This is a genomic window from Flintibacter sp. (assembly GCF_046973065.1).
Genome location: NZ_JBKVXZ010000024.1, coordinates 1 through 46,905, shown reverse-complemented (window position 1 = coordinate 46,905; position 46,905 = coordinate 1). Strand labels below are relative to the sequence as shown.

Below are 46,905 nucleotides of genomic sequence, written 5' to 3'. Positions count from 1 at the left end.
GCCATGGAACCCACGCTCACCGCCAGTCCCAGGGATAAGATGAGGGCGGCGGCTAGGATCACCAGGGCCAGGCGTGCTTTTCCGTTCCGACTCACAGGCTCAGCTCCGGGTACATGCCTTGGGCCAGGGTCTTCAGGCCGTCCAGAGTCCGGGGACCGCTGGCGTACATGTCGCCCAACATGATGAGATGGACGTTACCGTTCTTGACCGCCTGCAGGCTCTGAAGGGCGGGGTCATCCTGAATGAGGGACAGCTGCTCACGCTTCACGCTCTCGGGGTCGTCGCCGGAATAGGCCATGTACACCACAAAGATGACCTCCGGGTCGGCGGCCACCAGGTCCTCCTTGCTGATGGAGTCGGCCTGGGGCATGGCCAGCTCCCCGCCCAAGGCTGTCACCATGTCCCCTGCTAGAGACTTGGCACCATAGTTGGTGATGCTGCCGCTGATGGGCTCCACCACTGCCACCGTCACCGGGGATTGTCCCTTCACTGCGGACAGGGTGTCGGACACCTGGGCCTTCATCTCATCTACCAGAGCCTGGGCCTTGTCCTCCACGTGAAAGATCTTGCCGATGTTCAAAATGTCGGTGTACTCGTTTTCCAAGGTGCGGGTGCCGCCGGGAACGGTGTTGGAGTTCATATAGGTCCCCACACCCTTCTCATTCCAGGCATCCACGTCCCCCAGCTTTTTGTCTCCAAAGTAGGAGCCCCAGGAGAAGATAAAATCGGGTTCCATCAAAGTGACAGTCTCTTTATCCGGGGCAAAAACGGAGTCATCGTAGTGCATTTTAGAGAATCCATCCTGCCACTCCGGCTTTACCTCGTTGTCCAGGCCGTAGCTGGCAATGACGTGGTCCTCCAGTCCCAGGGCGATCATGGTCTCGATGCAGCCCTGATAGACAGCCAGCACCCGCTGGGGGGCTTCGTTGTAGGTGTAGCTTACCTCTTCCCCGGCGTAGTTGTAATTGGTGATGGTGACGGGATAGTAGCCATCGGAGCTGTCCGAGACAGCAGAGGATGTGCTTTGGGAGCCGGAGGTATCCGACATGGGCTGTCCGCTGCATGCGGACAGAGTGAGAGCCAGCGACAGGGCCAGCAGCGCGGACAGGGGGCGTTTCCAGGTATTCATACGATCTCCTTTCTTTTTGTATCTTGCGCATCGAGATGTCCTGCCTCTCGGAAAGCAGAAATGCCTGCTTCCCGGAGAAAGCAGGCATCGGAAAAATGGGTGCAGCAAACCGCCCAAAAATCCAGATGGGGCTACTTTCTGCGGAAGATACCCACCATGGCTCCCTCAGCAGGCTTCCTGGCTTGCGGATCGGCGCCCGCCGCGCCTTCTCACCCGGCGTTATTGGCCGGACAATGGCATCCTGCGGCAGGCTCCCCGCTTACAGTGACCGGATCGCTCGGGACTTGCACCCGATTTCCTTTTACCCCAGCGGCGAGGCTGGGCACTGAAGGGGCTGATTTTTGTGTACGCTCTATCTTATCAGCACATCCGAGTCTATGTCAATGGAAGAAGAAAAAATTCCCGGCTGAGCGGATGCCCAGCCGGGAAAGAGGAGATGATTTAGGCGAAGAACTCGGCAAAAGAGCGCTTCTCGTCGATGGCGGCCATCATGTCTGCCATCTTGGAGAGGTCACCCGCCAGAATCACGCCGCACAGCTTGCCGGCGGTGAAGTAGTACCGCTCCAGGGTGTTCCGGGCCTCGTCCCGGACCTCCACCGTCTTGTACTCCACACCGGGCTGCTTGCCGGGGTCGCCCAGGGAGAACAGCTCGGTGCCCATACCGTGGAAGGCCAGCACCGGGGCGATGGGCTGGTAGGCCGCCAGCTCTCCGGCGGCGCAGGCCCCCGCTGTCTTGCCCTGCTCCTGGGCCTCGGGCCACAGGGCGTAGTTGATGCCCTGGTACTGGGCGCAGTCGCCGCAGGCGTACACGCCGGGCAGGTTTGTCTCCATGCGCTCGTTGACCACAATGGCCCGGTCGATCTCGATGCCCGCGCTCTGGGCGATGGCAGTGTTGGCACGCACGCCGGCAGACACCACCACCAGCTGGGCGGGGATGACCTCGCCGCTGCCCAGCTCCACGCCGGTGACGGTCTCGCCGCCCTGGATGGACTGGATCTGCACGCCGGTCTCCACCCGGACCTGAGACTTTCCGCAGGCGTCCAGCAGCAACGCCGCGGCCTGGTCGTCCAGCTGACGGCCCATCAGCTTGGGGGCCAGCTCCAGGACGGTTACCTCAATGCCTGCCTTACGCAGCTCCCAGGCGGCCTCCAGTCCCAGCACGCCGCCGCCGATGACCACAGCCTGCTTGAGGGTATTGCCCATGGCCTGGATCTTCTCCACATCGCTGAGACGGCGGATGGCTACCACGCCCTGCTTGTCGTGGCCGGGAATGGGCGGAATGAAGCACTCGCTGCCCAGGGCAAAGATGAGCTTGGTGTAGGGCAGCTTGAAGCCGCCGTCCATCTCCACCTGCTTATTCTGGGTGTCCACCGCCACCACCTGGCGCTCCAGGATCTGGACGATGTTCTGGGCCTCATACCACCCGGCGGGGTGCAGGGCCATCTGGTCGGCGGTGAGGCCGGAGAGCATAGCTTTTGTCAGCATGGGGCGCTGGTAGGCCGGGCCTTCGTTGGAGATGAGCAGGATGCGGCCCGTCTTGTCCCGCTCCCGGATGGCCTGGGCGGCGCTGACGCCGGCGCAGCCATTGCCCAGGATGACGTAGGTGTTCTGGGTATCGTTGCGGAAGGCGGTCTCCTCCACCTCTACCTCCACAAACTTGTCCCGGCCCACGCCGCACACCGGGCAGGTGTCCAGAGAGGAGTCGAAAATCTCGCCGCACACCAGGCACTTGACCAGCTTGCGGGTGCCGGAGGCTTTCTTCTCCTCCTTCTTCACGGGAACATAATACTCGGGACCGACGCCGCACACGGGGCAGCGCTCCTTGTCCGACTCAAACACCGCGCCGCATACCTTGCACCGCACCAGCTCCTCCTTGGGGGCCTTCTCCTCCCCGGTGAGGGGGACAAAGTGCTCGCGACCAACCTTACAGACGGGGCATACCTCCGCGTCGGCATCAAACACCGCGCCGCACACGTCGCAGCGCACCTTTCCCTTGGGAGCGCGCTGGATGGGATGGAGGTTGTCCAGCACAGCCTGGGCAAATTCCATGCCGTACTCCCGGGCCTGTTTGAGCTGGTCTTCGCTGGGCTTGAAGCGCACCCGGAAGCCCTCCAGAGTCTTGAGCTTGAGCTGCTTGAGGCGCTCCATGATGTGGGGCACGCCCTCGCCGCTCCAGCCATAGCTGCCGAAGGCGGAGGCCACCTTGCCCCCGTGGGTGCCGGCAAACATACCGGTGGTCAGGTCCCAGATGGGCTTGAGGGCCTCGCCCACGATGGTGGGGGTGCCCAGCAGGAAGCCGTCGGCGTAGAGCAGTTCTTCGGCCACCTGGGCGGCATCTGCCTCCACCATGTCATAAAGGCGCACATCGATGCCGCCCTTGTCCGTGATACCCTGGGCGATGGCCTGAGCCAGCTGTCCAGTGTAGCCGTAGGCGCTGACGTAGGGAATGATGACGGTGGGCCGGGGGTTAGGGTTGATGACGGTGGACCACTGCTCGTAGGTATCCAGCATGTGGGGAATGCCGGTGTCCAGCACCGGGCCGTGGCCGGGGCAGATCATTTCCAGCTCCAGGGGGCGCACCCGCTTCAAAGCGTCCAGCATAAAGCTCTTGAAGGGGCCGATGATGCAGTCGTAGTAATACTTGGTGGCCTTCCAGTAGCCCTCCTGGTCGGTAACGGCGCTGGCCAGGATACCGTCGCAGGCGTAGTGGGAACCGAAGGAGTCACAGGTGACCAGCACCTTGTCCTGTCGGATATAGGTGTACATGGTGTCCGGCCAGTGGAGGTTGGGAACCACCATGAACTCCAGCGTCTTATCGTCCAGCTCCAGGGTCTGGCCGTCCTTGACGGCAATGGAGTAGAAATCTCGATTGACGATCTCTTTCAAAAAGTTGATGGCGCAGCCGGTGGCCACGATCTTCAGCCGGGGATTGAGCTCCAGCAGGCGCTCCACGCTGCCGCTGTGGTCGGGCTCGGTGTGGCTGACCACCAGATAGTCCACCTGGTCGATGGGGGTGATAGAGCCCACCTTCTCCAGCCAGCTGTCCAGGCATTTGGCCTTAGCCGTCTCAAATAAAACGGTATGGTTGGCAGTTTTCAGCACGTAGGAATTGTAGGTGGTGCCGTACTCGGTGTACATGATGATGTCAAACACCCGCAGGTCGTGATCCAGGGCGCCGGTAAAATAAAAACCGGGCTTGAGTTCCAGAATACCCATGTGCAATTCTCCTTTGTGTTAGTTTGTTTGGGGGCTTACCTGTATTGTATCCTATTTTGCTCCTTCCGCCAATGCTTTTTTAATCAATAATGAGAATTATTTTCTGCTACCTAAAATATGGATGAATCGGATCTCCTGGACGTTATAGGTGTTGAGGGGGCGGAAGTCGGAATCCTGGCTGTGGGCGGCCACTAATACGTTCTCCAACGTGGCGGGGAAGCCTACCTCTACCACAACCGGGGTGTGTCCAAACTCATCCCCATCAAAGCGGAGCTGGACGAAATCGCCGGGCAGAAGTTCCTCTATGGAGGCGGACACCCCTACCGGTCCCCGGTTTTCCTGCTTACGGGTCAAAAAATTATAAAAATAAGGTACTCCTGTCCAGGCGGGAGCTTTGTTATTTGGGCCAATGTAGTACCAGCCCAAATCTGGGGTGTAATTCATGATCCCCGCTCCGGCGTAGAGACACTGGGAGGCGAAGTTGGTGCAGTCGCCCCCCAATTCATCAAAATTATAAAATCGTGGATTTCGGCTGAAGGCCCAGCGGTGGGCGTAGCGCACCGCCGCGTCCCGGTCGTATGGTATGAGCGGCATGGTCCTCTCCCCTTTCCGCCTATCCTATGCGGCCCGCCCATTCCGTGACAATAAAAAACGTGGGAGCGACGAAGAATGTCACTCCCACGTGATGCTTTTATAACGGGCTTAGAGGGGAAACGAAGTTTCCCACAAAGTTCTTTTGTCTACTTTTCTTGAAAGAAAAGTAGATCAAACCTCCTTGCCGGAGAGGAAGCACTCCAGGCGGTCCAGGCCGGCCTTGATGTTCTCCATGGAGGTGGCGTAGGACCAGCGGATGAACTCAGGGGCGCCAAAGCTGGTGCCGGGCACCACGGCCACCTTGCCGTACTTCAGGAACATGTTGCCGAAGTCGTCGGCGTCCTTGATGACGTGGCCGAAGAGCTCCTTGCCGAAGATCTTGCTGATGTTCATCATGACATAGAAGGCACCCTCGGGCTTGATGCAGGAAACGCCCTCGATCTGGTTCATGCGCTCCACCATGTAGTTGCGGCGCTCCTCGAAGGCCTCGCGCATCTTCTCCACGGTCTCCTGAGAGGTGGAGAGAGCCTCGGCGGCAGCGGCCTGAGAGATGGAGCTGGGGGAACCGGTGCAGTGGCCCAGATAGTTGCCGATCACCTTGGAGATGGCGGCGGGAGCGGCCACGTAGCCGATACGCCAGCCAGTCATGGCATAGGACTTGGACACGCCGTTGACCAGCAGGGTGCGGGCCTTCACATCCTCGCCCAGAGCGGCGAAGCTGACAAACTCCTCGTTGTCATAGGCCAAGCGGTAGTAGATCTCGTCGGAGATGACATAGATGTCCTTCTCCACACAGACCTTGGCGATCTCCTCCAGCTCCTTGCGGCTGTACATCATGCCGGTGGGGTTGGAGGGGTTGTTGAGGATCATGCACTTGGTCTTGGGGGTGATGGCAGCGGCGAGCTTCTCAGGAGTGATCTTGAAGTGCTCGGCCTCGGTAGCCTCCACCACCACGGGCACGCCGCCCACCATGCGGATGAGCTCAATGTAGCTGACCCAGTAAGGAGCAGGCAGGATGACCTCATCGCCGGGGTTCACCAGAGCGCGCAGAGCCACATAGACGCAGGGCTTGGCACCGTTGGAGACAGCCACCTCAGCGGGGGTGTACTCCACGCCGCAGTCCTCCTTCAGACGCTGGCAGATGGCCTTGCGCAGGGCCACGGTGCCCACAGAAGGCGTATACTTGGTGTCGTTATTCTGGATGGCCTGGATACCAACCTCCTTAATGTAATCGGGAGTGGGGAAATCAGGCTCACCGGCACCAAAGCCGATGACATCCAAACCGTCAGCCTTCATCTGCTTGAACATGGAGTCAATGGCCATGGTGGCAGAAGGCTCGATGGCCAGTGCAATCCGGGACAACTCTTTCATAGGAAACGCCTCCGTATCGTTATATTTGCAAGGACTCCTTCATAATAATGCAATTTACCTGTTCCGCTGCATGGAAAACTGCAAAACGGAGAGGCTTGCAATATTTGGGCGCTGTTCTAAAACCTTGCACTTCTTTACTTTGTCACAGCAAAAAACATTATATGCTTCCGCTTTCAAAAATGCAAGCCCATTCTCGTAAAATTTCAAAAGTTTTGCATCTCTCCTTTGGACAATATGCAAAAAGCGAGCTCCGGTGAAAGCCGGAGCCCGCTTGAAACAAAGGCAATATCAGATGCGCTCACAGATGAGACGGCCCATCTCCAAAGTGCCGATGGCCTTCTCCCCCGCCTTGGCAATGTCGGCGGTGCGGTAGCCCTCGGCCAGGACAGCGTCCACTGCCTGCTCCACGGCGTTGGCCTCGTCGGCCAGGTGGAGGAGTAGCGGAGCATCATGGCCACGGAGAGGATGGTGGCGATGGGGTTGGCCTTGTCCTGCCCGGCGATGTCAGGGGCGGAGCCGTGGATGGGCTCGTAGAGGCCGGGCGCGGTGTCGCCGATGGAGGCGGAGGGCAGCAGGCCGATAGAGCCGGTGATCATGCTGGCCTCGTCGGAGAGAATGTCGCCGAACATGTTCTCGGTGACCACCACGTCAAACTGGCTGGGGTCCCGGACCAGCTGCATGGCGGCGTTGTCCACCAGCACGTCCTCGTACTCGACATCGGAATATTCCTCGGCCAGACGGTGCATCACCTGCCGCCACAGACGGCTGGTCTCCAGCACGTTGGCCTTGTCCACAGAGGCGACCTTCTTGCGGCGAAGGCGGGCCAGCTCAAAGGCGCGGCGGCCGATGCGCTCGATCTCCTTCTCGGAGTAGGCCATGCGGTCGGAGGCCTCCTCTCCCCGGTCCTCAGTCTGGTAGCGCTCCTTCTGGCCAAAGTAGATGCCGCCGGTGAGCTCACGGACCATCATCAGGTCAATACCCTTGTCGGCGGTCTCCTTCTTCAAGGGGCAGGCGTCGGCCAGAGCGGGACGGAGAGCGGCAGGACGCAGGTTGGCATACAGCCCCAGATCCTTCCGGATGGAGAGCAGAGCGGTCTCGGGGCGCTTCTCCGGGTCGGTGGAGTGCCCCCACTTGGGACCGCCCACCGCGCCCAGCAGGACGGCGTCGCAGGCCTTGCAGGCCTCGGCGGTACCGTCGGGGTAGCTCTTGCCCACCGCATCGATGGCGCAGCCGCCCATGAGCACGTCGGTGTAAGTAAAGGTGTGGCCGAACTTCTTGCCCACCTGCTCCAGAACCTTGACGGCCTCCCCCACTACTTCGGGGCCGATGCCGTCGCCGCGGATGAGAGCGATTTTGTAATTCATTTCGCCACCCCCCGGGCCTTCAGAGAATTGAGCAGGCCGCCGCTTTCAATGATGCCCTTGATGAACTCGGGGAAGGGCGCGGCCTGATAGGTTTTGCCGGTGGTCTGGTCGGTAATGACGCCGGTGGTAAAATCAACATCCACCTGGTCGCCGGGCTGGATCTCCTCGGCGGCCTGGGCGCACTCCACGATGGGGAAGCCGATGTTGATGGCGTTGCGGTAGAAGATACGGGCAAAAGAGGGGGCGATGACGCACTTCACGCCGCAGGACTTGATGGCCAGAGGGGCGTGCTCACGGGAGGAGCCGCAGCCGAAGTTGGGACCGGCCACGATGATGTCGCCGGGCTGGACGGTGGAGGCAAAATCTACGTCGATGTCCTCCATGCAGTGGGAGGCCAGGGCGGCGGGAGAGGGATCATTCAAATGGCGGGCGGGGATGATGACGTCGGTATCCACGTTGGCACCGTATTTATATACCTTCATCAGGTCTCAATCCTTTCTGAATCAATCTATCAAATGGGAATCGGGAGGAAATATGGACTGTAGAACGAAAAACGAAGCGTTTCTCTGTCCTCCTCTTCCCTTCCGAAAACCCCAGGAGGCGAAACGAAGTTTCGCACAAAATTCTTTGCCAAGCTTTCTTTTAAGAAAGCTTGCGGGGGTCGGCGACACAGCCGGCAATGGCGGAGGCGGCAGCCACAGCGGGAGAGGCCAGAATGACCTCGGAGGTGACATGGCCCATGCGGCCTACGAAGTTGCGGTTGGTGGTGGAGACGGTGCGCTCCCCTTCTGCCATAACGCCCATGTGTCCGCCCAGGCAGGGACCGCAAGTGGGGGTGGAGACGGCGGCGCCAGCCTCGATGAAGGTCTCGATGAGTCCCTCCTTCATGGCCTGGAGGACGATCTCCTGGGTGGCGGGAATCACGATGCAGCGCACATTGGCGGCCACCTTCTTGCCCTTCATGACGGCGGCGGCGGCGCGCAGGTCGCTGATGCGACCGTTGGTGCAGGAGCCGATAACCACCTGGTTGATGGGCAGACCAGCTACCTCAGTGACCACCTTGGTGTTCTCAGGCAGGTGAGGCATGGCCACGGTGGGCTCCAGCTTGTCCAGGTCGATGACCACCTCGCGGACATACTCCGCATCGGCGTCGGCCTCGAAGGCCTCGCAGGGACGGTTCACACGGCCGCTGATGTACTCCATGGTCTTCTCGTCCACAGGGAAGATACCGTTCTTGCCGCCGGCCTCGATGGCCATGTTGGAGATGGTGAAGCGGTCGTCCATGGTGAGAGAGGAAACGCCCTCCCCGGCAAACTCCAGAGACTGATAGAGGGCGCCGTCCACGCCGATCTCGCCGATCAGATGGAGAATCACGTCCTTGCCGGATACCATGGGCTGGAGCTTGCCCTTCAAGGTGACCTTAATGGCGGCGGGCACCTTGAACCACAGAAGGCCGGTGGCCATGGCGGCGGCCATGTCGGTGGATCCGATGCCGGTGGAGAAGGCGCCCAGAGCGCCGTAGGTGCAGGTGTGGGAGTCGGCGCCCACGATGATCTCGCCGGGAGCGCACAGGCCCTTTTCGGGGAGCAGGGCGTGCTCCACGCCCATCTGGCCTACATCAAAGAAGTTGGTGATGTTGTGCTTGTAGGCAAAGTTGCGGGCTTTCAGGCACAGCTCGGCGGACTTGATGTCCTTGCAAGGGGTGTAGTGGTCCAGGACGATGGAGATCTTGTCCTTGTCAAAGACCTGGCTGAAGCCGGCCTTCTCAAACTCGGTGATGGCCACGGGGGTGGTAATGTCATTGCCCAGGACCATATCTACCTTGGCCTCGATGAGCTGGCCAACCTCCACGTGGTCCAGCCCGGCGTGCTTGGCCAGGATTTTCTGCGTCATTGTCATACCCATATGTAACTTCCTCCTTCAGGAATGTTCTTTCCCTGTTATCCTAGCAGAGCTCTTGCCAAAAGAATGTAAACCATGTTACAATCTAAAAAATGTTTTGGAGGGATCTCCTCGATGGACCAGCTCCACCACATGGAATTGAACCTGCCGCCGGACATCTGGCGGCCCTTTGCTCAGCAGCGGTGGGCCATCCGGTGCCCGGCGGGCTACCTCATTTATTTACAGAACACAGCGGCCACCTGCTTCTACTATTTAAAATCCGGCCAAGTGAAGAGCTTCATCCAGTCCTCCGACGGGGGCGAACGGGTGCTGAACCTGTACCAGGAGGGAAGTCTATTCGGGGAGGCCTCCTTCTTTGACGAGCTGCCCCGGGTGTCCTCCGCCGTGGCCATGACCCCCTGCGAGCTGGTACCCATCGACCGGGAGTTGCTGAGCCGGGAGTTTGCCGCACATCCGGAGCTGGCTCTGGCCATGATGAAGTATCTAGCCCGCACCGTGCGGCTTCTCTCCGACCAAGTGGACCAGATGGCCTTCCGCCCAGCCCGGTGGCGGGTGGCCCGGTTTCTCACCGTCAACGCCGACGGAAACGGCCAGGTGTCCTGCCCTCAGGAGGAGATCGCCGCCACCATTTCGGTGAGCCGGGTGACCGTCAGCCGCATCCTCAATCAGCTTGCCCGGGAGGGGCTGATCTCCTGGGCTACCGCTCGGTGCAGATTTTAGACCGTCCCGGCCTGGAGGCACTGTGTGAGTGACCTCTCCCCTGCCCTTCTGCCCATGCCTTTCCTTGCGAAAGGCATGGGCTTTTTCTTGTTTGAAAAAATTGATTTTTCCATATTGACAAGGATCCTTGTCAATGCTATTCTAAAGATGACAAAGATAATTGTCAAAACGACATAGATTCTTGTCACGAAAGGAGACTGCAATATGCCGCTTGGGAACCGACTGAAAGAGCTGCGGGCGGCGAAGGGGCTTAACCAGCAGGGGCTGGGATCGCTGGTGGGCGCGTCCCGCCAGACCATCAGCCTCATTGAGCGGGGGGACTACAACCCCTCCATCACTTTGGCCCTGCGCATCGCAAAGGTATTTGGAACGACAGTAGACGAGGTATTTTATCTCACCGAGGAGGATGAGGAACAATGAAAAAGGAACGTAGCAATAAAGCAATCTATGCCCGGTTTGCAATTACGATTCTGGTGTGTGCCGCTTTGGGCGGCGTGGCAGGCTTCTGTGCCGCCATGGCGGGAAAAAATTTACTTGATTCCGCAGACAGTCTGAACATGGCCCTGGCGTCTCTGGGCCAGCTGTGGTTTATCCCCGGGTATGTACTGCTGTTGGTGAGCACCATCTATTATCTCCGGGGCAAGGCCCTGCTGCCCCAGGCAGAGGCAGATGACGACGCCTTTCAGGAGTCCGACCGTCGGCTGTGCCTGTCCCTGATCCTCTCCGGAGCGGCCATGGTGTGGCTGTTTATCGCCTTGGGCATCAACGGACAGACCGATTGGGTCAATAACCAGGCCATGTGGCTGGGAGATCATATCCTGCGCATCGGCGGCCTGATGGAGGGCGTGCTGTTCATTGTCAATCTGGTGGTTCAGCTGGTCTGGGTGGTGGCCCTCCAGGCCCTGACGGTGAAGGCCACCAAGGTCATCCATCCGGAGAAGAAGGGCAATGTATTTGATACCAAGTTTCAGAAGGACTGGTTCCGGAGCTGTGACGAGGCCGAGCAGCAGCAGATCGGCCAGTGCAGCTACTTCTCCTTCCGGGTGATGAGCACCCTCTTCCCCATCGTGATGCTGGTGCTGTTTATCTTGGCCGACAACGGCCTGGCCCCGTCGGGCTGGATTTTGCTGGTGGGCGGGCTGTGGATGGTGCAGCTGATGAGCTATCAGTGCATGGCATACATCCTGGACCATGGAAAAAAGAAACGTAAGGCCTGAAAGAAACAGAAACGAGGAGCCTGAGCGCATTGCTCAGGCTCCTCGTTTCTATTTCATTATTTAATAAGGAAGTCCAGCGACCCGGGCGGATTCTCTGTCCCCTTCTCCAGCAGGGACACCAGGGCAGTAATGGTCCCCTCGATCTCCTCTTTCGTAGAGGGAACGATGGTGTTGTCCATTTTCACAGTGAGGATGATAAGCACCATCTCAGCCAGCTTGTCGGGATGGTCAAAGTGGATCTCCCCGGCCTGGATGCCTTGGCGGATGATCTCGGCCAGCACCGGCTTGAGCTCGGTGATCAGGTGGTTCATGTAGGTCTGATGGAGAAAGGCCTTCTCCTGGGCACCGGCCCCATCCCCGGTACTGGCCTCCGACTTGGAGTACTCCGTGGACGAGGAGCGGCAGGCCTGGAAAATCATAGCCATGCGGGTAAAGGGCGGGATATCCTGCCGGGCGGACAGGCTCTTGGCCGTTTTCAGGGGCGCTTCATAATTGCGCTGGACCAGAGCCTCCACAATGGCATCCTTGGAGGGAAAATAATAATAGATGCTCCCCTTCCCGATCCCCGCAGCCTGAGCAATATCGCTGACGGAGATGGTCTGTACGCTGCGCTCCCGCAGCAGCTGCTGGAGCGCGTCTAAAATCAAATCATATTTTTTCTGGTCCTTGGCCATGGTGTTCCATCCTTCTCGCTTAAATTTTACCAGCACCTTCATTTTTTACAGTATAGCACAGTTTTTTCCCAGCACAAATGAAATAATTACCAAATCTTTTATTTTACTTGTTAATTGGAAGGAAAATGTATTAACCGTCGGTCGAAAACGTGCTAGGCTACCCTTAGAATTTTTTCGACCGTCGGTCGAAAAAAGGAGGACCCCAATGACATACGCAGACATGTTTTCCGAAGTAAAAGGTATGCTGGCGGGAGCAGATGTCAGTGATATCCAGGAGCATCTGGCCTACCAATTCAACATCATCGGGGAGGCCGAGGGCATCTTCTACGCCGAGGTCAAGGAGGGCAAGCTGTACATCGAGCCCTACGAGTACTTTGACCGGGACGTGATGTTCATCTGCACTGCGGACACCCTGTTTAAGCTGGCCAAGGGCAAGACCGACCCTGTGCTGGCCTTTACCACCGGCAAGCTGAAGGTGGAGGGCAACATCGACAAGGCTCTGAAGCTGGGCGACCTGCTGGCCCGGAAGAGAAAGGGCTGATTTTATGGGATTGCTGAAAAAAGCCGCCGTTTTGGCAGGTCTGGCGGCTGCGGCAGAAGGTCTGGGCACCGCCTACTTCTACCGCCGCACCATGATCCGCACCAACGCCAAGCCGGAGCGCAGCGCCAAGATGTCCGGCATTGACTGGAGCCAGTACTACCCCCGGATGCACGAGAACCGGGACTGGCTGCTCCAGCAGCCCCATGAGGAGGTCGGTATCCTCTCCCATGACGGCCTGAAGCTCCACGGCACCTACTTCCCTGGTCCGGGCAACAAGGTGGTCATCTGTTTCCATGGATACACCAGCTACGGTATGGGCGAGTACCCCAGCCTGGCCCGGTGCTTTATGAGCCGGGGCTTTGGCGCCCTGATCATCGACCAGCGCTCCCACGGAGAGAGCGAGGGCAAGTACATCGGCTTTGGCTGCATGGACCGGCTGGACGCTCTGGAGTGGATCCGCTGGACGGTAGATAAGGTGGGCCAGGATGCCCAGATCATCCTCCACGGCGGCTCCATGGGCGGCGCTACCGTGTGTATGGTCAGCGGTATGGACCTGCCTCCCCAGGTGAAGGGCATTATCTCCGACTCCGCCTTCACCTCCCCAAAGTACGTGTTCACCCACGTACTGCACAGCATGTACCACCTGCCTGCCACCCCCATGATCCCCTTGGCCGACAAGGTCAACAAGCGCCTGGCAGGTTACGGTCTGGACGATTGCAACGCCGCCCGGGAGGTACGAAAGGCCAAGGTCCCCATGCTGTTCATCCACGGCAGCAAGGATACCTTTGTTCCCCCCTACATGTGCGACGAGCTGTATGAAAACTGCGCCGCGTCCAAGACCAAGCTCATTGTGGAAGGCGCGGGCCATGTGGAGAGCTACTATAAGAACACTCAGGAGTACGAAGAGGCCCTGGACAAATTTATCGGAGGAATTATTGTATGATGCGCAAACATAAAGGTTATCCGGTTTATCCCCTGACCGTAGCGCAGAAATTTCACCTGTTCTATCTCCCCTACTGCCCCAGTGCGGCGGTCATGAACATCGGCACCCGTCTGACCATCCAGTCTGAGATCGACTGGGACCTGCTCAAGCAGTCCATCTACCAGGCCTATGACCGCTGCGAGGGTATGCGGGTCCGCTTTGCCAAGGACAAGGAGGGCACCTACTACCAGTATGTGGTGGACAAGGAAGAGCGGGACATCGAGTTTGTGGACTTCTCCCAGGGCACCCTGGAGGAGGCCGACAAGGTGATACAGCAGTGGACCACCGTCCCCTTTAAGATGGAGGACGCTCCCCTCACCCGGGTGGTGATGATCAGCCTGCCCGACGGCTTTAACGGCGTGTACTTCCTGGGGCACCACATGATCGTGGACGCCCAGTCCCTCATCGGCTTCCTGAAGGACATTATCGAGCTCTACTGCAGCCAGAAGTATGAGGGGGTTCCCGCCCCCAAGGAGATGGCTTCCTATATCGAGCAGATTCAGAAGGATCTGGCCTACGAGGCGGGCAGCAAGGCCCAACTGCGGGACATGGAGTTCTTCCAGAAGGAGATCGAGTCCTCCGAGCCCATCTACAACGGCATGAAGGGCACCGACAAGCTGGAGGCCGCCCGTCAGATGTTCCAAAACCCCAACCTCCGCACTGCCTTCAACGCATCTGGGGACACCACCTCCGCCCTGGACATCTTCCACCTGGAGGGCGAGCCCACCCAGCGGCTGATGAACTTCTGCGAGGAGTACCATGTCTCCCTGGTGTGCCTGCTGCTCATGGGCATGCGCACTTACTTCCAGAAGGTGAATGGCCACGACGATGTGTCCATCAACAACGCCATTGCCCGCCGCGCCACCCTGAAGGAGAAAAAGTCGGGCGGCACCCGCATCCACTCCTTCCCCTTCCGCACCTGCTTTAGCCAGGACATGAAGTTCATTGACGCCATCTACGCCATCCGGGACAAGCAGAACGAGTATTTCCGCCACGCCAACTACGATCCCACCGCCTACTTTGCCTACCGTGCCAAGACCTATCCCCAGCCCCACGCCGGTCTGACCTATGAGCCTATCTCCCTGACCTACCAGCCCCTCACCCTGAAAGAGAAGGGCCTGGATCAGCTGGGCGACATCCGCTACACCACCAAGTGGTACCCCAACGGTATGACTCCCCAGGCTGTGTACCTGACCGTCATGCACCGCCCCGAGGACAACGGCCTAGACTTCAACTTTGAGCACCAGGTGAAGGCCTTCTCCCGGGAGGAGCTGGAGTACTTCTATTACTATCTGTGCAAGATCATGTTCAAGGGCGTTGAGAATCCCGACCTCACCATCGGTGAGATCATCAAATTAGTGTAAAAGAGGAATCGGATTATGTTTGAGAAATTGGTTGAGATCATCTGCAACTACGTAGAAGTGGAGCCTGAGAAGATCACCTCCGACTCCCGCTTTATGGAGGACCTGGGCTTTACCTCCTATTACAATATATTTACGGTACAAGGCACGGCAGCCAGCCGTGTCTTTTTCCGCATCGTTGCCAAAGCTGTTAGAATGAGAGAGTCTTGGCCTGATGTATACCTCCAAGGACCAGCGCGTCCGTGACGAAGTCCGTCAGCCAGCCTCTCATTCGCAGCGTTCGATTTATGCAGGTTGAGCCACCTCCTTGGTGCGCCCGTGTCATCAAATAGATTGGATCGGCAATGGTGGAATGGCTGGTCGCCAAAACAAATCCATGATGAGGAGCGATCAATATGAATAATGTTGTAGGGATTGATGTTTCCAAAGGAAAGAGCATGGTATCCGTTCTCCGCCCTTTTGGAGAAGTGGTAGCAAAACCATTTTCTATTGGTCACACCGGCAGTGAACTCAAGGAGCTGGCAGACTACTTGAAAAGCCTGGACGGTGAGACACGGGTAGTCATGGAGCACACCGGACGGTACTATGAGCCAGTAGCCCGCTTTCTTCATGATGAGGGCGTCTTCGTCAGTGCAGTCAATCCGAAGCTCATCAAGGACTACGGAAATAACACCCTGCGCAAAGTGAAAACAGACAAGGCGGATTCCCGCAAGATTGCCCGCTATGGGCTTGACAACTGGGCAGAATTGCGCCAACATACACCCATGGATACGATTCGAATGCAACTGAAAACACTGAACCGGCAGCAGAGTCTGTACTCCAAGACCAAGACGATGATGAAAAATAACCTCATCGCCCTTCTTGACCAGACCTATCCCGGTGTCAACACCCTCTTTGACAGCCCCGTCCGTGAGGATGGGTCGCAGAAGTGGGTGGACTTTGCCACGACCTTTTGGCATGTAGACTGCGTGCGGAACATGAGCCTCACTGCCTTTGCCGAGCGTTACCGCAAGTGGTGTAAACGGCATGGCTACAACTTCAGCCAGAGCAAAGCCGTTGAGGTCCACGCCGGAGCACAGGACCTGATCGCCATGCTCCCCAGGGACGCCCTGACCAAAACCATGGTCCGGCAGGCCATTGATGCGCTGAACGCTATCTCTGCCTCTCTGGAACGGCTCAAGGCTGAAATGCAGGCCCTGGCAGCGCAGCTCCCGGAATATCCCGTCGTCATGGCCATGCACGGCGTAGGCGATTCTCTTGGCCCTCAGCTTATGGCGGAGCTCGGGGATGTGACCCGGTTTACCCACCGAAACGCCATTACCGCTTTCGCGGGTGTTGACCCTGGCGCTGACCAGTCCGGCACTCACGAGGCTAAGAGCACAAGGGTTTCCAAAAGCGGGCCGCCTGAGCTGCGCCGCGCCTTGTTTCTGGTCATGGACTGCCTTTTGAAAACCATGCCTCAGGATGACCCGGTGTACCGTTTCATGGACAAGAAACGAGCTGAGGGCAAACCCTATCTGGTCTACATGACAGCCGGCGCCAACAAGTTCCTGCGCATCTACTATGGCAGAGTAAAAGAATACCTGGCATCTTTGGAGGGAAATTAAGGAAGCATCCTTCCTTGTTGGAGAACGATACTGCATTTACGCTAAAAACATCTTATGACAGAAAGAGAGCGATTAAGATGTTTTTAGACAATTTATCCACCTCCATCCTCAAATTATGTGATACTCGAAGACTCAGCTATGAAGCCGCCTCAGAACGATGCGACCTCAGTTCCAGGTACTTTGGCGACATTGCCAGAGGCAAAACCGCCCCAACAATTCTAACCTTGGAAAAACTCTGCGTTGGGTTTGCTCTGACGCCAAATGACTTTCTGATCTCCTCAGACATCTGGAGAGAAATGTCTTTCCGCAAGCCAATGTCAGTGGCTCAAATTCGTTGTTTTCACTCCATCTGCGGCCTTACTGGTTTCCCAGTCTGCCCTCAATGCGGGAGAACCCTCGAACGGGAATACCAACCTTACTGTGATCGCTGCGGACAATGCTTGGATTGGAAAGACTTCTCCAAAGCAACTATCATCCTGCCTCAGAAATAACTCCCTCGGCTACATATTTTCCTATCCGGCCAGCGCACTCTACCCGCTGGCCGCTTTTGCTATGCCCTTTTCCCGCCTCAATTTTTCTTCATCTCCCTATTGACTTTTTATTTGCAGACTTTGACTTTATGAGCATGCTGGGCGAGATCGAGGACACCTTCGACATCGAGGTGGACGAGACCGAGGTGGTTAAGATCCGCACCGTGGGCGAGGCCGTGGACTACATCCAGAGCCTGGCCGACTGAGAACAGGAGTAAGAACTATGACCAGTACCATCCGCGAGATCCTGGTGGAGGCCCAGCAGCGCTTTGGACCCGAGGTGGCCGTGCGCTATAAGGTGGGCAAGAACCAGATTGAGGACAAGACCTACAACCAGCTCCGCCAGGACAGCGAGAGCTTTTCCAGCGCCCTGGCCGCTCTAGGCGAGCAGGGCAGCCACATCGCCGTCATCGGCCCCACCTCCTACCGCTGGATGGTGACCTATCTGGGCATCGTCAACAGCGGCAGCGTGGCCGTTCCCCTGGACGCCTCCCTCCCCGCCGCCGACGTGTGGGAGCTGCTGGACCGGGCCGACGTGACCACCCTGGTGGCCGACGCCGCCCGCAAGGACGTGGCCGAGGGAGCCAAGGAGCACTGCCCCAAGCTCAAGCATGTGGTTCTCATGCAGCAGGAGGAGCACAGCGACGCCGCCCTCTCCCTCCCCCAGCTGCTGGCGGAACACCAGACTGCCTTTGACTTTGAACCTCAGCCCGACCAGCTGTGTACCATCATGTTCACCTCCGGTACCACCGGCAAGAGCAAGGGCGTTATGCTCACACACCGCAACCAGGCCGAGAACGCCGGCAGCATCAACATGGACCTGCCTGAGCGGATGGTGCTGCTCTCCGTGCTGCCTATCCATCACGCCTACTGCCTGTGTCTAGACGTGCTCAAGGCCATCTCTCTGGGCTCCATTATCTGCATCAACGATTCTCTGCTGCGGGTGATGAAGAACATCCAGCTCTTCAAGCCTGAGATGATCCTGATGATCGAGACCATCGCCAAAAAGCTGGAGGACAACACCCTGCTGCCTCCCAAGCTGGTGAAGAACGCGGTGTTTGGCAAGCAGCTGACCAAGATCTCCAGCGGCGGCGCCTACCTGGATCCCTCCTACATCGACCTGTTTGAAAAGTACGGCATCACCATCCTCCAGGGCTACGGCATGACCGAGTGCTCCCCCGTCATCAGCACTACCCGGCCCTGGAACATCAACAAGAACGCCGTGGGTCAGCTCATCGATAACTGCGAGGCCAAGACGGTAGACGGCGAGCTGTGGGTCCGGGGCAGCAGCGTGATGCAGGGCTACTACAAGATGCCCGAGGAGACCGCCGCCACCCTGGAGGACGGCTGGCTGAAGACCGGCGACCTGGGCTACGTGGACGAGGAGGGCTTTGTCTACCTCACCGGCCGCAAGAAGAATCTCATCATCACCAAAAACGGCGAGAACGTCTCCCCCGAGGAGCTGGAGAACAAGCTCAGCCCCAACCGCCTGGTTCAGGAGGTGCTGGTGCGGGAGAACAAGAGCGTCATCGAGGCCGAGATCTTCCCCGACTACGAGTACGCCAAGAAGAAGCACATCAAGGACGTACGCGCCGCCCTCCAAGAGATCATCGACCAGTACAATCTCCAGGCGCCTCCCCACAAGAAGATTTACAGCCTGATCGTTCGGGAGACCGAGTTCGAGAAAACTCCCTCCAAGAAGATCAAGCGCTTTTAAGTGAAAAAAATCTCCGGTTCCAAAAGAACCGGAGATTTTTTCTGCTTATTGTAACTGTTCCGGGTAGTCCACGTCGTCCAGTTCCCGCTCTGACCCGGTCGGAATGACAAGGCAGGGTTCTCCCGGGCGACCCATCAGCTTCCGTCCGCCCCGGTCTCCCTCCAGGGCCATCAGGTCCGGGAGCAGCCGGGCGGAAAACAGGGTGGGCGTGCCCACACGCTCCCCAAAGGCGGCAGTGGCCGTCCAGGTATCCGGACCGGCAGCATCCAGCAGGCGGGAAATGGTTTGGGGTGTGATCCAGGGCTGGTCGGCGGGGAGAAAGAGAATGAAGTCCCTCTCCCCTACCCTGCCCAGGGCCTGGAGGCCCGCCCGGATGGAGTAGGCTTGGCCCTTTTCGCTGTCCGGACTGTCTACCGCCTGAGCGCCGACAGCCTGTGCAGCATCCCGAATTTCCGGGTAGCGGGAGACTACGGTGAGGGTGCAGTCTCCCCGCGTCCGGCACACCTCATTCAGAGCGCTCAGCCCCCAGGTATACAGAGGATTTCCGTTCAAGGGGGCCAGCAGCTTGTTGCCGCCGAAGCGGCGGGAGGAGCCCGCCGCCAGCAGGATCAGGTGGTTCATCCCGTGGCCTTCATGGCCATGAGTACCTTCTCCGGGGTGATGGGCAGCTCCCGGTGCCATACGCCGGTGGCCCGGTAGATGGCGTGGGCGATGGCGGGAGACGGAGTGTTGATGACGATCTCGCCGATGGACTTGGCACCGAAGGGGCCGGTGGGCTCGTAGCTGGACTCAAACTCCACCCGCAGGTGGCCCATGTCCAGGCGGGTGGGGATCTTGTACTGCATGAAAGAGTTCTCCAGCAGGTTGCCCTTCTCGTCGTAGGTGATGCCCTCAAAGAGAGCCATGCCGATGCCCTGGACAATGCCGCCCTCAGTCTGTACCCGGGCCAGGTTGGGGTTGATGGGGGTGCCGCAGTCCACCACGGCCACGTAGTCGAGAACCTCTACCCCGCCGGTCTCCTTGTCCACTTCGATCTCGGCCATGCCTACCATGAAGGGCGGCGGCGAGACAGGAGAGGTGTGGGTGTAGGTCACCTGGACAGGAATGGCGTTGCCGCACATGGACTTGGTGGCAATATCCATGAGGGAAACCTCTCCCTTGCCGTCCAGACGGCGCACGCCCTTGCCGGTAAACTCCACGTCCTCTGGTTTGCAGTCCATCATCTGGGCGGCAATAGCGCAGAGATTTTCTTTCAGCTGCTCGCAGGCCCGCTCTACCGCTTTGCCGGTGACGTAGGTGGTGGAGGAGGCGTAGGAGCCCGAGTCGTAGGGGGAGGCGTCAGAGTCAGCACCGAAGACCGCAATGTTGTCCACGGGGCAGTCCAGGCACTCGGCGGCCATCTGGGCCAGGATGGTGTCGCACCCGGTGCCCATGTCAGCCGCGCCGATAGACAGGTTATAGAATCCCTCGTCGCTGAGCTTGATGGTGGCCGAACCCACGTCCACACCGGAGATGCCGGAGCCCTGCATGGCCATGGCCACGCCGGCGGCGCGCACCTTGCCGTTGCCCATATCCCGAACGGGGAACTTCTCCTCCCAGCCAAAGAGCTGGGCACAGCGGCTCATGCACCGGTCCAGGGCGCAGGCATTGGTCTTTTCGTTGTAATAGGCGGGCATGACCTGGCCCTCCCGGACCATGTTCTTCTCCCGGATGGCCACCGGGTCCATGCCAAGAATGTCGGCCAGCTCGTTCACCGCCGACTCCACAGCGAAGATGCCCTGGGTGGCACCGTAGCCGCGGTAGGCTCCGGCGGACTGGCGGTTGGTGTACACCACGTCGTAGGCAAAGCGGAAGGCCTCCAGGTTGTTGGTGTACAGGGGGATGGACTTGTGGCCAGACAGGCCCACGGTGGTGGGGCCGTGCTCGCCATAGGCTCCCGTGTTGGACAGGGTGTACACGTCAATGGCACGGATGGTGCCGTCCTTGCTGGCTCCCAGACGGACGTGAACCTCCATATCGTGGCGGGGGGAGCTGGCGATAAGGCTCTCCTCCCGAGTGTAGATCATCTTGGCCGCCTGGCCGGTCTTCCAGGTGACAAAGGCGGGATAAATTTCCGCCACCACCGTCTGCTTGGCGCCGAAACCGCCGCCGATGCGGGGCTTCTCCACGTGGATCTTAGACTTGGGAATGTCCAGGGCGTTGGCCAGAATACGCCGGACGTGGAAGACGATCTGGGTAGAGGAAATAACATGGAGCCGCCCGTAGGGGTCCATCTCGGTATAGGTGCGGAAGGTCTCCATCATGGCCTGGTTGCAGGCGGGGGTATGGTAGACATGGTCAATGACGTAGTCACAGTGGGACAGGACGTCATCCACGTCTCCGTCCGAGCACACCTCACTGGCGCACAGGTTGCGCTTGTTATCCGCGCCAACCGGGCACAGAGAGCGCCAGTTGTCCTCGGAGTGCACCAGAATGGGTCCGTCCAGAGCCTCGTGGGGATCCAGTACCGCCTCCAGCACCTGGTACTTCACCTTGATGAGCTTCAGCGCCTTGTCGGCGGCCTCCTCATCCTCGGCGGCCACGATGGCCACGGCATCGCCCACAAAACGGACCCGCTGATCCAGGATCAGACGGTCATAGGGAGAGGGCTCCGGGTAGGTCTGACCCGCCATGGTAAAGCGCTTCTGGGGCACATCCTTGTAGGTATATACGGCAACCACGCCGGGCACCTTCTGGGCCACGTCGGTGTTGATCTCCTCAATGAGGGCGTGGGCGTGGGGGCTGCGCAGCACCTTCACCACCAGGCAGTTCTGGGGAGTCACATCGTCCACATAGGCGGGCTTGCCCAGCAGCAGGGACATAGCGTCCTTTTTCCGCACCGGCTGGCCTACGATCTTTAAGTTTTCCATCTCAGCCCCTCCCCTTCTTATGGTCCAGATAGGCACGAATGCCCCGCAGCTGTCCCTCGTACCCCGAGCAGCGGCACAGATTGCCCGCCAGATAGGCGCGGATCTCGTCGTCGGTGGGGTCGGGGTTCTCCCGCAGCAGAGCCACGGTGTTCATCACAAAGCCGGGGTTACAGAAGCCGCACTGCTCCGCACCCTGGTCGGCGATAAAGGCGGCAAAGTCGGCGGCTTCCTCCTGAAGGCCCTCCAGAGTCTGGACGTGATGGCCCGCCGCCCGCAGAGCCAGCACAGAGCAGGACAGCACGGGAGTGCCGTCCATCAAAACGGTACAAAGGCCGCAGTTGGCGGTCTCGCATCCCCGCTTCACGCTCAGGCAGCCCTGGGCGCGGAGAAAATCGATGAGCAGGGTGTCCGCTTCCACCGATGCGGACACGGCCCGGCCGTTCAAGGTCAGTTTCAGTTCCATGTTAGCCCTCCTTCTCCATGGCCAGCAGGCCACGGCGCACCAGCACAGCGCAAATCTCCCGGCGGTAGTCCTCCCCCGCCCGCAGGCTGCTGCCAAACTTGGCCCGCTGGGCCACGTCCTCGCCAAAGGCCCGGGCGGTCTCCTCGGTCACGCCGCCGGAGAGCAGGCCCTTCTCGTCCCGGTACACCTGGGCCATCTGAGGCCGGGCACCAATGACGCAGGTATACTCCCCGTCCTTCTTGGACAGGGCGCAGGTAAGGGTGGGAAAGTCGGTGGAGATGTTCCGCTGGGACTGGTAGACCACCTGACGCGCTCCCTTGGGGATGAGCACGTGGGTCAGAATGTCATGCTGCTGCCGGGGCAGCTGGGTGAACTCCTCCAGAGACATCCGTCCGGCGTGGTGCAGCTCTACCTGGGCATCCAGAGCCAGCAGCAGGGTGAGCACATCGGAGAAGCCGAAGCGGCCCCACAGGCTTCCACCCACGGTAGCCAGATTGCGGAACTGCACGCCCACGATGTGGCGCAGGCTCTCCTTCATGGCACCCTGGGTCAGCTCATTGAGGCCGTGGTGGCGCTCCATCGTGCGCAGAGACACCATGGCCCCCAGGCGGTAAAACTCTCCGTCCTCCTCGATCTGGTTCAGACCCAGATCGCTCAGGTCGATGGCGGTGCCGATGGAACGCCGCTGCATCTTCAGCCAAAGCATTCCGCCCAGCACCACGTTGTTTTTCTTTTGGCACAGGTCGTAGGCTTCTTCCAGGCTCTGGACCCGTACATAGTTTTTGATTTTCAGCACAGTATTTCCTCCCCGTTGCGGCATGCTGTGTATTCGTTTTATAAAGCATATTATTATACCATATTATTTCCCCTATGACAAACCAAAATCCGGGCGGACCCGACAAAAATCGGGTCCGCCCGGAAAAATTGACCGTATCGAGTTGAAATTTACGCCTTTTCCTTAGGCAGCAGGATGTTCATGATAATGGCCACGAAGGCGGCGGGCACGATGCCGGAGCCGCCGAAGACCAGCTGGATCCACTGAGGCAGGCCGGAGAGCACCGCGCTGTTGGCGCCCAGGCCGTAGCCCAGACCCAGAGCCACCGAGACGATGGACATGTTCCGGGCGGTGAGGGGCTCCTTGGTAATGAGCTGGATACCGCTCATCACGATGGAGGAGAACATGATGACCGCTGCACCGCCCAGCACGCTCTGAGGCATGATGGACACGATGGCCGCCAGCTTGGGCAGCAGGCCACACAGCACCAGGAACACAGCGCCGCAGGCCAAAGCAGTGCGGTTGATGATCTTGGTCATGGTCACCAGACCCACGTTCTGGCTGAAGGAGGTGTTAGGCAGCACACCAAACAGGGCGGCGAAGGAGGAACCCAGGCCGTCGCACATGACGCCACCGGCCAGCTCCTGATCGGTGGCCTCCCGGCCCATGCCGCCCTCCATCACGCCGGAGATGTCGCCCACCGTCTCCACCGCGGTGACGATGAACATGATCATCACAGGCAGGATGGCCCGCAGATCAAATACCGGCTTGACAGGCATCAGCGCGGGGATAGAAACCCAGCTGGCCTGAGCCACCTTGTCCCAGTTGAGCACCCACGCCTTGGTGTACTCCACCCCATCGGCGGTAACGCCGGTGGTGGACAGGAACAGGGGCAGAATGGCACAGATGATGTAGCCGCAGACGATGCCGATGAGAATACAGGAGGAGCTGGCCAGCCCCTTGGCCCCGTGCTTGAGAGCCAGGACGATGATCATCACCGCCAGGGCGATGAGCAAGTTCTCCACAGAGCCGTAGTCCTTGGTGCTGGTGCCGCCGCCGAAAGAGCCCACGCCCACGCTGATGAGGGAAAGGCCGATGGACAGCACTACGGTACCGGTGACCACGGAGGGGAAAAAGCGGCGCAGAGGCTTTAAGAACGCGCCCAGCACCGTCTCAAACAGGCCGCCTAAAATGGAAGCGCCCATAATGGCCCCATAGGCCACGATGCCGCCGCCCATCACGTTGACCACGCTCTGGAACACGCCGATAAAGCCGGAGCTGGTGCCCATGATGATGGGTACCTTGCCGCCCACCGGGCCGATGGCAAACAGCTGCACCAGGGTGACCAGACCGGCTACCAGCATGGCATTTTGCAGCAGCACTACCTGGATGGCGGCAAAGTCCTCTGCCCCGCTGGTGGCGGCGCACAGATTGGTGATGATAAGGATGGGGGTCAGGTTACCCACAAACATGGCCAGCACATGCTGAAGCCCCAGGGGAATGGCCTGACGCAGGGGAAGACGCCCAACAAAATCGAAGGGCGTCACAAATTGTCCGGAACGCTCCATGATCTTCCTCCCTGATATTTTTCTAGTGTGAGACCTATATTATAATCAGATTTCTCGGACGTTCACAGTGTATTCATAAATTTTCCTGTTTTTCTCCATTTTCCGCAAGACCGCACCAATAAGCGCCGCTGTCTTTGTCCCGTTTGACGCAAATATCCGGGTAAATACGGCGTAAAATGGCCTGTATCTCCCCTTCCGTGGCCTCTCTGGGGCAGATCTCCCCAACCAGCTCTCCTCGGCGCAGCAGCAGCAGGCGGCGGCACCAGGTAAGGGCCAGAGCCGGATCGTGGAGCACCACAAGCCCCGCCTTACGCTGGGTGCGGATGAGCTCCCCTACCGTTTGAAACAGAAGCTGGGTGTTATAGAAATCCAGGGCACTGTTGGGCTCGTCCAGCAGGAGGATGGGCGCGTCCTGCACCACTGCACGGCCCAGGTGGACCATCTGCCGCTGGCCCTCGCTGAGGGCAGCGCAGTCGGTGTCCAGTAGCTCCTCCAGGCCAAACTGCCGGGCGGCCTGAGCCACCCGCCGCCGTCCGTCCTCCCCCGCCGGGCGCAGAGGCCCTGTCCAAGGGTAGCGGCCCATCTCCAACACCTCCCGCGCCCGCAGGCCGGGCAGCAGCTGGGGTCGCTGGGGCATGAGAGCCAGGCGGCAGGCCCGTTGACGGTGACTGAGCTGTTCCCAGTCCTCTCCGTCCAGCAGAACCCGTCCTCCCGTTACCTTGGCCGAGCCGGTCAGGGCACGCAGAAGCGTGGTTTTCCCGCTGCCATTGCGGCCCAGCAGCCCCACCAGCTCCCCTTCCTGAACTGAAAAGGAGATATCCTTGACAACCGGTGAGCCGTAACCGGCACACAAATTTTGTACCTCAAGCATCGCCGCCATATCCATCCCCCCTCCGGCACAGCAGCGCCACCAGAACCGGGGCGGCAAACAGCACGGTAAAAATACTCAGCGGCAGCTCCGCTCCCGACGACAGGGACCGGGCCAACAGGTCAGCGCACAGCAAAACCACCCCTCCGACCAGTCCGCACAGGGGCAGGTAGGGTCCTCCACGGCGGCCCAGGAGCAAAAAGGCGATGTGGGGGGCAATGAGGCCCACAAAGGAGATCACTCCCGTCACCGACACCACCGCCGCTACCATCAGGGTAGTGATCCCCAGCAGCAGGGCACGCCATAAAGTGGGATCCAGGCCCATGCTCCGGGCGCTCTCCTCTCCCAGGGACAGCATCAGCACTTCCCGGCGGAAGAGGAGCAGAAGGCCTAGACAGGCCAGCACTGTAATAGCAGGCAAAACCACTTTACCCGCCGTGATCGAGGCCAGACTTCCCATGGTCCATACCTCCAGGTCGGCCAGTTCCCGCTCTGGGTCGGCCATGATCTTCAGCGCCATCAGCCCCGCCTCTGCCAGGGCGGAGACCACCACACCGGCCAGAATGTAGCTGCCGGTGCGCTCCAGCCGGGCGGCCCGTACCAGAAACAGTACCAGCCCCAGGGCAAGCAGGCCCATGGTGAAGGCTCCGGCCATGATCTCTCCGCTGCCCCCTGCCCCCAGCACGATGACACAGGCGGCTCCCAGCGAGGACCCAGACGCTACACCAGTGAGGTCGGGAGAAGCCAGTGGATTGCGAAAGATGATCTGGTACACACCGCCAGCCACCCCCAGAGACAAGCCGGAGATCAGGCCCATGCACATCCGGGGCAGGCGCAGCTGCCAGAATACCCGAACGGGCATGGTGTCCCCCAGTTTTCCGGTCAGAATATCAAAAATCTCTCCCACCGAAAGGGGATAGCTGCCTATAAAGAGGGAGACCACCGCCAGGGCGGCCAGCACAAGAGCCGCGGCCAGTACGGCGGTAAATTCCCGGGTATGTGGTTTCATGGCGGTGTTCCTCCTTTTCAATCAAATTCAAAGAAATTCTGTTTCTTTGATACGCCCGCCTCCTGAAAGATGGGCATACCAAAGGGACAGAAAAAAAGTGGGGGGAGGAGTTTTCCTCCCCCCTGCTTGGATTCTTACTTGGTGATGAGGCTGGCGTCGATGTCGAAGCCGTAGAAGGTTTTATAAAAGTTCTGGGCGTCGGAGACAAAGGTCTCAAAAGAATAGACGTCAGGGTGAAGTACGCTGGTCAGCCACATGGTGCCCAGGATTCCGGAGGGAATGGGAGAATCCCACTCCTCAATGCCCTTGGGCATGGCATACACCGCGCCATTCACCACAGCAGGCAGCTGAGACAGCTGGGGATCGTTCATTACATCCTCCACGGTGTACTCGGCTGCGGTGGGGATGATGAACACGTCGGGAGCCATGGCCAGCAGAGTCTCATAGGAGACCTGGGTCCAGTAGTCCCCCTCCATCTCCCCGACGGCGTTCACGCCTCCGGCGATGTCGATGAGGGTGCTCTGGTACATGTCCTTGGGTGCGGTGTTCAGGTAGGTGGAGTTGGCGCCCATGTAGACCACCGGCTCCTCACAGCCTTGGGTCAGCTCCTCCATGCGGGTGATCTGCTCCTCATAGTAGTCGGTAAGCTCCTTGGCCCGGTCCTCTACGCCGCAGGCCTGGCCAATCAGGGTAAGCATCTCCACCAGCAGGTCGTGACTTTCCGGGTTCACCACCAGCACAGGGATGCCCAGCTCCTCCAACGCGCTCACGTAGTCCTGGAGCTTCAGGGGCATGATGACCAGGTCGGGATCCAGGGCGGCACAGGCCTCCACGTTGAACTCCTTCAGGCTGCCCACCGAGGCCTGCTCCAGCAGCCCAGGTGCGGCCATCTGGTAGATGGGACGGCTCTCCGGCTTGTTTTCCAGGCCCACCACCCGGTCGTCCACTCCCAGGGCGATGGTGGCGTAGGTGGTGATGTAGTAGCAGCTCACCAGGGTCTGGGCGGGACCCTCCAGGGTAACTTCCCGTCCGGCCTGGTCGGTAAGCACAATGGCCGAGCTCTGCTGGCTCTGGGAGCTGTTCTGTCCGGTGCCGGAATCGGCTCCGTTTCCGCCGCTGCATCCGGTGGCCGACACCGCCAGCAGGGCGGCCAGAGCCAGGGCGGTCAAACGCTTGGCAAAAGATCGTTTCAAGTTTGTCTCCTCCTTATACAAACTCTGGGTTATCCTGGCATATTGTACCCTGCCGGGCTCTCCTTGTCAAAGAATTTCCCACGGACAGACACAAAAACCCGGAGAACCAAGGGGTTCTCCGGGTCTTAATATCACTTATCGCTGGGACTCCATGGTAGTCTGGGGCAGCAGGGACAGGGGGTCCACCAGGCTGTCGTTCTGAGCCACCTCAAAATGGAGGTGAGGCCCAGTGCTCTTTCCTGTCTTGCCCACTGCGCCGATCGTCTCACCGGCGGTCACGGTCTCCCCTGCCGCCACCTGGATTTCGGACAGGTGGCAGTACTTGGTGGTCAGTCCGCCGTGGTCCAGTACAATGTACCGGCCGTCGTCGGCATTATAATCGGTCTCGGCCACGGTTCCGGCCGCTGAGGCCAGTACCGGCGTGCCTGCATCCAGCACGATGTCAATTCCGTTGTGGCTTGTGGTCTGTCCGGTGATAGGATGGACCCGGCTGCCGAAGGGCACGGACAAGGTGACGCTGCCCTGAGTTTCCACGGGCCACTGGAGAGTGACCTCCTGCTGCTCCAGCTGTACGGAGCTGCCTGCTGGTTTCTCTTCCGTGGGTGCGGCATGGGCTCCCAAGGCCACCGAGGTGAACAGCACAGCCACACAGGCCCCAGCCGCCAGCACCCCGGCAAAGGGTTTGCGCTTATGATCCATAATATGTATCAACCTTTCTTTCAAACACTGCTTCTTGGAAAGGCAGGCGGCAAAGTGGGGTGCGGGAACGGCGCACAGCTCCAGCAGCAGCTGGCCGTATCGGGCACGCCGCGCCTGGTCCCAGCCCCGGCACACGGTCTCGTCGCAGGCGAGCTCACAGAACCGGTCCAGCTGCCCCAGCAGCCACCAGGCTGCCGGGTTGAACCAGTGGAGCACCGAGACCGCCACAGCTATCCGCTTGACCCAGAGGTCACGCCGCCTCCAGTGAGTCAGCTCGTGGGAGAGCAGGGCCTCCAGGGCCTCCCCCTCCAAGGACAGGCAGGGCAGCACCACAACGGGCCGCACCAGCCCCATCAGCATGGGGGTGACGGCATCCGGGCTGCAAACCATCCTGGGCGGACGGCGGAATGAGCCGGTAAGGGCGGCGTAAACTGCTTGGGTCTCCTTTGGGGCGGGACGGGCACGGCGCAGGACGCTCTGGGAAAACCGGGCATAGCTTACTCCCCGCACCGCCAGTATCACTCCGGCTCCAGTCAGCCACACCGCCCACAAAAGGGCTTCTGTGGTCACAGGAGATGTGCGGGGCGATACAGGCTCCGCCGCGGGGCTTCCCGTTTGCTCTGGGACGGTCAGGGTCCACGACTCCTGAGGTGCCTCCACCGCCTGGTTGAGCAGGCTGTGGGAGGTGGTCCAGGGACACAAAAAGCGCAGCAGCACCAAGATCCACAGGACATAGACCGCCCGGGCAGAGATCTTTCCTTTTAATCCCCGGCAGATGAGGGCGGTCACGCCCGCCAGCAGCGTCCCGGACAGGGACACGCTGCCCAGCACCAACAGCTTATCCATGGCCTTCGTCGGGGTACAAAATGCCCCGCAGCTCACTCAGATCCTCGGAACTTAGGGGACAGCACTCCACCAGTCCCGCCACCAGATCCCGGGCGCTGCCCTGATAGACCCTCTGCAAAAAGGACTGGGTGGACCAGCGCTGGTAATCCTTACGGCCCAGCAGCGGCCAATAGTAGAACACGTCCCGCTTTTCGCAGTCCACCGCCCCCTTCTCCCGCAGCCGGCGCAGCAGCGTCTTTACCGTGGAAGCGTCCCAGCTGTGGGTCTCCTCCAGAGCAGCGCGGATGGCCGCGATGGGCATGGGTTCCGCCGAGCGCCACAGTACCTCCAGCACCTCCAGCTCGGAAGACGAGATCTTTGCCGCCAATTCTTTCATCCAATATGACCTCCTAACAAACAGGGTACAGCTGTAACCCATTTACAGGTTACAGCTGTACCCTCGCTTTGTCAACCCCTATTTTCCTTTTTGGGAGAGAAAATGGCCCGCCGGATGGTTCCGGCGGGCCAAAATAATGTGTTTTATACTGTTGGAGTTCCAGGACCGTCGCCTGGGCCCTTTCTTTTCCAGGAGATCAATCCCTTCTTCCGAAGAATCACCACAGCAGCCACGGCGATCACGATGAGCACCAGGACCAGCACCAGGTTGTAGGACAGCATCACCAGCAGTTCCTTACTGCCATTGATGAGGCCCCGGAAGCTGGACTGAACGCCGGCCGCCATGCGCGCGCCTAAACTGTCCCGCTCCCCGGGGGTGGTGGTGATGGTCTTGACCTCATCCAGAGTGAGCTCAATGGTGGAGTAGCTAATGAGACTGTCGTATTCATTGAGAGAGGTGGTGAGGCTCTCGATCTCGTACTCTACCTCGCTCAGGGCATCCTCCAGGGCCACGATGGTCTCCATACTGTCCGCCTTCTCCAGCAGGGAGAGCAGCCGCTCCTGCTTGGTACGCTGGGCCTTCAGGCGAGCCTCCGTGTCGTAGTACTGCTGGCTTACGTTTTCGCTCTTCTCGCTCTGGCTGGTCACGTAGCCCAGTTCCCCGGTGCGGCCCAGGAAGGTATCAAACTGCTCCTGGGGCAGACGGATGGTGTAGTTGCCCCACCGTGTGGCGTTCTGGTTGCGCAGGCTGCCGCCCTCCACGCTGGCGCTCTGGAAGTAGCCGCCGCACTCGGCCACCATCTTCTCCAGCGACTCCACCGCCTGATCAAAGGTCTCGGTCTGGACCTGAAGATAGGCCCGGCGGATGAGCTTGGCGTCCTGGTAGACTGAGGCACTGCTCTGGCCCTCCGACTCCTCCGATGCGTCCTGGGTACTCCCGTTGCTCCAACCGGAGTCTGTCCCGGTCATCTCATTAGTGGCCCCGCCGCTGGACGAGGCGGCAGTGTCTCCGCTGGCTCCGCTGCTTCCGGCGCCGCAGGCACACAATCCGGTAAGGAGCATCAGGGTCATAAGCAAGGCAAGCATTCGTTTCATGTAAAATCCCTCCCATACTTGTTGGGTCCCTCTACCCTTCTAGACGGATTTTCCGGCGGGAGGTTCGTGGTTAAGAAGAAAAATTTTCAGGGAACCTCTCCCCTTTTGCTCACATAGCATGAGAAAAACAGGAGGTAATCCCTTATGCCTATTATCTATCTCTCTCCCTCCACCCAGGAGAAAAACTACTATGTCAACGGCGGCACCGAAGAACAGTACATGAATCTGCTGGCCGACAAAATGGTGCCCTATCTCAACGCCTCAGGTATCCGCTACTCCCGCAATACCCCGGAGATGACCGCGGTGTCCTCCATCGCCGCCTCCAACGCGGGCAACTATGACCTGCACCTGGCCCTCCACTCCAACGCTGCCCCAGAGGGCAAGTACGGCAGCGCCCGGGGTATCATTGTTTTCTACTACCCCGGCAGCCAGGAGGGGCAGCGGGCGGCCACCATCATCGCCAACAACTTAAAGAGCATCTATCCTCTGCCCAACCTGGTTCGTGCCGAGGCCACTACCTCCATCGGCGAGGTGCGCCGGGTGCGGGCTCCGGCAGTCTTTCTGGAGCTGGGCTACCACGATAACCAAGAGGACGTAGCCTGGATCAAGCAGAATCTGGACGCGGTAGCCAAGAATCTGGTCATGTCCCTGTGCGACTTCTTCGACATCCCCTTCCTGGATCCCTCCACCAGCCGCTTGGGCCGGGTGGATGTGGACTGGGGGGTGCTGAACATCCGCGCCCGCCCCGACCTGGAGGCTCCCATCCTGGCCCAGGCTCCCGATGGCTCCCCTCTTACCATCCTCAACCAGTCCGGAGGCTGGTATCTGGTAAACTATGCGGGGACCATCGGCTACGCCAAAGACGACTTTGTCACCCTGAATTAAGGAGGCGCGCCGATGGATATCCATGTGGTCCATCCTGGGGATACCCTCTACTCCATTGCACAGCAGTATGGTGTTTCCATGGCCCGGCTGCTGGAGGACAATGATCCACCCGACCCGGCGCGGTTATCCGTGGGTCAGACCCTGGTGGTACGCTACCCCAAGCAGATGTATCGGGTCCGTGCCGGAGATACCCTGTCCTCCATTGCCCGCGCCCATGGCCTGACCGTGCGTCAGCTGTGGCAGCGAAACCCCGGCCTGGGCGGCGGCAGCACCATCTACCCCGGCCAGGAACTGGTCCTCTCCTACCGTCAGACTCCTCTGGGCAAGCTGGTGGCCGGTGGTTACGCAAAGCCTGACATTGACCCGGGGCTGCTCCGCTCTACCCTGCCCTGCATCTCCGACCTGGCTCCTTTTACCTACGGATTTACCCCCCAGGGCGAGCTGATCGCCTTAAACGACACCGCTTTGATCTCCGCGGCCAAGTCCGTGGGGGTGCGGCCCTGGCTCCACCTGTCCACCCTCACCGCCGCTGGTACCTTCTCAAACCAGCTCTCCCACGCGGTCTTTACCGACCTCCAGGCCCAGAACCGGCTGATCGCGGCTCTGGTGGAGACGGTGCGGCGCAAAGGCTACCAAGGGGTGGATGTAGACTTTGAGTTTATCCTCCCTGAGGACGCCAACCGCTACCCGGAGTTTATCGCCAATCTGCGGGAGAGTTTCGCCCCCCTGGGGATCCCGGTCATGGTAGCCCTGGTGCCCAAGACCAGTGCAGACCAGAAGGGCGACTTCTATCAGGGACACAACTACCGCCTTCTGGGCGCGGCGGCGGACTATGTGTTCCTTATGACCTACGAGTGGGGCTATACTTATGGGCCTCCCATGGCGGTGGCCCCCCTCGATCAGGTCACCCGGGTGGTAGACTACGCTTTGAGCGAAATCCCGAGGGAAAAAATCTGGATGGGCATACCCAACTACGGCTACGACTGGAAGGTACCCTATCAAAAGGGTACCATAGCCCGGTCTATTTCCAACCAGCAGGCCATCGCTCTGGCTCAGAAACACTATGCCGCCATCCGCTTTGACTCCGCCGCCCAGTCCCCCTGGTTTCGGTATGTGGATGGGGATGGCCAGGAGCACGAGGTTTGGTTTGAGGACGCCCGGAGCATACGCGCCAAGCTGGAACTGGCCCACAGACGGGGGCTCTACGGGGTGAGCTACTGGAACCTGATGCGCCCCTTCCCACAGAACTGGGTCCTGCTCACCACTCTCTACGAAATCGAAGACTAGGGCTGGATTTTTCCCGGAACATGGAGTAAAATGACGGAGTAAAAATTTTCCCACAAAGGAGAACTGAGAATTATGTCCGTGGAAGTTGGAATCAAGGGCCGCGCCGAAGACGTGGTCAGCGAGAAGAACACCGCCCAGGCCGCCTGCTCCGGCGCTCTGCCTGTATTCGGCACCCCCTTTATGACCGCTCTGATGGAGAAGGCCGCCTGGACCTCCATCGCCCCCTACCTGGCCCCCGGCGAGAGCACCGTGGGCACCAAGCTGGACGTGAGCCACGACTCCGCCTCCCCCATCGGCATCAAGGTGTGGGCTGAGAGCGAGGTCACCGAGGTGGACGGCAAGCGCATTGAGCTGAAGGTCGCCGCCTACGACGAAAAGGGCATGATCGGCCACGGTACCCACCAGCGCTTCATTGTCACCGACGAGCGCTTCCTGGCCAAGACCGCCAAGAAGCTGGAGGGCTGAGCGATGTCCATCGAGCGGGTGCGGGCCTACTTTAAGGAGTTGGGCCGAGAGGGCGATATTCTGGAATTCCCCGTCTCCAGCGCCACGGTGGAACTGGCCGCCCAGGCGGTGGGCGTGATCCCCGCCCGGATCGCCAAGACCCTCTCCTTCCTGGTGGACGGCAAGTGCGTGCTTATCGTGGCCGCGGGAGATGCCAAGGTGGACAACAGCAAGTACAAGGGTCTGTTCCACACCAAGGCCAAGATGCTTACCCCGGAGCAGGCCGTGGAGATGACCGGCCACGCCGTGGGCGGCGTGTGTCCCTTCGCCAACCCGGAAGGAGTGGAGACCTACCTGGACGTGTCTCTCCAGCGCTTTGACACGGTATTCCCCGCCGCAGGCAGCTCCAACTCCGCCATCGAGCTCACCTGCAAAGAGCTGGAGGAGTACTCCCACAGCCGGGGCTGGATCGATGTATGCAAAGCCTGGCAGGATAACTCGAACCAGTGACATAGTCACTGGTTCGACACTGGATGCACGAAAGCTTTGCCTCGATTTCTTCCGAAATTGTCGGCAAATCTTTCGTGAGAAGTGTCATTTCTGACGCGCATGTCGCCGGAAATGACGAGATTTCACTTTATTCCGTCGCCTGCGGGCGACGGAACTCCTTGCAGGAGCGCTTTCTCTACAAATAAAAATTCCGTGAGTGACACCACTCACGGATTTTTTTACTCTTTGATCTCATTCATGATATCCAGGAGCATGACCAGTTCATCCCGGCAGCCGTAGTTGTCCAGCACCTGGGGAGACAGCTCTTCCGCCAGCAGCTCCGAGCCCAGTTTCTGGGCCCGGGCCAAGTCCTGCCGGTTCCCTATCCCCTGGGCCAGACACCGCACCAGGCGGCAGATGCAGTTCACATTGCCCTGTTTGGCTCCCTGCCGATAGAGGGTGTAGGCCTGCTTCAGGTCCTGCTCTACCCCCAACCCTTCCTCATACATCCGGCCCAGAGACCAGTAGGCGCTGTCCATGTTCTGCTCTTTGGCCTGCTCATAGCAGGTCCGTGCTTTGTCCAGATTTCCGGCCTTCTCCAGATACCAGCCCATGTTGTAGACGGCGTATACATTTCCAAGCTCAGCGGCCTTGCGGTACCACTCCATGGCCTTGCCCAGGTCTTTGGGCACGCCGCGGCCCTTGGCCAGCAGCTCGGCAAAGTTGTTCATCCCCGCGCTGCTGCCCAGCTGGGCGGACCGCTCATACCAGAGCGCGGCGTTGGTGTAATCCTGCTCCACGCCCTGGCCCAGTTCATAGCTCAGTCCCAGGGAGAACATAGCCTCCCGGTCCCCCTCCTTGGCCGCCTTTTTATACCACTCCACGGCCAGATCCGGAGCGGCAGCCACGCCGATTCCATCCATCAGGCAGTCACCCAGCTGTACCATGCCCCGGGTGGCGCCCATCTGGGCCGCCTGGCGGTAGAGCTCCACCGCACCTGCCGGGTCGGAGTCCACCCATTTGCCGGTCTGCTTGAGCCACCCAAGGCAGCACATGCCCTCCGGGTCGCCTCCCTGAACAGCTTTCTCGTACCAGCGCACCGTCAGTTCCTTGTCCTGCTCGGTGCCTACGCCGAACTCATAGTGCTTGGCCAGGGCCGTCTGAGCGGGAGCCTCCCCCTGAAGGGCGGCTGTGCGCAGCCACTCCACCGCTTTGGCGTGGTCCTGGTCAACGCCGATCCCGTCCTCCAGACAGTGGGCCAGCATCCGCTGGCCCCGGGCGGAGCCGTGTTCCGCCGCCGCCAGATACAAAGAAGCGGCGCCCGCCGGGTCCTGGGGCGTGCCGATACCCTGCTCCAGACAGACTCCCAAATTACACAGAGCGGCCACGCTGCCCATCTCCACCGCCTGCTTGTAAAGCCAAACCGCCTGTCGAAGATCAGGTTGGATCCCGATGCCCTGCTCCATGCAAAGTCCCAGGTTGCAGGTACCCCAGCCGCTGCCCAAACTGGCAGAGCGGCGAAAGCAGGCCAACGCTTTCTCGTCATCAGCGGGCTCCTCCTCCGTCCAATAGAGCCCCAGGCGGCACCACTCGTCTCCGGTCAATTCCTCCTCCCAGCGTTCCTTTAGGGCCTGGCCGCAGCGGGGGCAGGCATCGGGCAGGGTGTCTCCCTCCCCGAACCAGAGGCACTCCTCATTGGTACAGCTGTAAATCATGCGCTCACACCCCTCGCTCCACGATTTCATAGATTTTCTTCAGGTCCAGGCTCTCACGCAGGGTCTGGGCCAGTTTGTCATATTGGCGCTGCTTATAGCTCCAAAGGGTTTCCTTGGGGGCCTCCCCGTCCCAGTGGAGCCCCTTTTCCTCCATCAGCAGGCAGACAAGCCGCTCCACCAGCTGGGGCGAATCCAGCAGACCGTGGAGGTAGGTACCCAGCACCGAACCGGACACCGTAAAGAGCGCCTCGCTCTGGCCCATGTGGATCTCGTACCCCTCCAGAGGACACCCGGAGAGTGAGGCAAGCAACCCACGGCACTCTGGGAAGAGGCAGGTTGTGCGGGTGGTGGTTTTTTCAGAGGAAAAGACCGTGGTGGTATCCAGCAGGCCCATGCCGTCCATGGAGCCGCCGCCCTCTGCGCCTAATGGATCGGAGAGCTTCCGGCCCAGCATCTGATAGCCTCCGCATATGCCCATGACCGGGGTTCCCCGACTGGCCAGCTTCAAAATGGCCGCCTCCAGACCACACTGGCGCAGCCAGCGGAGATCGGCCAGGGTGCTTTTAGTGCCCGGCAGGATCACCAGGTCGGGCCGTCCAAGCTCCTCTGCCCGGTCCACGTACCGCAGGCCCACCGCCGGGTGGCGCTGGAGAGGATCAAAGTCGGTAAAGTTGGAGATGCGGGGCAGGCGGATGACTGCCACATCCAAAGGTGCCTTACCGCCCTGGGCGCCCAACCGGGAGGACAGGCTGTCCTCCTCGTCCAGGTCCAGATTCATCCAAGGCACCACGCCCACGACGGGGACTTTGCAAAGCTCCTCCAGCTGTTGAAGGCCGGGACGGAGCAGCTCCACATCCCCACGGAACTTATTGATGATGGTCCCCTTCACATAGGGGCGCTCCTCCGCCTCCAGCAGGGCCATGGTGCCGTACAGAGCGGCAAACACCCCGCCCCGGTCGATATCCCCCGCCAGCAGCACGGGAGCCCCCACCATCCGGGCCAGCCCCATGTTGACGATGTCCTGGGACTTCAAATTGATTTCCGCCGGGCTCCCGGCCCCCTCCAGCACGATGATGTCATACTGCTCCTCCAGCGTGTGGTAGGCCTCCATCACCTGGGGGATGAGCTGGCTTTTTTGCCGAAAGTACTCCGAGGCGGTGAGGTTGCCCACCGCCCGGCCGTTCACAATGACCTGACTGCCCACGTCGCTGGTGGGTTTTAAGAGGATGGGATTCATCTCCACGGTGGGCTCCACCCCCGCCGCCTCTGCCTGCATCACCTGAGCCCGGCCCATCTCCAGGCCCTGGGCGGTAATGAAGCTGTTGAGGGCCATATTCTGGCTTTTAAAGGGGGCTACCTTGTAGCCGTCCTGGCGAAAGATGCGGCACAGTCCCGCCGCCAATACGCTTTTGCCCGCGTTGGACATGGTGCCTTGGATCATAATAGATTTTGCCGGCATGTTATTCTCCTCTCAGCAGCGTGCTCAATACGGCGATCAGCCGCCCGTTTTCCTCCGGGGTACGAAGTCCCGCCCGGTACCACCCCGGCCCCAGGCCGGCGTAATTGGCGCAATCCCGCACCAGAATACCGTTTTCCCGCAAGCGCTTCCCCAGGTCCTCCGGGCCGCAAAAGAGCAGAAAACAGCTCTCCGACGGGCACACCCAAAGCCCCAGTTCCTCCAAGGCGGCTTGCAGTCTGTCCCGTTCTCTCTCGATCTCAGGAAAACATGTAAAAGGCCAGCGGGGAAATGACTGTAAAGCACATTCCCCTGCTATCTGTGCTGGGATCGATACCGGCCAGGGCTGTAAGATGCGGGCCATCTGCTCCAGCAACGCCCGATCTCCGCACAGACAATAGCCCAGGCGCAGCCCGGCCAGAGCATAGCTTTTTGTCAATGCCCGGAACAAAATCAGGTTTCCTCCCGCCAACTGGTCGGTCAAGCGGGCAGGCCGGGCGGCGGTGAGCTCCAGAAAGCACTGGTCCACCGCCAGCATGGCTCCCACCTGACGGCAGCGGGCCAAGATCTGATATAAAAGTTCTTCCTCCATCAGCCGCCCGGTGGGATTGTTGGGGTCGCAGAGGAACACCAGCTCCACCCCGGGGACGATGGCCTCCAGCAGGACCTGATCGGGAACAAATCCATTCTTCCGGGAGAGGTGCACCTCCTCTATCTGGCAGTCCACTCCCTCCAGCGCCCGATGGTATTCTCCAAAAGTAGGGGCAAGGAGAATTGCTTTCTTCGGTCTCAGGCTCAGGGCAAAGCGGTCAATAAGGTCGGCGCAGCCGTTGCCCCACAGCACCATGTCTTCCTCCACCCCGTCCCGCTGGGCGGCGGCACGGACCAGTCCCCGGCACTGGGGGTCGGGATAGCCCTGGCGCAGGACCCCCTCCTGGGCGGCGCGCAGGACCGCCTTGGGTGCTCCGGCGGGATTCAGACAGACGGAGAAGTCCAGCAGTCCAGCATTGCCGCCGTATACATCTCCCCCGTGAACGATCTGTTCCATCACTTCTCACCCCTTACAACCATATAGAAAGCCCGGCAAAAAGCAGCAAAAACAGCGCTGCCGTGGCGTACATCAGCCAGCAGGCCCTGGGAATGTCCTCCGGCTCTACCGGGCGGATCGGATCGCCCAGGGTGGGCTTGTGGACTACCTTGCCAAAATAGCTGGCGTCCCCTGCCAGTTGCACTTCAAGGGCTCCCGCGCAGGCGGCCTCGGTGTGAGCGGAATTGGGGGAGGCATGCTTCCGCCGGTCCCGCCAAAAGATGCTCCAGGCCCGTCGGCCAGAGCAGCCGGGCAGCAGAGCCGCCCCGAGACACATCAAAAGCCCGGACAGCCGGGCAGGAATAAAGTTTAACACATCGTCCAGCCGGGCGGAGGCCCAGCCAAACCAGCGGTACTTCTCATTTTTGTAGCCTACCATGGAGTCCAGGGTACTCACTGCCTTGTAGGCCATTCCAGCAGGCAGTCCCCCCAGAAAGAGAAAGACCAGCGGGGCGGTCACTCCGTCACAGGTGTTCTCCGCCACCGTCTCTACCGCCGCCTTGGCCACCCCGGTCTCATCCAGGGTCTGGGTATCCCGACCTACAATGCGGGACACCGCCTGTCGTGCCCCCTTCAGATCGTGCTTTTTTAAGGGATAGCAGACCGCCATACTCTCTTTTTGAAGGGACCGGGCGGCCAGCAGCTGGTAGGTAAACCACAGCTGTACTACCCAGCTAAGCCACGGCGATACTTGGTCCAAAACCCATAAAATCAGGGCGCTGCCGCTGCCAAACAGGATGGGCAGAGCCATAGCCAGAATGATTCCGGCCCCACGTTCCCATGCTGGGGTCTTCGGAAAGATGCGCCGGAGCAGTCTCTCCAGCACAGAGATGGTCCCTCCCATCCACCGCACCGGGTGAGGCATCCAGTGGGGATCCCCCAGCAGCAAATCCAGAGCCGCAGCGGGCAGCAGGACCGTCCAGAAGAAATGTGCCATGGTTTAAAGCTCCTCTAATAATTTGAGGGTAAAGGGATTTTCCTGCACAGACACTCGGAAGCCTCCGCAGTTTTTCACCTGCCAGTCGTAGAGCTTGCGCTCCGGACGGCCGAAGGTCCCCATCACCACCAGCCAAGTACCTCCGTGGGCCACGATGGCTGGACGCTCCAATCCCAGAGCCTTGGCCTCCTGGGCCACGGTCTGGATGCCCCGGCGGCAGCGGGCAATGAAGTGCTCCATGGACTCCCCATGGGGGAAAGTGATGGTCATGTCTCCACCGATCCAGGCGCGGTAGATTTCCTCGTCCTTCAGCTCCTCCCAGGTCTTGCACTCATAGTCCCCGAAGTCACACTCCTGAAGGTCCGGAACGATGCGCTGCTCCATACCGGGAAACAGGAGCTCCGCCGTCTGGCGGCAGCGCTTCAAAGGAGACACCCAAATGCCGTCCACCTCCGGCATGCGCTCCCGGCGCTCCCGGGCCAGCGCCTCTCCCTCTGGGGCCAATGGCTGGTCCGTGGACCCGACATATTGTTTTTCCAAATTACCCGGCGTCAGACTGTGCCGGATGAGAACGAATTCCATGGTTGGCTCCTTTTCCTTTCTTTATTTCAGCCGCATGGCCAGACCGCACTGGAGACGGTATACGGCCTGGGCCTCTTGGGCCAGCTGACAGCACAGCCGTCCGATGGCCTCCCGGCGCTCCCGGTCATGGCGCTCCATCGGTACCACTCCGCAGCCTACCTCGTCGCAGATCACCGCCTCATAGTTCAGCAGCTCTTTCAGATGGGGCAGAGGCTCCAGCTTATGGAGGGCGGGCAAGGTTTTTCCCGGGTCACAGCCCAAGGTCGTGGCAAACTCCCGCTTGCCTGCGCCCCGGCCGCCGATAATCAAAATCATAACACCGCCTCCAGACGCTGCGCCAATACCAGGCCCGCCAGACACCCCAGCTCACACAGCTGCAAAAACCACCCCGCCAAATCGCCGGTTACTCCGCCGAACTCCTTAAGGGCGGTACGTTTGTAGTAGAAGTAGACGGCCAGTCCCGCTGCCGCCGACAGCAGATACCAGGGGTTCAACGCCCCCAAGGCCAGCACGCACAGCAAAGCGCCCAGTACCAGGCTCCAGGGGAAGCCCGTCCCGGTTACCGCCGAGAGCATCCCCTCTCCCCGGGCGTTAGGCAGACGCAAGGCTCCCCATCCCGACAGGCACCGGCTGTAGAGCGGCAGCAGACATACCGCACCCAGGGTATTTATATCAGGGAATTTTACTTCACACCATAAGCCAAACAAGGCCAACAGATAGCACACACAGCCCAAAACGGCAAAAGCTCCCACCCGGGAGTCCTTCAAAATCTCCAGCTTCCGCTCTCGACTCTGGTGGGAGGCCAGGGCGTCGCATACATCGCAGAAGCCGTCCATGTGGATGCCTCCGGTGACCAGAATAGGCAGCAGAGTCATCCCCACCGCCCGCAGGACGGTACCCAGCTCCAGAGCCCAACACAGGGCCAGCCAGACGGCCGAGGCTGCGCTCACCGCCAGACCTATCAGGGGAAAGACGTACAGTGTGAGACGGCGGCTCTCGCTCTCCCAATCCAGAGGCGGCATGGGCACCCGGGAGTAGAGGGCAAAAGACATGCCCACCGCACGCAGCCACTTCATACCATCTCCCCCTTCCAAATAACCGGGATACCGCACACCAGCTCGGCCACCAGGTCATAGCGTTTTGATAAATTGGTCTGAACCTGGGAGAGCACCTCCAGATAGGCCATGGTCTCCGGTGGGTAGTCCTCCCCGTCCCGGAAGAGATCGTTGCCCACCACCACCAGGTGCTCCGCTTTGTGCTCCAACGCAGTCAGACCCCGTTCTAACGCCGCCAAAGCAGCGTCTTTGTCCACGGCTTTGCCGGAAAATACCTCGTTGGCCACCAGATTGCCCAGGTCCTCTAGCAAAACAGTGGCTTGAGACGGAATGGAACAGGTCTCCAAATTCCGGGGCTGTTCCAAGGTCGTAAACCCTTTGCCTGCACGGGCCTGGCGGTGGCGGGCGATACGCTCCGCTCCATCCTGTCCCCAGGGTTCCATGGTGGCCAGATAGATCAGGGGACCGCCCAGACGGCAGGCCAGATCTTCCGCCCAGCTGCTCTTCCCGCAGGCAGAGCCCCCCAGAACCAGGGCCCTCAGGGGGTTACCCCCGCTCGGGCAGGGCCGGACACCGCCCGGCCGTCAGGCTGATAGGCCTCGATCCCCATATGGTCGAAGGTGGACATATTCTGATACACAGACAGGGCCATGTCCAGCAGCGGCATGGCCGCCACTGCGCCGGTGCCCTCGCCCAGGTGGAGCCCAGCATCCAGAACCGGCTCCAGCCCCAATTCCTGGAGCAGAAGCTGCCCGCAGGGCTCCGCAGGACGGTGGCTGGCCAGCATGGCCTTTCGGGCGTTGGGGCACAGGCGCACCGCCAGCAGAGCCGCCGCACAGGAGATGGCTCCGTCCAGCAGCACCGGCCGATTTCGAGCCGCTGCTCCCAGGTAGAACCCTGTCATAGCAGCGATGTCAAGCCCGCCCACTTTACTTAAAGCATCCAGAGGATCTTTTCGGTTTGGTTGGTTCTGTACCAAGGCCCGCTGGATGACCGTCACCTTGTGCACCAGGCCGGCGTCAGACAGACCCGCCCCACGCCCAGCGGTCACCGAGGGGGGAAGATCCAGCAGCACGCTGGTCACCGCTGCGGTGGTGGTGGTGTTGCCGATGCCCATCTCCCCCGCCGCCAGCAGGGCGATATCCTGGTCATCCAGCTCCATGGCGATCTGTGCCCCGGCCATCAGGGCAGTCTGGGCCTCTTCCCGGCTCATGGCGGGACCTTTTGTCATGTCGGCAGTACCTGGGCGGACAGATAAATCCCGCACTCCGGGCACAGGGGCATGGGCCAGTATACCCACATCCACTGGGACTACCTTCGCTCCCGCTACCCGGGCCATGTGGCACACCGAGGAACACCCCTCGCCTAAAGCTTTGGCCACCGCCAAGGTGACCTCCTGCCCGGTCTGGGTCACTCCCTGGGCTACAACCCCATTGTCGGCACAGAATATGGCCACTGCCTTAGCACCCAGGGACAGATCTGTTTTTCCGGTAGCCCCTGCTACCCGCACCAGCATCTCCTCCAGATGGCCTAAGCCGTTGAGCGGCTTGGCAATGGCATCCCAGTTTTTCCGGCAGCCCTCCATGGCGCTTTGATCCGCCGGGGTAATGGCAGCCAGCAGTTCTTCCAGCTCCATAATCATCTCTCCTTCCACCGGCGGCAGGCGTCGGAAAACCGCCGGGCCACTTGGGGGCAGGACGGCAGATATAAGTGAGGAAATCCGGCAAACAGATTCCCCTTACTAATCATGCAATTCCAGTGTTTCTCACTCTCCGGCTTTTGAGCCAGACAGGCTTGTCCGTTCCGGGTACAGTCCCAGCGGTGAAACTCGTGGGCGGCCACGGTCTCCCCAGAGCGCAGATAGGCACTGTCCTCCTGGGAGTGCAGCGTCACATATCCAAAGCGCTGCAGCTGCCCGGTTCGGTATCCGGCTCCCTCCAAAATTCCAGCCATGGGCCAGGCCTTGCCCTGGGAATCCTCCAGGGTCTGCTGCAAGTAGAGGAATCCTCCGCACTCGGCTAAAATAGGCATGTCCGCCTCGGCAGCTTCACGCAGAGCCTTCCTCATAGAGACATTTTCGCTGAGCATTTGGGCATACAGCTCTGGATAGCCGCCCCCCAGATAGACCCCGCAGGTACCCTCCGGAAGCTGTTTATCTGACAAGGGACTAAACTTTACGATAGCTAGGCCGCAGCGCTTTAAGAGTTCCAGATTCTCCTGGTAGTAGAAGCAGAAAGCTTCGTCCCAAGCTACTGCCAGTATCCCGGCAGGCACCTCTAGTGCCTCCTGCTCTTCCGGAATCTCCAAAGGTGGCGCGGACTGTGCAAGCTCCAGCAATCGGTCTACGTCGGCGTATTGTTCTAAAGCATCCGCCAGCTTCTCCACCCGCTCTCCCAGGTCCTGGATCTCCCCCGGGGTATAGAGTCCCAGGTGGCGGCTGGGGATAGAGCACTCAGGCAGCCGGGGCAGACAGCCTAACATGGGCAGCCCGGTTTCCCGCTGGATGTCCTGGCTGAGCCGGGCAGCCATGGCAGGAGTGGTCCCATTGAGGAGCACCCCCGCCACCTGGCTGGGCTGACGGAACCGGGCAAGTCCCTGCAGGACCGCCGCCAGGGTAAGGGCGGAGCCTTTCGGCTCCGCCACCAAAATGGTCGGGGTTTGGGTAACCTGGGCCACGTGCCAGCTGCTGGCCCGCTCGCCCCCTCCTACCCCATCATAATAGCCCATAACACCCTCGATGACTGCCGCGCCCCGGCCCTGAGCTCCCAGAGCCAGATTGCGCCGCACTTCATCGGGAGAGGAAAAAAACAGGTCCAGATTTCGGCTGGGCAGCCCCAACACGCTGCGGTGAAACATGGGGTCGATGTAGTCCGGCCCGCACTTGAAGGCGCAGGGAGCAAGCCCCCGGCGCTCCAGCACCCGCAGCAGAGCGCAGGTGAGGTGGTTTACCGCTGCCGCTGGCGGAGCGGCCAGCAGCAGACGGGGAACGTGACAGGTCATAGACAAAGCCCTCCTGCAAGGAGTTCTGCCGCCGGAAGCGGCAGAATAAAACAAAATCCGTCATTTCCGGCGACATGCGCGTCGGAAATGACACTTCTCCCCCAAGATGGGCCGACTTTTCCGCTAGGAATCGAGGCTCATCTTGGGTTCAGCTCCACTCAACAAAGTGGCAATGCCACTTTGTTGATGTTAGAAGGTATCCTCCTGAGCCCGATCCACCCCATCGTCAAGGTCAAAGGGCGGAGCATCCTGGGCGGGTGTGGGTATAGCAGGCGCAGGAGCAGGCGGTTCCGGCGCACCGCCCGGGGCATCCGAGACAATGCCCTGGCGGTACTTCATCTCCTGCCACTGCTCCTTGGTAATGAGCAGCTGCCGGGCCTTGGAGCCCTCGAAGGGACCCACGATGCCCTTTTCCTCCAACTGGTCCACCAGTCGGGCAGCTCGGGCATAGCCCAGCTTCAGCCGCCGCTGGAGCATGGACACCGATGCCTGCCCGGTCTCCACCACCACCTCGGCGGCGGCATTGATGAGCTCGTCATACTCCTCATCCCCGTTTTCCATGGGATTGGAGCCGCCCACGCCCTTGGCGCCCTTGTCCTTCTCAGCGGCGTGATGCTCGATCTCCTGCATGACCTGATCGTCATACTGGGCCGCACCGCTGTTCTTCTTGACAAAGTCTACCACCGAGGCTACTTCACCGTCGGAGATAAAACAACCCTGGACTCGAGTAGGCTTGCCGCTGCCCAGCGGAGCAAAGAGCATATCGCCCCGGCCCACCAGTTTTTCTGCGCCCTGGGTATCCAGGATAATGCGGGACTCCATGGCGGAGGCCACGGCGAAGGCGATGCGGCTGGGGATGTTGGCCTTCATGAGGCCGGTAATCACGTCGGCAGAGGGACGCTGGGTGGCGATGACCAGGTGCATCCCGGCGGCACGGCCCATCTGAGCCACACGGCAGATGGATTCTTCCACCTCTTTGGCCGCCACCAGCATCAGATCGGCCAACTCATCGATGACTACTACGATGGAGGGCATTTTTTCCATGCCCTCGGTCTTGGCGGCCAGGGCGTTGTACTCCTCCAGCTTGCGCACGCCCACCTCAGAGAAGGTGCGGTAGCGCTTCATCATCTCAGTGACCGCCCACTGCAGGGCTCCGGCCGCCTTTTTGGGGTCGGTGACCACGGGAATCAGCAGATGGGGAATGCCGTTGTAAATGCCCAGCTCTACCATTTTCGGGTCCACCATGATGAGACGAACCTCTTCGGGGCTGGCTTTATAAAGGAGGGAAATAATCAGGGAGTTGGTACACACCGACTTACCGGAGCCAGTGGTACCAGCGATGAGCAAGTGAGGAAGCTTTCCAATGTCCCCTACGATAGCTTGTCCGCTGATGTCCTTACCTACGGCAAAGGATACCTTGGATTTGCTGCCGCTGAAGGCCTGGGAGGCGATGACCGAGTGAATGGACACGGGAGAAACCACCTTGTTGGGCACTTCGATGCCTACCACCGAGATCTTGTCGGGGATGGGGGCGATGCGCACACCTGTAGCACCCAGAGCCAGGGCGATATCGTCGGCCAGATTGGTTAGCTTGTTGAGGCGCACGCCCTGGTCCAGCTCCAGCTCATACCGGGTAACCGAGGGGCCGCGCACCACGTTGACAATGTTGGCGTCGATGCCGAAGGAGTGGATGGTATCACTGAGCCGCTGACGGTTGGCACTGAGCTCGCCCAGGGCCTCTCCCCCCAGCTCTCCCTTTCCCTCCTGGAGCAGTTCCAGGGGCGGGTATTGGTAAGGAGGCGTCTGCTGAGAGAGTCCCTGCTGGATATGGGCGGAGACCTCCTGAGCAGCCTGCTGGCTCTCCTGCTGGGTCATCTTGGGCACAGCGGGCTCCCGGACGATCTCAGGCATAGCCATGGGAGCCGGGGCAGGAGGCACAACGGGGACAGGTTCTGGCGCGAAGGAAGTTTCCTTTACAGGCTCTGCAATCTCAGCCTCTGGGGCAAAGATGGGGTCGGGCTGGACGGGCGGAGGCGGAGTGGTAAAGATGGGATCGGCCGCAGGTTCCGGCTTTGTCTTGACCGGCTCCGGTTCCGGCGTAACAGTTTCCTCGGGCTGTGCCGGGCTGGCGTCGGCAGTACCTCTCAGCAGCTGATCGGGAGCAGGCACCCGGGATATCCGGTTAAAGAAGCTGCCCTTGCGCTTCTCCGGTGCCGGAGTGGGCTGGGGCTCCTTGCCTACCAGAGGTCCATCCTCTACCGGGATATCGATGTCGGCGGATCGGCCCCGAGCAGTCTTGATCTCCACTCTGGCAGCCGGTGCGGGAGCCTGACGGCGGGGACGCTCCGGGATCTCCTGGGGCTCGTACTCCGGGCGGTTGAAGATCCAGTCGGCCACATCCACAATGGTGCGGTTAAAGGCCCCAAGAGCCAGAAGCAGGAAGGCCAGCACAAAGACCACGGTGGCGCCGATGCTGCTGAACACTTGGACAAAGGCCTGGGCCACGGTACCCGACAGGGCGCCGCCGCTTCTCATGGCCTCGCCTCCGGCCCACAAGGTCTTAAGCAGAGTGGCATCCCAGGGCAGCACTGGATTCAAAAGGCCATGAACGGTACAGGAAAATACTCCCGGCAGAGACAAGGCGCATGTCAGGCGCAGAGCCACCGGGCGTCCCCGGTGGAAGGCCAGGATATAGCTGCCCAGCAGCAAAGCAGGCGGCACCAGCCAAAAGCCGTAGCCAAACAGCCCCTTGACCAGTCCGCAGAAAAAGTCAATGAACAGCGCCTTCATATGGAAATAGCCAAAGGCGGAGAAGATGGCCAGCAGCAGGCAGATCACCGCTCCTGCTTCCCGGCGGAAGGGTTTATTGGCAGAGGAACTGCTTCTCCCCTTCCCGGATGCGGGCTTTTTGCTCCGGGATGAGCTGGACGATGTAGTTTTTCGTTTCCCAGCGGAGGAAGTCTTCCGGCTGGTGCTGGACTTCTTTTGGGTCGCCATAGTATTCGGTCCTTTCGGATAATATCAAAAGGCGCGGTCATGCGCCGAAACCTGTGGTGCGTCCTCCTTAGTCGGCGGGCACCGCCCTGATTGGGCATACATACTTATCATACCATATCCCAGGTTACGATGCCAGCCCCTTTCGCTCACTGAAACAAAAAACGCGGGGAACGGCAATACTGCCGTTCCCCGCAGATGGGGTACAGAAAACGAATTAGGCCTTGTTGTCGCAGCCCAGCACGTCGA

The 46,905-nt window shown here is 60.2% G+C and carries 43 protein-coding genes, 1 pseudogene and 1 riboswitch; of the genes and pseudogenes, 14 read left to right on the top strand and 30 right to left on the bottom strand.

Annotated features, from left to right (window positions below):
• Positions 1-91: 91 nt before the first annotated feature.
• From ACLTXB_RS10130 to leuC, 7 genes and pseudogenes are all read right to left on the bottom strand, one after another.
• Positions 92-1,129, bottom strand: a complete 1,038-nt coding sequence (locus ACLTXB_RS10130; protein WP_428226898.1) for an ABC transporter substrate-binding protein — start codon at positions 1,127-1,129, stop codon at positions 92-94.
• Between the two features lie 150 nt (positions 1,130-1,279).
• A riboswitch (cobalamin riboswitch) is annotated at positions 1,280-1,474 on the bottom strand.
• Positions 1,475-1,570: 96 nt separating this feature from the next.
• Positions 1,571-4,345 carry an FAD-dependent oxidoreductase gene (locus ACLTXB_RS10125; RefSeq protein ID WP_428226897.1) on the bottom strand — a complete coding sequence of 925 codons (2,775 nt, stop codon included), beginning with the start codon at positions 4,343-4,345 and terminating at the stop codon, positions 1,571-1,573.
• Positions 4,346-4,441: 96 nt separating this feature from the next.
• A complete protein-coding gene (locus tag ACLTXB_RS10120) occupies positions 4,442-4,939 on the bottom strand; it encodes an amidase domain-containing protein (protein ID WP_428226896.1) in 498 nt (165 codons plus the stop codon).
• 171 nt (positions 4,940-5,110) lie between these two features.
• On the bottom strand, positions 5,111-6,310 hold the full coding sequence (locus ACLTXB_RS10115; protein ID WP_428226895.1) for a pyridoxal phosphate-dependent aminotransferase: 1,200 nt from the start codon (positions 6,308-6,310) through the stop codon (positions 5,111-5,113).
• Positions 6,311-6,598: 288 nt separating this feature from the next.
• A pseudogene (gene leuB / locus ACLTXB_RS10110) lies at positions 6,599-7,674 on the bottom strand (3-isopropylmalate dehydrogenase).
• Complete coding sequence (locus tag ACLTXB_RS10105) at positions 7,671-8,156, bottom strand: 3-isopropylmalate dehydratase small subunit (protein WP_428226894.1); 486 nt, start codon at positions 8,154-8,156, stop codon at positions 7,671-7,673. Before ACLTXB_RS10105 ends, leuB begins: the two are co-directional and overlap by 4 nt.
• Before the next feature lie 160 nt (positions 8,157-8,316).
• Entirely contained in the window at positions 8,317-9,579 is a 1,263-nt protein-coding gene (gene leuC / locus ACLTXB_RS10100; protein WP_428226893.1) for a 3-isopropylmalate dehydratase large subunit, read from the bottom strand.
• Positions 9,580-9,690: 111 nt separating this feature from the next.
• Here leuC and ACLTXB_RS10095 point away from each other — a divergent pair, with 111 nt between their 5' ends.
• From ACLTXB_RS10095 to ACLTXB_RS10085, 3 genes are all read left to right on the top strand, one after another.
• Positions 9,691-10,296 (top strand): Crp/Fnr family transcriptional regulator, encoded by a 606-nt coding sequence (locus ACLTXB_RS10095; protein ID WP_428226892.1) that lies wholly within the window; start codon positions 9,691-9,693, stop codon positions 10,294-10,296.
• Positions 10,297-10,500: 204 nt separating this feature from the next.
• Positions 10,501-10,716 (top strand): helix-turn-helix transcriptional regulator, encoded by a 216-nt coding sequence (locus ACLTXB_RS10090; protein WP_008980663.1) that lies wholly within the window; start codon positions 10,501-10,503, stop codon positions 10,714-10,716.
• Complete coding sequence (locus ACLTXB_RS10085; protein WP_428226891.1) at positions 10,713-11,513, top strand: DUF3169 family protein; 801 nt, start codon at positions 10,713-10,715, stop codon at positions 11,511-11,513. The genes ACLTXB_RS10090 and ACLTXB_RS10085 overlap by 4 nt, the downstream gene beginning before the upstream one ends.
• 56 nt (positions 11,514-11,569) lie before the next feature.
• Here the strand turns inward: ACLTXB_RS10085 and ACLTXB_RS10080 are convergent, their stop codons facing one another.
• Complete coding sequence (locus tag ACLTXB_RS10080) at positions 11,570-12,229, bottom strand: TetR/AcrR family transcriptional regulator (protein ID WP_428226890.1); 660 nt, start codon at positions 12,227-12,229, stop codon at positions 11,570-11,572.
• Between the two features lie 163 nt (positions 12,230-12,392).
• Between ACLTXB_RS10080 and ACLTXB_RS10075 the strand changes: the two genes are divergently transcribed.
• The 7 genes from ACLTXB_RS10075 to ACLTXB_RS10045 all read left to right on the top strand — a co-directional run bounded on the left by ACLTXB_RS10075 (position 12,393) and on the right by ACLTXB_RS10045 (position 18,925).
• Positions 12,393-12,728, top strand: a complete 336-nt coding sequence (locus tag ACLTXB_RS10075) for an SCP2 sterol-binding domain-containing protein (RefSeq protein WP_020989613.1) — start codon at positions 12,393-12,395, stop codon at positions 12,726-12,728.
• Positions 12,729-12,732: 4 nt separating this feature from the next.
• Positions 12,733-13,671 (top strand): alpha/beta hydrolase, encoded by a 939-nt coding sequence (locus ACLTXB_RS10070; RefSeq protein WP_428226889.1) that lies wholly within the window; start codon positions 12,733-12,735, stop codon positions 13,669-13,671.
• Positions 13,668-15,074: a condensation domain-containing protein gene (locus ACLTXB_RS10065; protein WP_428226888.1), complete on the top strand. Its 1,407-nt coding sequence runs from the start codon at positions 13,668-13,670 to the stop codon at positions 15,072-15,074. The genes ACLTXB_RS10070 and ACLTXB_RS10065 overlap by 4 nt, the downstream gene beginning before the upstream one ends.
• 15 nt (positions 15,075-15,089) lie before the next feature.
• Positions 15,090-15,317: an acyl carrier protein gene (locus tag ACLTXB_RS10060; protein ID WP_428226887.1), complete on the top strand. Its 228-nt coding sequence runs from the start codon at positions 15,090-15,092 to the stop codon at positions 15,315-15,317.
• Between the two features lie 149 nt (positions 15,318-15,466).
• Positions 15,467-16,678: an IS110 family transposase gene (locus ACLTXB_RS10055; RefSeq protein WP_428226565.1), complete on the top strand. Its 1,212-nt coding sequence runs from the start codon at positions 15,467-15,469 to the stop codon at positions 16,676-16,678.
• A 619-nt stretch (positions 16,679-17,297) separates the two neighbouring features.
• Positions 17,298-17,414, top strand: a complete 117-nt coding sequence (locus tag ACLTXB_RS10050; protein WP_428226886.1) for a phosphopantetheine-binding protein — start codon at positions 17,298-17,300, stop codon at positions 17,412-17,414.
• 17 nt (positions 17,415-17,431) lie between these two features.
• Positions 17,432-18,925, top strand: coding sequence for an AMP-binding protein (locus ACLTXB_RS10045; RefSeq protein ID WP_428226885.1), 1,494 nt, complete (start codon positions 17,432-17,434; stop codon positions 18,923-18,925).
• Between the two features lie 45 nt (positions 18,926-18,970).
• Here the strand turns inward: ACLTXB_RS10045 and ACLTXB_RS10040 are convergent, their stop codons facing one another.
• The 11 genes from ACLTXB_RS10040 to ACLTXB_RS09990 form a co-directional block, all read right to left on the bottom strand.
• Positions 18,971-19,546, bottom strand: a complete 576-nt coding sequence (locus tag ACLTXB_RS10040) for a nucleotidyltransferase family protein (RefSeq protein ID WP_428226884.1) — start codon at positions 19,544-19,546, stop codon at positions 18,971-18,973.
• Positions 19,543-21,834, bottom strand: coding sequence for a xanthine dehydrogenase family protein molybdopterin-binding subunit (locus ACLTXB_RS10035; protein WP_428226883.1), 2,292 nt, complete (start codon positions 21,832-21,834; stop codon positions 19,543-19,545). Before ACLTXB_RS10035 ends, ACLTXB_RS10040 begins: the two co-directional genes overlap by 4 nt.
• A 1-nt stretch (position 21,835) precedes the next feature.
• Positions 21,836-22,297: a (2Fe-2S)-binding protein gene (locus ACLTXB_RS10030; RefSeq protein WP_428226882.1), complete on the bottom strand. Its 462-nt coding sequence runs from the start codon at positions 22,295-22,297 to the stop codon at positions 21,836-21,838.
• A 1-nt stretch (position 22,298) separates the two neighbouring features.
• On the bottom strand, positions 22,299-23,093 hold the full coding sequence (locus tag ACLTXB_RS10025; protein WP_428226881.1) for an FAD binding domain-containing protein: 795 nt from the start codon (positions 23,091-23,093) through the stop codon (positions 22,299-22,301).
• Positions 23,094-23,242: 149 nt separating this feature from the next.
• Positions 23,243-24,640 (bottom strand): uracil-xanthine permease family protein, encoded by a 1,398-nt coding sequence (locus tag ACLTXB_RS10020; protein WP_428226880.1) that lies wholly within the window; start codon positions 24,638-24,640, stop codon positions 23,243-23,245.
• Positions 24,641-24,713: 73 nt separating this feature from the next.
• Positions 24,714-25,520, bottom strand: coding sequence for an ABC transporter ATP-binding protein (locus ACLTXB_RS10015; protein WP_428226879.1), 807 nt, complete (start codon positions 25,518-25,520; stop codon positions 24,714-24,716).
• Complete coding sequence (locus tag ACLTXB_RS10010) at positions 25,504-26,517, bottom strand: FecCD family ABC transporter permease (protein WP_428226878.1); 1,014 nt, start codon at positions 26,515-26,517, stop codon at positions 25,504-25,506. The genes ACLTXB_RS10015 and ACLTXB_RS10010 overlap by 17 nt, the downstream gene beginning before the upstream one ends.
• Before the next feature lie 134 nt (positions 26,518-26,651).
• Complete coding sequence (locus tag ACLTXB_RS10005; protein ID WP_428226877.1) at positions 26,652-27,710, bottom strand: ABC transporter substrate-binding protein; 1,059 nt, start codon at positions 27,708-27,710, stop codon at positions 26,652-26,654.
• A gap of 135 nt (positions 27,711-27,845) precedes the next feature.
• Positions 27,846-29,255, bottom strand: coding sequence for a M23/M56 family metallopeptidase (locus ACLTXB_RS10000; protein WP_428226876.1), 1,410 nt, complete (start codon positions 29,253-29,255; stop codon positions 27,846-27,848).
• Positions 29,248-29,631, bottom strand: a complete 384-nt coding sequence (locus tag ACLTXB_RS09995) for a BlaI/MecI/CopY family transcriptional regulator (protein ID WP_428226875.1) — start codon at positions 29,629-29,631, stop codon at positions 29,248-29,250. Before ACLTXB_RS09995 ends, ACLTXB_RS10000 begins: the two co-directional genes overlap by 8 nt.
• A gap of 143 nt (positions 29,632-29,774) precedes the next feature.
• Positions 29,775-30,725 carry a DUF4349 domain-containing protein gene (locus ACLTXB_RS09990; RefSeq protein WP_428226874.1) on the bottom strand — a complete coding sequence of 317 codons (951 nt, stop codon included), beginning with the start codon at positions 30,723-30,725 and terminating at the stop codon, positions 29,775-29,777.
• 144 nt (positions 30,726-30,869) lie between these two features.
• Between ACLTXB_RS09990 and ACLTXB_RS09985 the strand changes: the two genes are divergently transcribed.
• From ACLTXB_RS09985 to ACLTXB_RS09970, 4 genes are all read left to right on the top strand, one after another.
• Positions 30,870-31,610 carry an N-acetylmuramoyl-L-alanine amidase gene (locus ACLTXB_RS09985; RefSeq protein ID WP_428226873.1) on the top strand — a complete coding sequence of 247 codons (741 nt, stop codon included), beginning with the start codon at positions 30,870-30,872 and terminating at the stop codon, positions 31,608-31,610.
• 12 nt (positions 31,611-31,622) lie between these two features.
• Entirely contained in the window at positions 31,623-32,897 is a 1,275-nt protein-coding gene (locus tag ACLTXB_RS09980; protein ID WP_428226872.1) for a LysM peptidoglycan-binding domain-containing protein, read from the top strand.
• A 72-nt stretch (positions 32,898-32,969) separates the two neighbouring features.
• Positions 32,970-33,362, top strand: coding sequence for a thioesterase family protein (locus tag ACLTXB_RS09975; RefSeq protein ID WP_008980641.1), 393 nt, complete (start codon positions 32,970-32,972; stop codon positions 33,360-33,362).
• 3 nt (positions 33,363-33,365) lie between these two features.
• Positions 33,366-33,851: a YbaK/EbsC family protein gene (locus ACLTXB_RS09970; RefSeq protein ID WP_428226871.1), complete on the top strand. Its 486-nt coding sequence runs from the start codon at positions 33,366-33,368 to the stop codon at positions 33,849-33,851.
• Between the two features lie 218 nt (positions 33,852-34,069).
• On the opposite strand, the gene ACLTXB_RS09965 is transcribed toward ACLTXB_RS09970, so the two are convergent.
• The 11 genes from ACLTXB_RS09965 to ACLTXB_RS09915 all read right to left on the bottom strand — a co-directional run bounded on the left by ACLTXB_RS09965 (position 34,070) and on the right by ACLTXB_RS09915 (position 46,659).
• Positions 34,070-35,575 (bottom strand): tetratricopeptide repeat protein, encoded by a 1,506-nt coding sequence (locus tag ACLTXB_RS09965; RefSeq protein WP_428226870.1) that lies wholly within the window; start codon positions 35,573-35,575, stop codon positions 34,070-34,072.
• Complete coding sequence (locus ACLTXB_RS09960; protein ID WP_428226869.1) at positions 35,550-37,004, bottom strand: cobyric acid synthase; 1,455 nt, start codon at positions 37,002-37,004, stop codon at positions 35,550-35,552. The genes ACLTXB_RS09965 and ACLTXB_RS09960 overlap by 26 nt, the downstream gene beginning before the upstream one ends.
• Before the next feature lies 1 nt (position 37,005).
• Entirely contained in the window at positions 37,006-38,049 is a 1,044-nt protein-coding gene (locus tag ACLTXB_RS09955) for a pyridoxal phosphate-dependent aminotransferase (RefSeq protein WP_428226868.1), read from the bottom strand.
• Positions 38,050-38,062: 13 nt separating this feature from the next.
• Complete coding sequence (gene cbiB, locus ACLTXB_RS09950) at positions 38,063-39,025, bottom strand: adenosylcobinamide-phosphate synthase CbiB (protein ID WP_428226867.1); 963 nt, start codon at positions 39,023-39,025, stop codon at positions 38,063-38,065.
• A gap of 3 nt (positions 39,026-39,028) precedes the next feature.
• On the bottom strand, positions 39,029-39,607 hold the full coding sequence (locus ACLTXB_RS09945) for a histidine phosphatase family protein (RefSeq protein ID WP_428226866.1): 579 nt from the start codon (positions 39,605-39,607) through the stop codon (positions 39,029-39,031).
• 21 nt (positions 39,608-39,628) lie between these two features.
• Positions 39,629-39,922: a bifunctional adenosylcobinamide kinase/adenosylcobinamide-phosphate guanylyltransferase gene (locus tag ACLTXB_RS09940; RefSeq protein ID WP_428226865.1), complete on the bottom strand. Its 294-nt coding sequence runs from the start codon at positions 39,920-39,922 to the stop codon at positions 39,629-39,631.
• A complete protein-coding gene (locus ACLTXB_RS09935) occupies positions 39,919-40,683 on the bottom strand; it encodes an adenosylcobinamide-GDP ribazoletransferase (RefSeq protein WP_428226864.1) in 765 nt (254 codons plus the stop codon). The genes ACLTXB_RS09940 and ACLTXB_RS09935 overlap by 4 nt, the downstream gene beginning before the upstream one ends.
• Entirely contained in the window at positions 40,680-41,189 is a 510-nt protein-coding gene (locus ACLTXB_RS09930) for a bifunctional adenosylcobinamide kinase/adenosylcobinamide-phosphate guanylyltransferase (RefSeq protein ID WP_428226899.1), read from the bottom strand. The genes ACLTXB_RS09935 and ACLTXB_RS09930 overlap by 4 nt, the downstream gene beginning before the upstream one ends.
• An 11-nt stretch (positions 41,190-41,200) precedes the next feature.
• On the bottom strand, positions 41,201-42,298 hold the full coding sequence (gene cobT, locus ACLTXB_RS09925; protein WP_428226863.1) for a nicotinate-nucleotide--dimethylbenzimidazole phosphoribosyltransferase: 1,098 nt from the start codon (positions 42,296-42,298) through the stop codon (positions 41,201-41,203).
• Between the two features lie 2 nt (positions 42,299-42,300).
• Positions 42,301-43,662, bottom strand: coding sequence for a cobyrinate a,c-diamide synthase (locus tag ACLTXB_RS09920; protein WP_428226862.1), 1,362 nt, complete (start codon positions 43,660-43,662; stop codon positions 42,301-42,303).
• A 189-nt stretch (positions 43,663-43,851) separates the two neighbouring features.
• On the bottom strand, positions 43,852-46,659 hold the full coding sequence (locus ACLTXB_RS09915) for a DNA translocase FtsK (protein WP_428226861.1): 2,808 nt from the start codon (positions 46,657-46,659) through the stop codon (positions 43,852-43,854).
• Positions 46,660-46,905 lie beyond the last annotated feature (246 nt).

Excerpts from the sequence above, each read along its gene's own strand:
- ACLTXB_RS10130 (WP_428226898.1), bottom strand. The coding sequence starts at position 1,129 with ATGAATACCTGGAAACGCCCCCTGTCCGCGCTGCTGGCCCTGTCGCTG.
- ACLTXB_RS10125 (WP_428226897.1), bottom strand. The coding sequence starts at position 4,345 with ATGGGTATTCTGGAACTCAAGCCCGGTTTTTATTTTACCGGCGCCCTG.
- ACLTXB_RS10120 (WP_428226896.1), bottom strand. The coding sequence starts at position 4,939 with ATGCCGCTCATACCATACGACCGGGACGCGGCGGTGCGCTACGCCCAC.
- ACLTXB_RS10115 (WP_428226895.1), bottom strand. The coding sequence starts at position 6,310 with ATGAAAGAGTTGTCCCGGATTGCACTGGCCATCGAGCCTTCTGCCACC.
- ACLTXB_RS10105 (WP_428226894.1), bottom strand. The coding sequence starts at position 8,156 with ATGAAGGTATATAAATACGGTGCCAACGTGGATACCGACGTCATCATC.
- leuC (WP_428226893.1), bottom strand. The coding sequence starts at position 9,579 with ATGGGTATGACAATGACGCAGAAAATCCTGGCCAAGCACGCCGGGCTG.
- ACLTXB_RS10095 (WP_428226892.1), top strand. The coding sequence starts at position 9,691 with ATGGACCAGCTCCACCACATGGAATTGAACCTGCCGCCGGACATCTGG.
- ACLTXB_RS10090 (WP_008980663.1), top strand. The coding sequence starts at position 10,501 with ATGCCGCTTGGGAACCGACTGAAAGAGCTGCGGGCGGCGAAGGGGCTT.
- ACLTXB_RS10085 (WP_428226891.1), top strand. The coding sequence starts at position 10,713 with ATGAAAAAGGAACGTAGCAATAAAGCAATCTATGCCCGGTTTGCAATT.
- ACLTXB_RS10080 (WP_428226890.1), bottom strand. The coding sequence starts at position 12,229 with ATGAAGGTGCTGGTAAAATTTAAGCGAGAAGGATGGAACACCATGGCC.
- ACLTXB_RS10075 (WP_020989613.1), top strand. The coding sequence starts at position 12,393 with ATGACATACGCAGACATGTTTTCCGAAGTAAAAGGTATGCTGGCGGGA.
- ACLTXB_RS10070 (WP_428226889.1), top strand. The coding sequence starts at position 12,733 with ATGGGATTGCTGAAAAAAGCCGCCGTTTTGGCAGGTCTGGCGGCTGCG.
- ACLTXB_RS10065 (WP_428226888.1), top strand. The coding sequence starts at position 13,668 with ATGATGCGCAAACATAAAGGTTATCCGGTTTATCCCCTGACCGTAGCG.
- ACLTXB_RS10060 (WP_428226887.1), top strand. The coding sequence starts at position 15,090 with ATGTTTGAGAAATTGGTTGAGATCATCTGCAACTACGTAGAAGTGGAG.
- ACLTXB_RS10055 (WP_428226565.1), top strand. The coding sequence starts at position 15,467 with ATGAATAATGTTGTAGGGATTGATGTTTCCAAAGGAAAGAGCATGGTA.
- ACLTXB_RS10050 (WP_428226886.1), top strand. The coding sequence starts at position 17,298 with ATGAGCATGCTGGGCGAGATCGAGGACACCTTCGACATCGAGGTGGAC.
- ACLTXB_RS10045 (WP_428226885.1), top strand. The coding sequence starts at position 17,432 with ATGACCAGTACCATCCGCGAGATCCTGGTGGAGGCCCAGCAGCGCTTT.
- ACLTXB_RS10040 (WP_428226884.1), bottom strand. The coding sequence starts at position 19,546 with ATGAACCACCTGATCCTGCTGGCGGCGGGCTCCTCCCGCCGCTTCGGC.
- ACLTXB_RS10035 (WP_428226883.1), bottom strand. The coding sequence starts at position 21,834 with ATGGAAAACTTAAAGATCGTAGGCCAGCCGGTGCGGAAAAAGGACGCT.
- ACLTXB_RS10030 (WP_428226882.1), bottom strand. The coding sequence starts at position 22,297 with ATGGAACTGAAACTGACCTTGAACGGCCGGGCCGTGTCCGCATCGGTG.
- ACLTXB_RS10020 (WP_428226880.1), bottom strand. The coding sequence starts at position 24,640 with ATGGAGCGTTCCGGACAATTTGTGACGCCCTTCGATTTTGTTGGGCGT.
- ACLTXB_RS10015 (WP_428226879.1), bottom strand. The coding sequence starts at position 25,520 with ATGGCGGCGATGCTTGAGGTACAAAATTTGTGTGCCGGTTACGGCTCA.
- ACLTXB_RS10010 (WP_428226878.1), bottom strand. The coding sequence starts at position 26,517 with ATGAAACCACATACCCGGGAATTTACCGCCGTACTGGCCGCGGCTCTT.
- ACLTXB_RS10000 (WP_428226876.1), bottom strand. The coding sequence starts at position 29,255 with ATGGATAAGCTGTTGGTGCTGGGCAGCGTGTCCCTGTCCGGGACGCTG.
- ACLTXB_RS09995 (WP_428226875.1), bottom strand. The coding sequence starts at position 29,631 with ATGAAAGAATTGGCGGCAAAGATCTCGTCTTCCGAGCTGGAGGTGCTG.
- ACLTXB_RS09990 (WP_428226874.1), bottom strand. The coding sequence starts at position 30,725 with ATGAAACGAATGCTTGCCTTGCTTATGACCCTGATGCTCCTTACCGGA.
- ACLTXB_RS09985 (WP_428226873.1), top strand. The coding sequence starts at position 30,870 with ATGCCTATTATCTATCTCTCTCCCTCCACCCAGGAGAAAAACTACTAT.
- ACLTXB_RS09980 (WP_428226872.1), top strand. The coding sequence starts at position 31,623 with ATGGATATCCATGTGGTCCATCCTGGGGATACCCTCTACTCCATTGCA.
- ACLTXB_RS09975 (WP_008980641.1), top strand. The coding sequence starts at position 32,970 with ATGTCCGTGGAAGTTGGAATCAAGGGCCGCGCCGAAGACGTGGTCAGC.
- ACLTXB_RS09970 (WP_428226871.1), top strand. The coding sequence starts at position 33,366 with ATGTCCATCGAGCGGGTGCGGGCCTACTTTAAGGAGTTGGGCCGAGAG.
- ACLTXB_RS09965 (WP_428226870.1), bottom strand. The coding sequence starts at position 35,575 with ATGAAATCGTGGAGCGAGGGGTGTGAGCGCATGATTTACAGCTGTACC.
- ACLTXB_RS09960 (WP_428226869.1), bottom strand. The coding sequence starts at position 37,004 with ATGCCGGCAAAATCTATTATGATCCAAGGCACCATGTCCAACGCGGGC.
- ACLTXB_RS09955 (WP_428226868.1), bottom strand. The coding sequence starts at position 38,049 with ATGGAACAGATCGTTCACGGGGGAGATGTATACGGCGGCAATGCTGGA.
- cbiB (WP_428226867.1), bottom strand. The coding sequence starts at position 39,025 with ATGGCACATTTCTTCTGGACGGTCCTGCTGCCCGCTGCGGCTCTGGAT.
- ACLTXB_RS09945 (WP_428226866.1), bottom strand. The coding sequence starts at position 39,607 with ATGGAATTCGTTCTCATCCGGCACAGTCTGACGCCGGGTAATTTGGAA.
- ACLTXB_RS09940 (WP_428226865.1), bottom strand. The coding sequence starts at position 39,922 with ATGATTTTGATTATCGGCGGCCGGGGCGCAGGCAAGCGGGAGTTTGCC.
- ACLTXB_RS09935 (WP_428226864.1), bottom strand. The coding sequence starts at position 40,683 with ATGAAGTGGCTGCGTGCGGTGGGCATGTCTTTTGCCCTCTACTCCCGG.
- cobT (WP_428226863.1), bottom strand. The coding sequence starts at position 42,298 with ATGGAGCTGGAAGAACTGCTGGCTGCCATTACCCCGGCGGATCAAAGC.
- ACLTXB_RS09920 (WP_428226862.1), bottom strand. The coding sequence starts at position 43,662 with ATGACCTGTCACGTTCCCCGTCTGCTGCTGGCCGCTCCGCCAGCGGCA.
- ACLTXB_RS09915 (WP_428226861.1), bottom strand. The coding sequence starts at position 46,659 with ATGGCGACCCAAAAGAAGTCCAGCACCAGCCGGAAGACTTCCTCCGCT.